Genomic DNA, 57,671 nt, shown 5'->3' with positions numbered 1-57,671 from the left:
GAGCGGGAGCGGTTCGCCGGTCGAGGTGTGCATGGCATTTCCTTTAGCGGATCGATGCCAGTGAATTCGCTCCGGCGCGGGTGGGGGTTACAGCGTGTCGACAAAAAATTTCGCGAGAGTGTCGGCTGAACAAAATATTCGTCTGCGCCGTAGCGCCTGTAACCCGATCGGCGCTGCGAACGAATTACCGCGAATGGACGCATATGTTTGCGTCACGCGGAGAATCCAGACGTGGGCTTGACCAATACATGGGCGATAGGGGGGAAAGCCGCCGCGGCCGGCGCGGAGCACGTTGTTGCGGTGCGGGGAGCGTTCGGCTACCCTCACGCCTGCGCTCATGCAATTGGGGGCGAATATGGCGGCATCTGCAAGCTGCCTGAAAGTTCGCCTTCGCGAGATCGCCCGAACACAACGCGCCCGTCAACGTATCGTCGCGACAACCCAGGACGACTTTTGCACTCCGCGGAAACCCGTCTAAAAGCGCTCTTCATCAGCGGTCTGGAAGGCGACGCAATCGCGTATCGAGACTTCCTCGAGGAACTCACGCGCCATTTGCGGGGCTACCTGCGCCGCCGCATTCCGCAGTTGCGCGACGACGTTGAGGATCTCGTGCAGGAGATCCTGCTCGCGGTCCACAACGCGCGTCACACGTGGCGTCCCGACGAACCGCTCACGGCGTGGGTGCACGCGATCGCCCGTTACAAACTGATGGACTTCTTCCGCTCGCGCGCACGCCGCGACATGCTCAACGATCCACTGGACGACCATACCGATCTCTTTGCCGCGCCCGACGACGAACCCGCGCAGGCGCGCCGCGATATCGGCAAGCTGCTCGAGGCATTGCCCGACAAGCAGCGCTTGCCCATCGTCCACGTGAAGCTCGAAGGGCTTTCGGTCGTGGAAACGGCGAAGCTCACGGGCCTGTCCGAGTCGGCGGTCAAGGTGGGCATTCATCGCGGGTTGAAAGCGCTCGCCGCGCGCATTCGGGGAGCGCGATGAAAACCGACGATCTGATCAACCTCCTGGCCACTGGCGTGATGCGCGTGGATCGCAAGGCCGCACTGCGCCGCTTCGCACGCGCGCTCCCGCTCGGGTTCGCGGGCTCGGTCGTGCTGATGAGCGTGGTGTTCGGCGTGCGGCACGATCTCTGGAGCGTCGCGCACACGCCGATCTTCTGGGCCAAGCTCGCATTCCCGTTCGGCGTGGCGCTGGCTGCCGCGCTCGCCGTCAGCCGCCTCGGGCGGCCTGGCCTGCGGGGCGGTTACGCGTGGGCGCTGGTGGCGCTGCCGTTCGTCGCCGTGCTGGCGGCCGCCTGGCTCGTGCTCGGCGACGCGCAGCCCGCGCAACGCGTGCCGCTCGTGCTCGGCCTCACCTGGCGCACGTGCCCGTTCAATATCGTGTTGCTTTCGGTGCCTACGTTCGCGGCCGTATTCTGGGCCGTGCGCGGTCTTGCGCCGACGAATCTGCGCGCGGCAGGCGCCGCGTCGGGGCTCTTTGCGAGTGCGCTCGCGACCATCGCATACTGCCTCCATTGTCCCGAGATGAGCCCGGCGTTCTGGAGCGTCTGGTATGCGATCGGCATGTTGCTGCCCGCCGGTGCAGGCGCGTGGCTGGGGCCGCGGCTGCTGCGCTGGTAGCGGCGGCGTTGGCCCCGCGCGTGTTGCCGGCTCAGGGCCGCCACGCCTCGCCGTCCGGGAAAACGTGTCGCTCCAGCGAATCCGGCTTCATTTCGATGCTGTAACCCGGCTTCTGAGGCGGCATGTACCGGCCATTGCGGATCACGACAGGATCCACGAAATGCTCGTGCAGATGATCGACATATTCGAGCACGCGATTCTCCAGCGAAGCCGACACGCACAGATAATCGAACAGCGAAATATGCTGCACGTACTCGCACAGGCCGACGCCGCCCGCATGCGGACAAACGGGCACGCCGAACTTCGCCGCCATCAGCAGCACGACGATCACTTCGTTCAGCCCTCCTAAGCGGCAGGCGTCCACCTGGCAGAAGTCGATGGCCTGCGCCTGCAGGAGTTGCTTGAACATCACGCGGTTATGGCAGTGCTCGCCGGTCGCGACACCAATCGATCCCAAACGACGGCGAATCTGGGCATGGCCGAGGATATCGTCGGGACTCGTCGGCTCCTCGATCCACCACGGGTCGAATTCCGCCAGGCGCCGCATGTTGGCCACCGCTTCGTCCACGTCCCATACCTGGTTGGCGTCCATCATCAGCTTGAGGTTTTCGCCGATCTCTGCGCGCAAGATTCGCGCGCGCCGCACGTCTTCCTCGAGATCGGCGCCGACTTTCTGCTTGAAATGCGTCCAGCCCAGCGCGACACCTTCTCGCGCGAGACGGCGGATCTTGTCGTCGTCGTAACCGAGCCAGCCAGCCGAGGTCGTATAGGCGGGGTAGCCTTGCGCGAGCATTTCCTTTTCGCGTGCGCCCTTGGTCTTCGCGTGGCGATGGAGCAGGGCCAGCGCTTCGTAGGGCGTGATCGCATCGGTCACGTAGCGAAAGTCGAGGCAACGCACGAGTTCTTCCGGGCTCATGTCGGCGAGCAGTTTCCACACCGGTTTGCCGACCGACTTCGCCCACAGGTCCCAAACCGCATTGACGACCGCCGCCGTGGCCAGATGAATCGCGCCTTTGTCCGGGCCGATCCAGCGCAACTGGCTATCGGACGTGAACGCGCGCCAGAATGCGCCCATATTCGCGGCGATGTCTTCGAGGCGCTTGCCCACCACGAGCGGTGCCAGCGCGTTGACCGCCGTCACGCAGATTTCATTGCCGCGCCCGATGGTGAACGTAAGGCCGTGACCCGCGAGTGCGTCCGGAGAATCGGTTTCGAGCGTGACGTAGGTGGCGGAGTAATCCGGCGCGGCGTTCATTGCGTCGGAGCCGTCGAGCGAGCGCGAGGTGGGAAAGCGAATATCCCGTACGGACAGCCTGGTGATGGTGGTCATCTGAACTCCCAATGAAGGACGCGTGCGTGAATTGCAAGGTACGCCAGTGAAACGGGAGAGCGGGGTAAGGGAAAACGAGGCGTCTTCCCGCGTTGACAACGCGATGTGTGCTACCTAGCATGCTAGCATGTCTTCTCGAAATCAAGCGTGCCGTGAGCTCTTCTCCCGATGTAGCAAGTGCCGCGAGCGATCCTTATGTCGCACTGCAAAAGATCAAGGACGGCGCGCGCGGCAGCCTGACCGACGCCGTTGAACAGGCGCTCAGAGAAGCGATCGTGACGCTTGCGCTGGAACCGGGAATGATGATCGACAAGATGGCGGTCTGCGAACGGATGGGCGTGTCGCGTTTTCCCGTTTCGGCCGCGTTGGCGAAGCTCGCCCATGCCGGTCTTGTCGAGGTATTGCCGCAACGCGGCACGCGCGTCAAACCCATCGCGCTCGACGATATCCGCCAGCATCTGTTCATCCGCAGCGCGCTCGAAGTCGAAACGGTGCGCGGCGTGGCGCGCATGCACGACCGGGCCACGATCGACGCACTCGCCGCGAATCTGGACAAGCAGCGCAGGGTCGCCGGCAACGGTCAACGGCTCTTGTTTCATGAGCTCGATCTCGCGTTTCACGAAATCCTGCTCGACGCGGTGAAACTGCCGCGCGTGAAAGAAATCGTCGCCGTATCGCGCAATGCGCTGGACCGCGCAAGGCAATTGCTGGCGAGTCCCGAGCGGCTCATGCATACGCTCGACGAGCACGAACGTATTTTCGAGGCCATTCGCGCCGGCAAGGCCGACGCGGCGGCAAAGGCGATGCACGAGCATCTCGACCAGGTGATCGCGGAATTGCACCGATCGGCAAAGGACCGGCCCGATCTTTTCGCGCCTTGAACCTGCGTTTTCGAATGAAGGCTTTTCAATTGCGTTTCACCTGTATGTCAACCGCTTCGTGCTGCGTCGCCAAGTCGCCGCACGTGGAATAAAAGGGCCCCGGCAATGTGTCTGGCTTCTCTTCACGGATTTGCGCCATGACGCCGCTCATTTCCGTCAACAAACTCAGCAAGCGCTTTCCCGGCGTGAGGGCGCTTCATGAAGTGCAATTCGAACTCATGGCGGGCGAGGTGCACGCGTTGATGGGAGAAAACGGCGCGGGCAAATCCACCTTGATGAAGATTCTCGCCGGCGTCTATACGCGCGATTCCGGCGACATTCTCTACGACGGCCAAAGCGTCGCGTTCGCGAGTCCGCGCGAGGCCCAGGCCGCGGGCGTGGGCATCATTCATCAGGAACTCCAGCTGATGAATCATCTGAGCGTCGCGCAGAACATCTTCATCGGCCGCGAACCGCGCGGTCGTCTGGGCCTCTTTCTAGACGAAGACAAGCTCAACGCGCAGGCGCGCGAGATCCTCGGCCGCATGCACGTCCCGCTCGATCCGCGCACCCTGGTCGGCTCGCTCACGGTCGCCAGCCAGCAGATGGTCGAGATCGCGAAGGCGCTTTCGTTCGATTCGCGCGTGCTCATCATGGACGAGCCGACCTCGGCGCTCAACGACGCCGAAATCGCCGAGCTTTTCCGCATCATTCGCCAGTTGAAAGCGCGTGGCGTCGGGATCATTTACATCTCGCACAAGATGGACGAGCTCAAGCAGATCTCCGATCGCGTCACCGTGCTGCGCGACGGCGAATACGTGGCAACGGTCTCGACCGCCGATACGAGCGTGCAGGCCATCATCGGCATGATGGTCGGCAGGACGCTCGCCGACGTCGCGCCTTATGAAGGGCCGCGCAGCGAAGGCGAAGTGGCGCTCGAAGTGAAGCATCTCAATGCGGGCCCGCTCGTGCGGGACGTGAGCTTCACGTTGCGCAAAGGCGAGATATTGGGCTTTGCGGGACTGATGGGCGCCGGGCGCACGGAGGTCGCGCGCGCCGTGTTCGGCGCGGACCCGATCGAATCCGGAGAAGTCTTCGTGAAAGGCGTGAAGGCGCCGATCAAAAAGCCGAGCGACGCGGTCGCGCACAGCATCGGTTACCTCTCCGAAGACCGCAAGCGCTTTGGTCTCGCGACGGGCATGGACGTCGAGTCGAACATCGTGATGTCCAATCTCGGCAAATTCCTGTCGATGAATCTGTTCCTGCGCCGCTCGCATATACGCAGGACGGCGTCGCATTTCATCAATCTGCTCGCCATCCGCACCCCTTCGGCTACGCAGCAGGTGCGCCTGCTCTCGGGTGGCAACCAGCAGAAGATCGTCATAGCGAAGTGGCTGGAGCGCGACTGTGACGTGCTGTTCTTCGACGAGCCGACGCGCGGCATCGATGTCGGCGCCAAGAGCGAGATCTACAAGCTGTTGCGCGCGCTTGCCGAGCAGGGCAAGGCGATCGTGATGATCTCGTCGGAACTTCCGGAAATCCTGCGCATGAGCGACCGGATCGTAGTGATGTGCGAAGGCCGTATCACTGGCGAACTTTCCGCCAGCGAGGCGACCCAGGAGCGCATCATGCATCTCGCGACGCAGCGCGAAACCTTGCAAGCGGCATGAGCCCGAGGTCGAACCCTATGACAACGCAACCGGATATGGCGGCACCGGCGGAACAGAAGCGGTCCACCGGCATCAAGGCGCGGTTTTTCTCGCCGACCACGCTGCAAAAGCTGCTCGCCTTCGCGAGCCTGATTCTCCTGCTGATCTTTTTCAGCTTCGCGTCGCCCGCCTTCATGCAGATGGACAATATCCTCGGCATCCTGCAGGCGACGGCCGTGAATGGCGTGCTGGCCATCGCGAGCACCTTCGTCATCATCACCGGGGGCATCGATTTGTCGGTCGGTACGTTGATGACTTTCACGGCCGTGATTTGCGGCGTGTTTCTCACCTACTGGCATCTGCCGATGTGGATGGGCGTGCTCGCCGCAATCGGAACCGGCGCGGTCTGCGGGACCATTTCGGGAACATTGACCGCGAAAATGAAAATCCCGCCCTTCATCGCGACGCTAGGCATGATGCTGCTGCTAAAGGGGCTTTCGCTCGTCGTCTCGGCCGACAAGCCGATCTATTTCACTGAAACCGAAAACTTCTACATGATTTCGCAGGATTCGCTGATCGGCTATTTCCTGCCCAGCGTGCCCGTGCCCAACGCAGTGCTGATCCTGTTCGTGCTCGCCGTGCTCAGTTCGATCACGCTAAATCGCACGGCACTCGGCCGCTATACGTTCGCACTCGGCAGCAATGAAGAGGCCGTGCGTCTTTCCGGCGTGAATGTGGATCGCTGGAAGATCGCGATCTATGGCCTTGGCGGTGCGATCTGCGGTATTGCAGGACTCCTGATCGCTTCGCGCCTGAACTCGGCGCAGCCGGCGCTCGGGCAGGGCTACGAACTGGAAGCCATTGCGGCCGTCGTCATAGGCGGCACGTCGTTGAGCGGCGGTTCGGGTACGATCGTCGGCACGATCATCGGCGCGTTCATCATGAGCGTGCTGACCAACGGCCTGCGCATCATGTCGGTCGCGCAGGAGTGGCAGATCGTGGTGACCGGCCTCATCATCATTCTGGCTGTCTACGCGGACATCCTGCGGCGCAGGCGCAGTCGATAGGGAAAGCAAAAGAAGAAGCAAGCAAAGAACGGGGAGCAAGAACAGGCTCCCTCAATGGCTGGAGGTCAATGGCCCACCTTAGGAGGAGAGACGTCATGTTGAAAAGAAGACTCATCAGTGCCGTGATCGGGATCGGCGCGCTCGTGGGCGCGACCAGTTCGACATATGCTGAGGAACCCTACATTCCGATTATCTCGAAGGGCTTTCAGCATCAGTTCTGGCAAGCCGTGAAATCCGGTGCGGAACAGTCGGCGAAGGCGAACAACGTCAGGATCACGTTCGAAGGCCCGGAAACGGAGGCCATGGTCGACAAGCAGATCGACATGCTATCGGCTGCACTCGCGAAGAAGCCGCAGGCGATCGGGCTTGCCGCGCTCGACAGCAAGGCCGCCATTCCGCTGCTCAAGCGCGCGCAGGCCAGCAAGATACCCGTGATCGCGTTCGACTCGGGCGTCGACAGCGATATTCCGCTGACCACGTGCACCACGGATAACCTCGCCGCCGCTGCGCTCGCCGCCGACAAGATGGCGGAGTTGATCGGCAATTCCGGCGAAGTCGGCGTGATCGTGCACGACCAGACGAGCCGCACGGGCATCGACCGACGCGACGGCTTTGTCAACCAGATCAAAACGAAGCATCCTGGCATCAAGATCGTTTCGGTGCAGTACGGTGCGGGCGACCACCTGAAGTCGGCGGAAATCGCCAAGGCCATGATTCAGGCGAACCCGAACCTCAAGGGCATTTTCGGCGCCAATGAAGGCTCGGCGGAAGGCGCGGCGATCGGCATCAAGGAGTCGGGCAAGAAGCTCGTGTTGATTGGCTACGACTCGGGCAAGGACCAGAAGGAGGCCATCATGTCCGGCCTGATGGCGGGCGCGATCACGCAGAATCCGGTGGGCATCGGCAAGTGTGTCGTCGATTCCGCGGCGAAGGCGCTGAAGGGCGAAAAGCTGCCGAAGAAGATCGACACGGGCTTTTTCTGGTACGACAAAACCAATATGAACGACCCGAAGATCGCTGCCGTGCTTTACGACTGATTCTGGTCGAACAGTTTTATGCAGGACGAGAGGAAGAGCCGAGGCTCTTCCTCTTTTTGTTCCAATGGCGGGCGCCAGAACTTCTGGAGTGCCGGCTGCGCTTTCGACGCGAATCATGCGCTGGACGGTCGCGCTGGGGACGCGATGCGTTGTCTGGCGATCAGTGTCGCGTGGCGGCGGAACGCAAAGCTGCGTTCGACAGAGACCGGACCATTGCGCAGCGCGACCCGCAACGCCGACAAGTCTCCCACTCGAGGGCAAGAAGCGCTTCAAAGCATCGTTGCGGCTGAGGACCGCCTACAGCGTCCGACTGCCTCGGAGATATCGCGGAGTAACTGCGACACCAATGAGGAAAATTAAGACTTATCTGATTCTCATTGAATTCGCTCTTCTGCGGTCTCTTTACATTCGAAGCGACCTGCAACGTGACGTGCAATTGTGCTCTTTGCTCTCCGATGGGCGTTCAACAGGGAACACAAAAAGGCAATCGAATAGCTATCTAGATATTACAAATTGCCAACACAATTGTTATTTTGTTGATACTCTGAAAGTAGAGGCTGATGTGAGGTCATCGTTTCCGATTAATCATTTTCTGATTCCGGCTGCTGACGGCCACAACCTGGCGCTCTGGAGGGTATCGGAAAACGTCGGGCCGGCTGTCATCCTGACCCATGGCACATTCTCGAATCAACGCTCGTGCCGCGGCCTTGCCGAACACCTCGCGACTCGCGGGTTCTCCCCGTGGATCCTGGAATGGCGCGGGCACGGTGCCAGCGAGCGACCCAGGAATCATGCCTTTACACTGGAGGACGTAGCGCGGTTCGATCTGCCTGCGGCGTTTGAAGCGGTACAGCACGCCGCAGGGCAGGAAAGGGTGTTTCTGATCGGACATAGTGGTGGTGGATTGGCGGCCTGCATGTGGATCGCGAAAAACCCTGCCGAAGCCAGGCAGCGTCTGCGTGGGCTTGTTCTGATGGCTGCGCAGGCAACGCATGCCGCTCCGGGATTCAGACAACGCATACTGCTGCAGTTGATCAATGGCTATCTCTCCGGACGCAAGACTGCGCCAGGTCACCGTATCGGTATCGGCCCCGAAGCGGAAAGTGCCAGACTCATGCAACAGTGGTGCACGTGGAACCTGTTACGCGAATTTCGTGGTAGAGACGGATTCGACTTCATCGAAGCGCTAGGTCATGTCGATCTACCCGTCCTCGCACTGGCGGGAGCCGGCGACTGGTTTATTGCTCCCCCCGAAGGCTGTGAAGCGCTGGCCTCCGCTTTCGGCAGCAGGGATACGACGTTCTACCGTTGCGGCAAATCAGATGGCTTCAGCGAAGACTACTCGCACGCGCGCCTGATCATTTCACAACCCGCAAGCCGTGAAATCTGGCCTTTGGTCGAAAAGTGGCTGTCAGAGAGCGGTAGAAATCTCAAGGCCTGCAGCAAGTGCTTTAGTTGACTAGTTGGGTCTGCAAAGCTCGACCCTCGGCTGGGATACCCCGAGGAAGCAATGGCCAAGGAGCTGGAAATCAATGGATTTGCCAATCGTTGCACTTGACTCTTGAAACCACACTGGCGCACGAACCGGGACACGCGATGCTGTCGGGAGGAACAGGCGGGTCGTTGGCACTGAATCCGGATCGGGCTGAGTCAGATGGGTTGGCGAGCGAAGGGGTAGCGCGGCCTCCGAACCTATCGTCGCCGTTCAGTTGGGCCTGGCGGGTGGCACGTAGACCAGTCCAACCCCGCGTCAGCGTACCACCAGGATCAGTCCGCCTCCACCCGCACCGCCACCTCCATGCGATGCGCGCCGCCGCCGAGTATCACGCCGCGAAGCAGCGACACGTCGCTGTAATCGCGCCCGATGGCGAGCGTGACGTGGCCCTGATCGGCGAGCACGTCGTTGGTCGGATCGAGATCGAACCAGCCTGCCGAAGACGCCGCCGGCACATACAGCGACACCCACGCATGCGAAGCGTCCGCGCCGATCATCGGCGAAGCGCCTGCGGGGGGATCGTTGCGCAGATAGCCGCTCACATAGCGCGCGGCGAGCCCGATCGAGCGCAGGCAGCCGATCATCACCTGGGCGAAGTCCTGGCACACGCCGTGACGCAATTCGAACGCGCGCGCGGCGGGTGTGTCGAATGCCGTCGCCGATGGGCGATACGCGAAATCGGCATGAATGCGATGCATCAGGTCGATCGCGCCGGCCAGAACGGGCGCGCCTGGCGCGAAGCTCTCCAGCGCATAGGCACGCAAGTCGGGCAACAAGTCGATATTCGGCGAGGCGAAGCAGAATTCGGACTCCGGATGGAAGGCGCCGCCCGCCGTGTAACGCAGCAGCCGCGCGACGTCTTCCCAGGCCGGCGTGTCGTGTGCATCGAGCGAAGCGTAGCGCGGCGAGAGCAGCACGCTCGTCACGCTCGTCATCTGCAGATAGTCGTGGGGCGCGTCGAACGAGAAGTAGAGCACCTCGTTGCCGAATGCATCGTGGCGGCTCGTCTGATACGACGGCGACGGCTCGATGGACTCGCGATGCGCGAGCACGCGCTGCCACGGAAGATCGAGCGGGCGGATCGTCGCGAGATGCTGCGCGGTCTCGACGAGCGTCGAATAGCGGTAAGTGGTGCGGTGCGTGACCGCGAGGCGCGTGCCGCTCATGACCAGACCTGCGCGGCGAGCGGCACGGCATGGCTGAACCAGCGCGCGCTGATCTCGTTCGACGCCGCGGCCATGCGTTCGGCGAGACTGTCGCACAGTGCGGTGAGCGCGGGATAACGGCCGTCGTCGCCGGGCTCGCACAGCGCCTCGAGCGACGGCAGCGCCTCGATGGGCGCGAGTTGCGAAGCGAATGGCTCGCGCCTCGGTCCGCCCGCTGCCTGCGCGATTTCATCGAGCCTCGCCCGCAGCCGCGCGTAGACCCCATAAAGGCCGCGCGGATTGGTCGGGTCCGTCACGATCAGGTCGAGCAGGGCGGGCACTTCGAAGCGCCCCGGATACAGCGAGCGATACGTGAGCGTGCTGTCGAACAGTTGCAGCAGCACGTCGAAGCCCGCAGGCGTGGCGAGCGTGCGTTCGTGCGCCGCGATGCGGAGCATCGTCGCCAGTGCCGCCACGCGCTCGATATGGCGTCCCGCGAATAGGAGGCGCCACGCTTCGTCGCGGGTCATGCGGTCGCCCTGGCAACCGCTGATCGCGCTCAGTTGCGTGGCGAGCGCATCGAGCGCGCCCATCAGCGCCATGCGGTCGTAAGGCGTGCTGCGTCGGAATTCGATGGCCGCACCATGACGCTGCGGCGCCGCCGCGGGCACGAGCGATAGCGCGTGAAGCGCGTCGCGGAAGTCGTTGCGCGCGGCGAGTACGTTGCGCCAATGGTCGCTAGACAGCCGGCCGCGAATCTCCCCGCAGGCGTACGCCTGGCTCGCGAGCGTTCGGCCGATGCCCGTTGCGCCCGCTTGCTCGTGGAGATTGGCGACGAGCGCGCGCTCGAAGTCGTCGAGGTCTCGGCGCGCTTCATCGCCCGTGGCTGGCACGAGGCCGTTCGCGGCGGCGAGTTCGAGGAAGGTGCCGAACAGCTCTTCCGCGTCGCTGCCTTCGAGCGAGCCGAGAATCAGCCGGCACAGGCGCACGCCGTTCTCGGCGCGCTCGCCGTAGCGTCCCGCCCAGAAGAGATTTTCCGCGGCGCGGCTAGGCACGCGGCGGCGTTCGCGGCGCAGGTCGCCGGGTTTCATCGGGCTTGGCAGGAGCGTGAAGGTCGAACCGGGCTGGCTCGACAGCACCCAGGTATCGACGCTGCTTCCACCCATCTGCATCGATACGGACTCCTGATGCTCTGCGGCGAGGCGCGTAAAACCGCCTGGCAGCACGCGCCAGCTGCATTCCTGATCGGCGATCGCATAGACGCGCAGGACAGCGGGCCGCGCGCCGAGCATGCCGGCGCCGTTTTCGTAGCGCGGCGTATAGCTGTAGCGCAGCGGCTGCTGGATCGTGAAGGCGTCGGGCAATGGCTCGATACGCTCGCGCCAGGCGGCGAGCGTTTGCTGCCCGGCGGCGAGACCGGGCGGCGAAGACGGCGCGCGCGGGCCGCCCGGCCAGGTCGGCACGAGCAGCGCTTCGGGTACCTGCGCGAGCGCGTCCCGCCAGGCCGCGTCCTCGCCGCACCACCAGGTGGCAACCCCCGGCAGCGCGAGCGGCTCGCCGAGCAGCGCCTGCGCGATGCCTGGCAGGAAGCCGTGCAGCGCGGGCGATTCGACAAACCCCGCACCGGGCACATTCGAGACCATCACATTGCCCGCCCGCATGACCTGCAGGAGCCCCGGCACGCCGATGGTCGAGTCGGCGCGCAGTTCGACGGGATCGCAGAAGTTGTCGTCCAGCCGGCGCAGTACGCCGTGCACGCGTTCCAGACCGCCCAGCGTTTTCAGGTACAGCATGTCGTCGCGCACCGTGAGGTCCTTGCCCTCGACCAGCGTGAGGCCAAGATAACGCGCGAGGAACACGTGCTCGAAATAGGTCTCGCTGAAAGGCCCGGGCGTGAGCAGCACGATATGCGGGGAAGCGCCGCTCGCGCCGTCTACGCCAGGTTCGTCGGCGCTCATGATCGCGCGCGCGGCCGCGGCGAGCGTGGCGATGAGCTGCGAATACAGTGGCGCGAGCCGGTGCACTCGCATGGTGCGAAACGGTTCGGCGAACAGGCTCGAAACGATCAGCCGGTTCTCCAGCAGATAGCCGAGCCCCGAAGGCGCCTCCGTGCGATGCGAGACGACGGTCCACTGGCCTTCGGGCGAGCGCGCGAGGTCGAGGGCGACGATCTGCAGATACTGGCGTTCGGGCGGCACGAAGCCTTTCACGGCGCGCAGATAGCCGGGATGCCCGAACACGAGCGCAGGCGGCAGCAGGCCGCGCGCGAGCAGCGTCTGCGGTCCGTAGATATCGGCGACGATCTCGTTGAGCAGGCGCGCGCGCTGCGCCACGCCATGCTCGATACCGGCCCATTCGTTTTCGTCGATGATGAACGGCAGCACGTCTAGCGCCCATGGGCGAGGGCCGCCCGGGTCCGCGTAGACGTTGTAGGTGATGTCGTTCTCTCTCACCTGGCGCGCGACCGAGGCCGCCGCGCTGTCGAATCCCGCCACGCCCGGCTTGCCGATCAGCGCGAAGAACTGCCGCCACGGCTCGCGCAGCTCACCGTCCGGCGTGCGCAGTTCGTCCCAGTGCCCGGCCCGCACGGGCAGCGTGCGCAGCGGCGCGAGCGCCAGCGCGTCGCTGGCGGAGGAATCGAACGGCAGGGCGGATTGAGTCGGCAAGATCGTGGGTCGTCGCGGCGCACCTCGCGGGCAAGGTGCGCCTTCGGTTGGGTCTCTCGACGTGTTATCGGCCGGAATCAGCCGCGCCGCAGATCCAGTGTGAACGGAAATTCGAGGCTGCGCTCGGGTGGCGGCACTTCCACCGCTCCCGGTGTATGCCCGGTCGTGAAGAAGCGCGCGCGCCGCCGGGCCTCTGCCTCATAAGCGTTGACCGGAAACGTCTGATAATTGCGGCCGCCCGGATGCGCAACATGATACTGGCATCCGCCGATCGCGCGGGCGCTCCAGGTATCGACGATGTCAATCGTGAGCGGCGCGTGCGCGCCGATGGTCGGGTGCAGCGACGACGCCTGTTGCCACGCCCGAAACCGCACGCCCGCCACGCTCTCGCTCACGCGCCCGGTGGGCTGGAGCGGCAGCGCGCGGCCGTTCACGGTGACCACATGACGGTTCTCGTTGATGCCGAGCACGCGCACTTCGAGCCGCTCCACCGAAGAATCGACATAGCGCACCGTGCCGCCGGCCGCGCCTTCCTCGCCCATCACGTGCCACGGTTCGAGCGCGTGGCGCACGGCGAGCGCGATGCCCGCGGTCTGCAACTCGCCCACCAGCGGAAAGCGGAACTCGAAATGCGGCGCGAACCAGGCGGGATCGAGCGCGAAGCCCGCCGCGCAGGTTTCGGCGAGCACATCGTCGAAGTCCATCTGCACGAAGGTCGAGAGCATGAAGCGGTCGTGCAGTTCGGTGCCCCAGCGCGTTAGCCGCTGCGTGTACGGCGTTTGCCAGAAGCGCGCGACGAGCGAGCGCAGCAGCAGTTGCTGCGCGAGGCTCATGCGCGCGTGCGGCGGCATTTCGAAGCCGCGCAGTTCGAGCAGGCCGAGGCGGCCGGTCGGGCCGTCGGGCGAGTAGAGCTTGTCGATGCAGAACTCGGCGCGGTGCGTGTTGCCGGTCACGTCGATGAGGATGTTGCGCAGCGTGCGGTCGACGAGCCAGGGCGGCACGCGCGGGCCGTGGTCGTTGGGGCTCCCGAACCCGCGCAGCAGATCGACCTGGCGCTGGATCTCGGCGAACGCTATCTCCAGTTCGTACACCTGATCGTTGCGCGCCTCGTCCACGCGCGGGGCCTGGCTCGTCGGGCCGATGAAGAGGCCCGAGAACAGATAAGAGAGCGACGGATGGTTGTGCCAGTACGCTATGAGGCTCGCGAGCAGGTCGGGGCGGCGCAGGAAGGGGCTGTCGGCTGGCGTCGCGCCGCCGAGCACGAAGTGATTGCCGCCGCCGGTGCCGGTGTGGCGCCCGTCGACCATGAACTTCTCGGTGGAGAGCGCGGTTTCGTGCGCGGCCTGATAGAGGAATTCGGTGCGCTCGACCAGCTCGTCCCAGTTGGACGACGGGTGGATGTTTACCTCGATCACGCCGGGGTCGGGCGTGACCTGGAGCATTTTCAGGCGCGGGTCGCGCGGCGGCGGATAGCCTTCGATCACGACGGGCAGCGCGAGGTCGGCCGCGGTGGCTTCGACGGCGGCCAGCAGGTCGAGGTAGTCATCGAGCTCGGCGAGCGGCGGCATGAAGACGTGCAACTGGCCTTGCGCGCGGCCGAACGAGGCAGCCTCGGCCTTCGGCCCCGCGGCGCGCGCGGGGTCGCGCACTTCGACGCACAGAGCGGTGCGGTGGATCCAGGCGGCGGATTCGCCGCGCTCGGGGTAGCGGTTTGCATCGGGCGCGTGGGGGCCTCGCGCGCCTTCGGTAGACGCGGCCCCGCCTGCGCTTTGCGCGTGCCGCGATTGCGCAGTCGCACCGAAGCCCGACTCGTACTGCATGCGCAGCCCGGCGGCGCTGCGCAGCGACGCCGGCGCGGCGAACGGATCGCGCGCGTGCTGCCACGGGTAATCGCCCGCCGCAACCCACGGCAGCGAATCGAGCGGCAGCCGGTAGCCCATCGGCGAGTCGCCGGGCATCAGGTACATGCGCTCGTCGCGGAAGAACCACGGGCCGCTTATCCAGCGCGGACCTTCCAGGGCGGGCTGAGCCTGCGAGGCCGACGATGCATCGCCGCGCTCGCAGGCAAGCGGCAACACGTAGCCGGTCACGGTGTCGAGACCCGCGTCGAACACGCGGCGCAGCCGCATGCGCTCGAGTTCGTCGTCGAGACGCGAGTCGAACGGATCGACGTTCACGGGCAGGCGGCGCTCGCGCCACAGGTAATACCAGGTGTCCTCGTAGCCGGGCTGCACATGCTGCGGATCGACGGCGAGCTTCGCGGCGAGATGGGCGATGAAGCGCTGTGCGTCTTCCGCCGTATGGTGAGCGGGCGAGCGCTCGTCGGCGAAGAGCGCAGGGTCGCGCCAGCAGGGCTCGCCGTCGGCACGCCAGAAGAGCGAGAGCGCCCAGCGCGGCAACTGCTCGCCCGGATACCATTTGCCCTGCCCGATGTGCAGAAAACCCAGTGCGCCGTAATGCGCGCGCAGCTTGTCCATCAGCGCGATCGCGTAGCGGCGCTTGGTGGGGCCTAGCGCGTCGGTGTTCCATTCGGGCGCGTCGCGGTCGGCCGCCGCCACGAAGGTCGGCTCGCCGCCCATCGTGAGGCGCACGTCATGGCTTGCGAGCGCCGCGTCCACCTGGATACCCATCGCATGCATGTCCGCCCATTGCGCTTCGGTGTAGGGCTTCGTCACGCGCGGCGTTTCGAGCACGCGCGCAATCGACATCGAATGCGAGAACTCGACTTCGCAATCGTCGAGCGCGCCCGAGATCGGCGCGGCGCTGCCGGGCTCCGGCGTGCACGCCACCGGAATATGGCCTTCGCCCGCGAGCAGCCCCGAAGTCGGATCGAGCCCGATCCAGCCCGCGCCCGGCAAATAGACCTCGCACCACGCGTGTAGATCGGTGAAATCGGCTTCGGCGCCGCGCGGGCCGTCGATTGCCTTGACGTCGGGCGTGAGCTGCAGCAGGTAGCCCGAAACGAAGCGCGCCGCGAGCCCGAGCTGGCGCAGCGTCTGCACGAGCAGCCAGCCTGTGTCGCGGCACGAGCCGGAACCTTTCTCCAGCGTTTCCTCGGGCGTCTGCACGCCCGGTTCCATTCGGATCAGGTAGCCGATCTCGCGTTGGAGGCGCTGGTTCAGGTCGACGAGGAAATCGATAGTCACGCGCGGCGTGCGATCGATCGTCTCGACGAACGCGGCGAAGCGCGGCGTCGGCTCTGCGCGCACCAGATAGGGCGCAAGCTCCGCGGCCAGCTCCGGCGTGTAGGCGAACGGGAAACGCTCGGCGCTCGGCTCCAGAAAGAAGTCGAACGGGTTATAGACCGCCATTTCCGCGACCAGATCGATCGTCACGCGGAACTCGCGCATCGGCTCGGGAAACGCGAGCCGCGCCTGATAGTTGGCGAACGGATCCTGCTGCCAGTTGACGAAATGATCGGCGGGCTCCACGCGCATCGAGTACGAAAGGATGGGCGTGCGGCAGTGCGGCGCGGGGCGCAGCCGCACCACGTGGGGCGCGAGATTCACGAGCCGGTCATAGCGGTACTGCGTGACATGGTTTAACGCGACACGGATGGACACACCCGACTCCTCGATCGACGTGGATGGAACGGCTCGAAACGCACAACAGCCGCACGGCGCAGCGTGCGTATGATGCAGACGGCGTGAGTGCCGGATATGACAGCGGCGGCGGCCATGCGTCCGCGAGGCACGCGGCGTGCTGCGCGAGGCATGGCAGCACGGGCGGCCATCACCGGAATGCGGCAATGAAGACCTTTCACTGCGATCACTGCAACCAGCTGGTGTTTTTTGAAAACGAGCGCTGCGAACGCTGCGAGGCGCGCCTGGGCTACGTGCCGCAGACCGGCGAGATGCACGCGTTCGAAGAGGCGGGCGAGGGCCGCTGGCGCATTGTGCATGGACCGGAGCAGGGCGAGGGCGCGCTCTTTCGCCAGTGCCATAACTACGCGGTCGAGAACGTGTGCAATGGCATGATCCCCGCCGATTGCGCGGACACCCTGTGCCACGCCTGCCAGTTCACGCGCACGATCCCCAACCTGACGCGGCCGGAGAACCGCCTTTACTGGTATCGACTGGAAACGGCCAAGCGGCGCCTGCTCTACACGCTGGGCGTGCTCGGCCTGCCGCTCGTCACGCGCGCCGAGGATCCCGAGCATGGCCTGCAGTTCGAGTTTCTCGAACAAACGGGCGACGGCCAGTCCATCATGACCGGCCACGATCACGGCGTCATCACGATGAACATTGCCGAGGCTGACGACGCGCATCGCGAGCGCACGCGCGTTTCGCTGCACGAGCCATATCGCACCTTGCTGGGGCATTTTCGCCACGAGGTCGGCCATTACTATTTCGAGCGCCTCATCGCGCGGGAGCCGACGCGGCGCTGGCTCGAACCGTTTCGCCGCCGCTTCGGCGACGAGCGCACCGACTACGCCGCGGCGCTCGCCGCGCATTACGCCGACGGCCCCGCGCCCGGCTGGGCGGAGCGCCACGTGAGCGCGTATGCCTCCGTGCATCCGTGGGAGGACTGGGCCGAGACGTGGGCCCACTACCTGCATATCGTCGATACGCTGGACACCGCAACGGCCTGCGGCCTCGCGCTCCTGCCCGAAAGCCCCGACGAGCCGATGCTCGTCGATCAGACTCCGGTGGACGAGGCGAGCTTCGACAGCCTGATGGCGCGCTGGTTTCCGCTCACCTACGTGCTCAACAGCCTGAACCGCAGCCTCGGCATGCCCGACGGCTATCCGTTCGCGCTGGCGACGCCCGTCATCGACAAGTTGCGGTTCGTTCATCGTGTGATCTCGGCTTCGTCGGTTCGTTCGTGATCCTGATCGATGGACTAGCGCTCCAGCACCCAGGTGTCCTTGGTGCCGCCGCCCTGCGAGGAATTGACGACGAGCGAACCCTCGCGCAGCGCGACCCGCGTGAGGCCGCCGGGCACCATGCGCACCTCCTTGCCGGAGAGCACGAACGGACGCAGATCGATGTGACGCGGCGCGATTCCCGCCTCGACCCAGGTGGGGCAGGTGGAGAGCGAGAGCGTTGGCTGCGCGATGTATTTGTCCGGGTTCGCGAGGAGCGCCGCGCGGAATTCCTCGATCTCGGCGCGCGTGGAAGCCGGGCCGATCAGCATGCCGTATCCACCCGCGCCGTGCGTTTCCTTGACGACCAGGTCCGGCAGATGGTCGAGCACGTATTGCAGGTCGTCGGGCTTGCGGCACATCCACGTGGGCACGTTCTTGAGAAGCGGCTCCTCGCCCAGATAGAAGCGCACCATGTCGGGCACGTAGGGGTAGATCGACTTGTCGTCGGCCACGCCCGTGCCCACTGCGTTGCACAGCGTCACGTTGCCCTTGCGGTAGACGTTCATCAGGCCCGCCGCGCCGAGCGACGAATCGGCGCGGAAGACGAGCGGATCGAGGAAGTCGTCGTCCACGCGCCGGTAGATCACGTCCACGCGCTGCGGACCCTGCGTCGTGCGCATGTACAGGTAGTCGTTTTCGACGAACAGGTCCTGGCCTTCCACGAGCTCGACGCCCATTTGCTGCGCGAGGAACGCGTGCTCGAAATAGGCCGAGTTGTACATGCCCGGCGTGAGGACCACGATGGTCGGGTTGTCGGCGCCGGCAGGCGCCGCGGCGCGCAGCGTATCGAGCAGCAGGTCGGGGTAGTGCGCGACCGGCGCGATGCGATTGCGCACGAACAGATCGGGAAAGAGCCGCATCATCATCTTGCGGTTTTCGAGCATGTACGAGACGCCGGAGGGCACGCGCAGGTTGTCCTCCAGCACGTAGAACTCGCCCGCGTCGGCGCGCACGATGTCGATGCCCGCGATATGCGCATAGATGTCGTGCGCGACGTTGACGCCCTGCATCTCGGGGCGGTACTGCGCGTTGCTCAGGATCTGGTCGGCGGGCACGATGCCGCTCTTCACGATCTGCTGCTCGTGGTAGATGTCGTGGATGAAGCGGTTGAGCGCATTCACGCGCTGACGCAGGCCAAGCTCCAGCGCGTTCCACTCCTGCTGCTGAAAAATGCGTGGAATCACATCGAAGGGAATCGTGCGCTCGGTGCCCGCGCCCGAGACATCCTTTTCGCCATAGACGGCGAAGGTGATGCCCACGCGCCGGAAGATGGCATCGGCTTCACTGCGCTTCTTGAGCATCTGCTGCTCGCTCTGGCTGCGCATCCACGCGAAGAATTCGCGGTAGTGGGCGCGCGGCGCGCCGGCCTGCGCGAACGCCGTGGCGGCGAGACCGCGAACGTCGAATTCCCCGTGCTCGAACATCTCGTTGAAGAATGTTTGCGTCATATCCGTTTTTCCGTTCGCTGCTTATGCGCGCGACTTCTACGCGCTGTTTCCGGCTGGTTCCGCCCCCAGCCCGAATCGACGGCTACTCTCGATCGATGACGCCTGTTGCCGATTTCGCGTGTGTCGGCTTGCTCCCCGCGAGCCGTGCCGAACGACGCTTCGACGCATTTGCCTGATCAAGAAGACCTGAGACGCGCCCCCCCCATACGGGCAAGTTCGCTCGAGTGCGCGCGCCGTGCGCAACTGCCGCTACGCCGGTGATCGGGCTGCGACGTGGGCAATGCAACTTCCATGCCGATGCTGGCGCATAGCGTGTTTCATGGCATCGGCTGTGGCGCGCAACGAGCCGTGCGAGGGAGCTTGAATGGCGATTCGCCCGCAGGCGTCGCGCGGCACTTTTTCGATGCGCGGCGCCGCCGGGCCGCGCATCGGCGCAAGAGGAGATGCCCGGTTTTGGTGCGCGGCGGAGATCAGGATGCGATGCCGGGTGCGTCGATGGCGCGCTTCACGCCGTGGGGCTCGCTTGCCAGGGCGTCGGGGCCGGCACGGCACACGGTGCGTCCACGTCGATCGACTTGAAGTCGGCCGGGCTCACGATTTCGAGGTACTCCATGTCGGGCGCGTAATCGAACAGGTAATGGGCGATACCCGGCGCCTGGTGCACGCAGTCGCCGGCTTCGACGAGTGTTTCCTTGTCGCCGTACATGAAGCGCGCCCAGCCCTTGAGCATGAAGACAATATGAAACTCTGCCTCATGGCGGTGCCAGCCCGTGCCCAACTCCGGCGCAAGGTTTGCCCTGACAAGCTGCGCGATCACCTTCCCGTGCGTGGCGTCGGCGATTCCCAGGTCACGATAGACAAAGAAGTCGCGCAGCCCGCCGCCCTCGAATGAGGTGTCCTGCGGCTTGACGTGCGAAAAGCGGGTGGCAAGTCCGGTTTGCATGACAGGTCTCCGGTGGGATCAGGGTGAAAGGGCGGAGGAATGCCAAGCATGAGATGTTCCAGCGCGAAATGCGCTGGCGGGCGCAAGCTCCGCCGTCGCCGCTGCATCCCGCTGAGCGTTTAGCCTCCTGAGGGGCCGCCAGGGGTGTGACCGGGACGCCCCACTTGCAGATGCCGCCAGCTGATGATCGCCGCTGTCTGTGCAAATGCCGTTGCCAGTTTGCGATCGAGTGGCGAGGGTTCACGGGGCATTTCGAAGTACATGGCAAGTGAGCCCACGAGATTGCCTTCCGATGTCTCGACCGGGAAGGACCAGCAGCCGCGATAGCCGAACCGTTGCGCCAGCCATCTCCATGGCTCCCAGCGCGGTTCGAGTAGCACATCGCGCGTAATGACCGGGGTGCCCGTCGCGACGGCGAGCCCGCAGGCGAGGGACTCCGGCGAAATGCGGAATCCGTCCACACAGCGGGCGTAGTCGTCCGACATGCCCACCACGTGTCGCAGGACGTCGCCGTCGGCGATGTAAAACGCGCAGCGACGCGCATCATCGGCCTGAGTGACGAGTGCGCGGATCAGGATGCCCAGCGACGCGTCAAGCGACGCCCCGTTCATCGCCGACTTGAACGCTTCGTTCTGGGCCGAAAGCCACGCCTCGTTCAGGCGCAGCGCGCTCTCGGCCCGATTGCGCTCGGTGATGTCGGCATAGGTGACGGCGACGCCTGCTATTGCGCCCACCTCGGATATGTACGGCCAGGTCTTTCGCAAAAAGCAGCGTTGATTGGCGCCATTTACGACAGCCTCCCGCGGTTCGGCGCCGTCGAGGACACTGCGTATGTCACCCACAAAAGTCCTGTCCCGAAATCTCGGAACGAGATCCTCGATGTTGCGGCCGATATCGTTCGACGTCAGCGGAAACAGTTCGCACATCGCAGGCGTGAACCAGCGGAGTTCCGCCTTCCGGTCAAGAAACATGGTCATGATGGCACCGGACAGCAACACACGGCTTTGCATCGCCAGTTGCCCGATATTCGCCTGGAGTCGGCAGTTCGCTTCGTTGAGGTCCTCGTTGCTTTCATTCAACTGTTCGTTGGACGCCTGCAGTTCTTCATTGAGTGCCAGCAGTTCTTCTTTGGACGCCTCCAGTTCTTCACGCGACACGCGAAATTCGTTCTGCCAGTCCACGGAGTCATTGGTCTGCGGGGCCGGTAGCTCTGGCGCGCCGGCGCCGTCATCGGGGTGCTCCGATGAACCTTGTCCACGGATGAAAGACACCAGCATCCGGTCCCAGACGGCGTCCTCCGAGGTTTGCAGGGGCGTCAGCCGGACACTGAGGGACGCTTTTCCGGTCCCGCGGTCGTACAGTCCCGTGAGCGTGACAGGCACGCGCTCGGCGAACGCCTGCTGTATGGAAAGACGAAGGTGTGCTGACCACTGCCGCGGCACGAGCTCCGGAAGGCTCAGCGTCGGTTCGCCTGCTGGCAGGCTGAGAACCTCGCTGGCCTCGCCGTAGACGCGCAGGACGCTGCCTTCGTCGTCAATGAGCACGCACGGCACATGGAACTGTTCCAGCGCAACGCGAAGCGCCGTTGCGTAGTGGGGCCCGATGGTGGCGGCGGGTTTTGGCAGCGCCGGTCTGCGGGGCGGGCTCATCTGGCCGACTTTCCGGTAGATCTTCCATTCCCTCGACACGGTGGCGAAGGCCTGCCGTTCGAGCGAGTACGGCTCGCTCTTCCCGAGGAAAAGAAAACCGCCCATCCGCAACGCGCCATGGAGGACATGCAGCACGTGGTTGACGCTCTCCGGCTCAAGGTAGAAAAGCAGGTTCCGGCACGTAATCAGGTGAAGGCCGGAAAACGGCGGATCGGCGAGAAGATCATGCGGGGCAAATACCAGCCTTTCGCGCAGATGGCGCTTCACCCGGAATGCGGAATCGACCTGATAGAAAAACCGCGTCCGGCGTGCAGCGGATATCGCCGCCAGGGCATCTGCCCGGAACACACCACGGCTGGCTTTCGCGACCAGCTCTGGCGCTGCATCGGTCGCGAAGATCTGGAAATTGCCGCGTCGGCCGCTCCCGTCTGAGATTTCATCGAGAAGCATCGCGACCGAGTAGGCCTCCTCGCCGGTGGAACAGGCCGGCGTCCAGACTCGCACGGGGTTCTTTCCCGCATTCGTTATCAGAGGCACGAGCACATCCGATCGGAGCACTTCCCACGCCTTCGCATCGCGAAAGAATTCCGTCACATGGATCGGAATACCACGCATTAGTGCTTCCAGTTCGACGGGGTCGTCCTCGACGAGCGACGCGTAGTCGTCGAACGCCCAGATCTTGCGCGTGTCCATGCGTTGCTGGATACGCCAGAACAGCGGTGAAGGCTTGTATCCGCTTAAATCAAAACCGCTGCGCTGCCGGATCAGGTCGATAATGCGGCCGAGCGTTCCGGACATCTCGCCTTTCCAGTCCACCGACCGTTCGGGTCTTGTGTACCGGGGATCGGCGCAAGCCACGAGTTGATGTCCGATCGCTCCGACGGTAAGCACATGATCGTGAATCCCGCGCTGCATGACGGCGTTGGGCATGCCGTCATGCGTCGCCGTAAGCGGATCCTGAACGATCACGACCCCGTCTGCTTCGCGGATGCAGATGGCTCCTGCTGTCCCGTCCATGCCGGTGCCGGAAAGGATCACGGCAATATGACGGGGACCGGCGTGCCGCGCGAGGCTTTCCAGAAATGTGTCGATCGTATCAATGCCAGGTCGCCGCCCGCCGCCATCAGCCGGCCTGGTCCGGAACGCACCATGCTCGATTGTCAGAATATGAGCCGGCGACGGCAGGTAGACGCAGCGCGGCTGGGGGACGGTTCCGTCGGCAGCGGCAAGGACGGGCATGGAGGTCCATCCGGCGACAAGTTGCCCCAAACGACTGCATTCCCCCGTCGGCAGATGCTGCAGTACGACGAACGCGTACGGCAACCTGGCAGGCAGCGTCTCGAACAACTTCTGCAAGGCGGTGATGCCGCCGGCCGATGCACCGATTGCGACGATTGGTGTCATCGAAGACATGTCGTCAACAAGCCCATACGGTTCAGCCATGATCGGCTCCTGCGATACGGCGCCTGTTCACGTGTCGAGCGTGGAGCTAGCTACCGTGAAAACTATTGTAGCGGGCAATGCAGGCTCTCGCGGCTGTCCAGGACCCGGTGGAGGATCGTCACGGGAAGCGGGGAGGTCATTGAAAAATGGATTGACGCCGGCGGCAAAGAACGCCAAACCAGTTACCAGGCGGTGCAGCGGCGTCGACACGAGCGTGACTACCGCCGCGGTGGCTCACGTACGAGGGCACAACGGATTGCGAGTGGACCGAACAATCATTTTGGCGTGCGTTTTGCGCCTGCTCGCAGCCGCTGGATTTGCGCCAGCACCACCCGGTGATCGTAGGGTTTCGATAGCGCGGGGCCCTCATCGCATAACCGTGCGGCTCTTTCGACAGACCCGGCAATGCTTGCAGCCAGGATCACCCGGATGTCGGGAAATCGCCCTCGTATCCACTTCGCCAGGGCGAATCCGCTGCGCTCTTCACCCCCGACGTCCGCCAGCACGATATCGACGGCTGAAGGATCGTCGGCGAGCAGGGATCGGGCCTCGCCGCTGTCAACCGCCTCCATGACGAGGTACCCGCATTCGCGCAGATATTCTGCAAGCGGAGTGCGAACGCATATGTCTGCGTCAACGATCAGAATGTTAGGTGCACTCACGAATGCCCTTTGGGTGGAAGCCGGTCCAGCACTGAAAGAAGCAACGCCACCGTGTGTGCCAGACTGTATGGCTTGGCGACGAACAGCACCGCTGGCAGGTTCCCGGCGAGCGCCGTGTCGCCGGAAGTGAGGATGACGGGAATGCCGGGATGGTCGCTGGCGATCAGCGCAGCCAGCTCTCGACCGTCAACCTTGCCCGGCATCTGAATATCGGAAAACACGAGGTCGACCGTGCCACCAGCGCGGATATAGGCCAGCGCGTCATCTGCGCAACTCGCCTCGATCACGCCAAAGCCCACCGCACGTAGTGCTTCGGCCAGGGCCAGGCGGACGAGGACGTCATCCTCTGCGATCAGGATCTGAGCGACGCCCGGCTCGGGCAGCGGTTGAGGTATCATCGATTTCCCCGGAAAGCACGAAGAGACAGCATCTGTCGTTCCCGCCTGGTGAGAGTGTTTGTCGCTGCGCTGCGGGCGCGTCTTCGTTCCGGCAGCACTGGATTCTGTTGGTCGTGGGGGCCGTGCGGGCCGTGCACTCGACCCGCCCGGCGATCATTCGTAATTCCGGCGCGGCAGTCGCACGGAGAAGATGGTTTGCGTCTCATCGGACTGCGCGCGGATCTCACCGTGATGCGCTTTGGCAATCTCAGTGGCGATGTACAGGCCCAATCCCAGCCCTCCGCTGTCCCGGGGTCGGGCCGGCTCATGCAAGCCGCGCTGGAGCGGCTTGAACATATATTCCATCGTCGTACCATCGATCGCCGGACCGCGATTCCAGACCTCGACGCGGACTTCGTCATCCGTTCCGGTTACCAGCACGCGAACCGAAGTGTCCGGCGCTCCGTATTTGATGGCGTTGACGACGAGATTACCTAGCAGTTGCTGGATCCGCCGCCCGTCCCATGTCCCGTGGAGATTGCCCTTTGCCTCCACGTCGATCCTGCGATCGGAATGCACCGCGCGCAACTGGTCGATCACGTCAATCAGCACTTCCGCGAGATCGACGTCGTGGGGGTCGATCTTGATCCCCAACCCCAGCTTGGTCCGGTTGAAGTCACAAAGATCTTCGAGCAGGCTTTGCATGCGGGCGCCGCTCCTGATGAGTCGGGAAGCAGCGTCCGAAACGCTTTCACCGGCATTGAGCGCCGCAAGGTGAGACGCCGTTGTCACGATCGTCTGCAGCGGACTGCGCATGTCGTGCCCGAGCATCCCGAGCAAGAGATTGCGAGCCTGCTCGACCTCCTTGTTGAAGAACGCGACCGAATCTGCCAGCGCCTGGTCCATGGCTTCGTCGAACCGGATGATGTCATCCAGGTCCAGAGCGTCCGGCCTGGCTTTGTCCGCCCACAGTCGAAGCACACTGGCTCGCAGCGCGCGGTAATCAAGGGCCATCTGGTTAATGCTGAAACCACGTTGCGCCCGCATCAGGGCAAGGGTCTGCGCGGCCGTCATTTCTCCGGCGTCGTCGACTGTCCTCGACAGACGCCTCCGGGATTGCTCCTGCTGGGCGTCTTTCGTTTGCGGGACCGAGATCTGTTTCGCCACGGTCTGCAGTATCTGCCGTGCAGAGTCGCGCAAAACGGTCCATTCTGCGCTTGCCGCCGCCCCCGTCACGGGGACCACAGAGGCTTCCCATTGCGCGAGGATAGCTTCGGTGTTGCACACCATGAAGTCAGCCAGTCTCATGCCTCACCTCCGTTTGCTGGCCTCACAACCTCACAACAGCTCAGGGCTTTTCCAGGCCCTGCTTGTTGCGTGTGCCAAGCGCGGGCCAGGCAGTGCACGAGCGCGAGCCAGTCACCCCAATAATTTACCAGCGCGCAGGCACAGCAAATGAAGGCGCGAGCGCTTTTTTCCCGTCCAAAAGCAATGCAATTCGTACAGCGGCGAAAGACTCGGTATGGCACGCGCATGGCGCCGCAAACCGGGCGAATGTTTTCTCCCGCCCCACCGGCTTTCGGACTACACTTGAACGAACCGCGAATTGACTCCTCATCCCACCAGTGGCTCGCCATTCCTGGCTGTCGAACATATCTCGGCCAACGGTGGCGCAGCTTTGGGTCAGCCCTTCCGACGGACAAACAAGATCAGTCGGCTGCCCACCTTTCCGTCACACATTAAAAGTTGCCGAACAGGCGCGCTATGCGCACCCGTCGGCAGCGGTCAAAGAACCGCGGACGACGTCATTTGCTTGCGCTCACCGTTCATCGCCTTGCCCCAAGCTGCGAAACTTGAGAGTTGTTCAGGTATTGCTGAGCCTCTCCCGCTGTCCCGCAGCGTGCGCCGTCCTCGAGGCCGCTCACACAGTCGCAGCCACCCAGCATCGTAGAAGTTGAACCGTTGTTTGAGCGGATCCTGTTGGTCGGAACGTAAGCACGACAAACCTGGCCTGCCACGAGCGGGCGATCCGGGGAGCTTCATGGAAAGATGTAGGGAAGTGCTCCAGGCCGACGACTATCTGGTGTTGCTTTCATCACTTCGCACGAGGATCAGCTTTTCCTGGAACCGGGATCCGGAGAGCGCTACGGCACAAGTTTTGGACCTGCTCAGTTTCATCGAACTGGGTATCCGAACGAACCGGACGTCCGAGTCCGCCTTTGCAGTGGCGAGATCGATGCTTGCGCTCGGACGACCGGAATCCGCGCTGAAACGCATCGAAACGCTGTTGCGCAAAGCCTGTTGATGACCGTGCGGAGGACCTCAAGGAGATCGACGTACATGAACTTTTCTATCGCGCCTCGATGAGATCAGGCGATAAGTGCACGGTGCGATGAGCATCGGCGGCACCGTTTTCACGCCCAATCAAATCGAACGTCTGAACACGAGCGGCTTGCCGCCTGTCCTCTGCTTCGTCATCCATGCAGCGAGTGCCGAGTCGAGGTAGTCCGCATGACCGGGAAACCAGTCGAAAAGACGCAGGCCGAGAGCCCGGGTCAGTTCCGCTCCGGCCCGCCCTTCCGCGACCGCGGCCTTCACGTCACCGACCGACTTCAGCACGGCCGCATGCTCTTCGATGTGGCAGTCGCGGGGCGGGAAGTTCGTCGTACGCATCCACTCGTCTTCCTGCTCGAAATGGCTAACGGCATGCTGTTCGAACAGATCCAGTGCTGCTGCCGCCGTTGCGTCCGTGCACGTCACCAGCCGCAGTGCGACCGTATAGAATTCCTTATGAATGTCGTCCATTTGCGCGAAGCCCAGGAGTCGCGCGTCATTCCAGACCAGGCTATTGTCGCTGGCCGGCGCCGGGGCATCGCTATCTCGCGCCGGAGGCGTTCGTGGAGGAGTTTCGTCCGTCATGTTCAATGACTCCTGCTGTTTCAGTGTGCTGCCCCGTTGAGCAAAACCGTAGGTGTTCGTGTCCCGCGCAACTCAAAGATCGAGAACCAGCTCCGCGGATTTCGCGCGCGACACGCAGACCATGATCTGCGTTGCTTTTTCGTCGTCGCGCAGCACGAGATCCCGATGATCCGCCTCCCCCGAGCACAACGCGGTTTTGCACGAACCGCAGGTGCCGCTCTCGCAGGAACTGGGCACGCGCACGTTCGCGTCGCGCAGCACCTCGAGGATCGAGCGATTGGCTGGAACGTCGAACGACGCGCCACTGCGTGAAAGCCGCACCGTGAACGGCGTGCTCTCACGTGCATTCGCATTGCCTGCACCGAAGCTCTCGAAGTGTACCGTGCCTGAAGGCCAGTGGCCGGTCATGTCCCGCACGGTGTCCATGAGCGCCTGCGGGCCGCAGCAGTACACGTGTTGCCCCGACTTTGGCCTCTCGAATACGGGCCAGAAGTCGAAGGCCTTCGACGCGTCACCGCGATCGTGATGCATCTTCACGTCCGCACGCCATTCGTCGCTGGTCAGTTCATCGAAGAACGCCGTGCCTTCCGGATCGCGAGCGAGGTAGTACAGCTTGAACGAACGCAGGCCTTCCGCTCGCAACTGCCGCGCCATCGACAGCATCGGCGTGATGCCGATACCGCCCGCGACGAGGATGAACGATTTCGCGCGCTCATCGAGGGAAAATTCGTTGCGGGGCAAAGAGACGTCCACGGCGTCGCCCTCGACCGTGTCGTCGACGAAACTCATCGAGCCGCCGCGTCCGTTGCCGTCACGCTTCACCGCGATGACGTAGCGATCGCGCTCCTGCGAGTCATTGCACAGCGAATAACTTCGCCGCGAGCCGTTGGGCACCACGACGGTGAGGTTCGCGCCCGCCTCGAACGGCGGCAACGGTGCGCCTTGCGGGTCGGTCAATTCAAAGCGCCAGATGTCTCGAGCGATTTTCTCCTTTTCCGCAATCCTCAGATGAAGAAAACCGTCTTTCTGGGGGGCTGCCATATCTGTCTCCTTGCGACCGATCCTGTCTTGTGTTGCATCAACATGGACGCATGTTATTACTAGAGATCTAATGATGCAAGTCAAGGAAAGCAATTATTTGTGATGTCGCTCTCGGTATAAACCCGCGCTTGCCAGCGGCATGAAGCCACCGTAACCTTAATATTAGACGTCTAATTATGCCGCGAGATGGACCCCGTTCCACCCGGTATCCATAATGAAATTCGGAGACATTCAGTTATGGCACATTCAACGCTGCACTCCGGGGACATATCCCTGTCTGCCGTAGCCGATTCGGCGGCGGAGGAGGCGACTTACCGCAAGATCACGCTCAGGTTGATGAGTTTTCTATTCCTGTGCTGGGTCCTCAACTATCTCGACCGCGTCAACGTCAGCTTCGCGCAGTTGCAACTCAAGCACGATCTCGGGCTGAGCGACGCGGCGTACGGGCTCGGCGTGAGTCTGTTCTTTATCGGCTACATCCTGCTCGAAGTGCCGAGTACGCTGTTGCTGCGCCGCATTGGCGCCCGCAAGACCGTCACGCGGATCATGTTGCTATGGGGGGCCATTTCCACGGCCATGGCGTTCATGACTGCGCCGTGGCAGTTCTATCTCGCCCGGACGCTCCTCGGCGCGGCCGAAGCGGGCTTTTGGCCCGGCATCATCCTCTATCTCTCGTACTGGTATCCGTCGAAGCGTCGCGCTCGCATCACGTCGCGGTTCCTGCTGGCGATTGCGGTTGCGGGCATCGTCGGCGGCCCGCTTTCCGGGTTCATCCTGCAAAACTTCATGGGCGTATGGGGCTTTCGCAACTGGCAATGGCTGTTCTTCCTTGAAGGCTTGCCCGCCGTGATTGCGGGGGGCGTGGCTTACTTCTACCTGATCGACCGGCCGCAAGACGCGCGCTGGCTGACCGATGAACAAAAGCGGCTTGTCATTGGCGCGCTGGACGAGGAAGGCCGCAGCAAGCCGCATAGCTCGCCGAGCACGCTCCTTGCCGCGCTGCGCGACCCGCGCGTGTACGTGATTGCCGCAGGCTGGGCCACGGTGCCCATTTGCGGAACGCTCCTCAACTACTGGACGCCCACGATCATCAAACAGGCGGGCGTTTCCAATCTGCTGCAGATCGGCTTCATGTCGGCGCTGCCTTATATCGTCGGCGCCGTTGCCATGCTGCTGATTGCGCGCAGTTCCGACCTGCGGCTCGAGCGCCGCTGGCACTTCGTGCTCTCGACGACAGCCGGCGCCTCGGGCGCGGTACTTCTCACGGTGCTGACGCACAACCCGGTTGCCGCCATCGCGTGCCTGAGTCTCGTGGCGCTGAGCTATTTCGCGGCCGCGGCCATTATCTGGACCATTCCGCCGAACTACCTCAAGGGCGAGGCGGCCGCGGGCGGTATCGGCGTGATCAGCAGTCTCGGTCAGGTGGGCGCGTTCTTCGCACCCATCGTCCTCGGCTGGGTGAAGAGCGTGACCGGCAGCTTCTCGGCCGGCATCCTGCTGGTCGCGGTGCTCGTTTTCATCGGCGGCGTTGCCGTCTTCTTCGGCGTGCCGCGCGAGCGGCAGGCGCAGCAAACCGGCGCGTGACGATGCGCGCGACGGACAGCATTTTGACAGTCAGACAGGAGCAGGAATGAGCAAGCTTCCACTTTCCATCGCCGTTGGTAACTACGACCGGATGCGGCCGCTGATCGACGGCGAGGTCCAGATCGACGGCGTGGACCCCGTGTTCATGCTGCAGGACCCCGAGGAGATCTTCTTTCGCGCGTTCCGTCACGCGGACTACGACATTTGCGAGCTTTCGCTCAGCAGCTATTCGGTGAAGACGGCCGCGGGCACGTCGCCCTACATTGCCGTGCCGGTGTTCCCTTCGCGCGCGTTCCGGCACAGCTCGATCTATGTGCGTTCCGACCGTGGGATCGATCGTCCCGAGGATCTGAAGGGTAAGCGGATCGGCGTGCCGGAATACCAGCTCACGGCCAATGTGTGGGTCCGGCTGTTCCTGGAAGAAGAGTATGGCGTGAAGGCGTCGGACATTCGCTGGGTGCGGGGCGGCTACGAGGACCCGACACGCGTGGAGAAGATCGCGCTGAAGCTGCCCGAAGGCGTCGTGCTTGAAAACGCGCCCGAAGGGCGGACGATCTCGAATCTGCTGGCCGACGGCGAGATTGACGGCGTGATCGGACCGCGCGCGCCGTCGTGCTTCGACCGCGGGCATCCGAAGGTCAAGTACCTCTTCGATGACCCGCAAAAGAGCGCCGCCGAATGGTACGGGCGCAGGCAGCTCTTCCCGATCATGCACACGCTGGGGATTCGCAAGACGCTCGCGGATCAGCACCCGTGGCTGCCCGGAGCGATCGCCAAGGCATTCGAGCAATCGAAGGAAGTGGCGTTGGCCCGTTTGAGCGATACCTCGGCGACCAAGGTCACGCTGCCGTTCATCGAGGACCAGTTGCGCAACGCGCGTCGACTGATGGGGCACGACTTCTGGTCGTACGGATTCGCGAACAACGAGCACGTGATCGACCGCTTCCTCGCGCAGCACCATGCCGAGGGCCTGTCGAGCCGTCGCCTCGAGCCTGCCGAACTGTTCCACCCGGCCAGCCTGGAACGCTTCAAGATCTGACCTTCCGCGGCGGCGGTTAGTGCCGTCGCGCGTCCGGCCGTCCCGCATGCGCCGGGTGCGCAAGGGATGCGCGGAAACCGACGATATATCCGATGTAATCAGTAATCCAGAATAAGACCAGTTGCAGGGCACCTCGATCGCGACGCAGAGCAACGCGCAGCAGCGTGCACTGCTCGGCGTGTCGTACGACTTCGGTCCGGTCACGACGCTGGCGGGCCTGCGCTGGCTGAACACGCGCAACACGGACGTGCCGCCCAGTTCGTTGCTCTATTGGGGCGGGGTGACGTGGCGGGTGAATGCGCCGCTGGCCATTTCCGCCAGCGTCTATCACACGCAGTTTCGCAATCCGCACGGCGGCCCGACGATGGGGGCATTGCTCGTCGACTACTCGCTGTCCAGGCGCACCGACGTGTACGCCGAAGGCGCGTATGTCTCCAATCGCTCGTTTTCCGATGTCGGCCTTCGCGGCACGGGCGTGGACATCGCGCCTGGCATGGACCAGGCGGGCGTGACCGTGGGCATTCGCCACACGTTCTGAGCGGCACGGGTGCGAGACGCCAGTGCCTCTCGCGCCTGCTGAAGCGCTATGATTGTCATCAGTCTGATCACAATAACGGCGAGGAAGGTATGGCAGCAGCACGTACTTCGGGCAAGGGCGGGGTCGCGAGCGAGGATCCCATTCTGCGGCACTGGCGCGAGGCAGTGCCGGACGATCGTCTTGCTCACCTGGTCAAGGATGCGGGCCGCGCGATGATCCGCGGTCTGCAAATGCGCCTGGCACAGCATGAAGTCTCGTTCGGCCACTGGGCGTATCTGCGTGTGCTGTGGGTCACCGACGGGCTTACGCAGAAGGAACTCAGCGACGAGACCGGCACCACCACGCCCACCACGTTCAGTGCGGTGTCGGCGATGGAAAAGCTCGGCTACGTGGAGCGGCGCTATGCGCCCGGCAATCGCAAAAACACGCACGTCTATCTCACGCCGCGTGGCCGGAGCCTGAAAAACAAGCTCGTCCCGCTCGCGGAAGAAGTCAACGAAATCAGCGTCAGGGGCCTGAAAACCACCGAGATCAACGTTGCGCGAAAGGTCCTGCTGACGATCATCGAGAACATGGCGCGCGACGAATCGGAGTCGGACAACCCGGCGCTACGCATTCCGTCGACGCGTGAAGTGGGCAGCCTGATCGCCGCACGCGGGGAAGAATTCGATCAGGAATAAGGTATAGCGCCGCTTCAGGTCATTCCCGGGTAGAACGTTTATTATAGATCTAATAATATTGGCGGGCGTGCCGCGTCCACGACCGGCACGACAGCATGTCACTGCATGCTGCTTTCTCGCTCAAGGAATACGGATCTGCAATGGATGGAATGACCCGCGCGGCGATGACGCGCAACGTCCGCGAGGCGCTCGCGGAAGATGTCGGCGAGGCCGACTGGACGTCACTACTGATCGACCCCGACGCTTCAGCCGAGGCCGTCCTTACCGTGCGCGAAGCCGCCCTGCTGTGCGGCAGGCCGTGGTTCGACGAAACACTTCAGCAGGTCGACCCGCGCATCACGATTGAGTGGTTCGTCGGCGAAGGCGAACGGATGCACGAAGGGCAGGCCGTCTGCCGGATCGCTGGTCCGGCGCGCGGCATGCTCACCGCCGAACGCACCGCGCTCAATTTCATCCAGTTGCTTTCTGGCGTGGCCACCGAGACGAGCATGATGGCGCGGATCGTCCAAGGCACATCCGCGCGGATTCTCGACACGCGAAAAACGTTACCCGGCTTGCGCCTCGCGCAAAAGTACGCGGTGCGTGTTGGCGGCGGTGAAAACCATCGTCGCGGGCTGTACGACGGCATCCTGATCAAGGAAAACCATATCGCGGCTGGCGGCGGCATCGCGTCGACGCTACGCGCCACACAGGCATTGGGTGCGGGTGTGCCGGTTCAGGTCGAGGTGGAGACGCTCGACGAGTTGAGCGAAGCGTTGGCTGGCGGCGCCGCGGCGATTCTGCTCGACAATTTCTCGATCGAGTCCATGCGCGAGGCTGTGCGTGTGACCGCAGGGCGCGCCGAACTGGAAGTCTCGGGCGGCGTGAACGAGGAGACACTGCGTACCATTGCCGAGACCGGCGTGGACCGCATTTCATTAGGAAAGCTGACGAAAAACGTCAGGGCGGTTGATTTTTCGCTGCGTTTCGCAGTATTGGCTGGGTAAGCAGGGCGGGGCGCGCGTGTGCGCCCCGCCCTGACTGTTGACCGTTTTCCAGCATTCCAAAGAGGGCTTTCACGCCTACCTCGGACTATCAAAGCGTTACATCTGCTCCCGTTTCGCTCGACTTCAGAATCGCGATACAGATTTCCAGCGTGCCCTTTGCCCATTCGCCGTTGTGAAGGGGCGGCCGTCCCTCAACGACCGCGCCGTATAACTCGTCGATGACTTCGGCTCGCGGCACACAAGGGACAGGCAGCGGCAGCGTCTTGCGCTGCTCGTCGCCGTAGACGACGATCGAGTCGGGCAACGGGCGCAGGTCCGCGCGTTCACAGGAGACGATGACCGGGCCGAAATGTTGATGAAATCGCTGCGGCCCGTCCGCGGAGGTCGTGGGCGGTTTGTATGCCGAACCGCCGTACGTGCCGGCCGCCTTGAGTTTCGCCTCGTCGCCCGACGAAGCGAGTGTCTCCAGACGGCGGCGGGCGCTGCCATAGGTGTCGGGGCTCGTGCGATCGCCCATCTCGCCGATCCAGCCGCTCCATTCGTCGGTGTTGAAGTGGCCGTAGCCGTTGTACGAGAGCGAGGCATAGGCACCGTTCTCGAACCAGATCAGCGCCGAATAGGCTCCTTCGGTCGGGCGTGACGGATCCCACCGGCCGACGCTTGCGCGCAGCCGCGAGGCGCGAGAGCCGGCGAGCATTCGCACGATGTCCACCTGGTGCGCCGCCTGGCTGAAAACGGCGCCGCCGCCTTCGGCCGTCGCGAGTTCCTCGGGCCGGCGCGGGCGATACAGGTAGTCGGTGTAGTTGACGGCCTGGATCATTTTCACGGCGCCGAAATCGCCGCCGTCGATCAATTCACGCGTACGCAGGTACGGCGTGTCGAAACTGTGGCAATGGCCGACGATCAGATGCACGTTTGCTGCGCGGCATGCAGCGATCATGCGATCGCAGTCCGCAGCGGCGAGCGCCATCGGCTTTTCGACCAGCACGTGTTTGCCGTTCGCCGCGGCAATTTCAGTGTGCTGCGCGTGGAACTGGTGCGGACTCGCAACGTAGACGATCTCGACGTTGCGGTCGTGCGCCAACGACGCCACGTCCGCATAGACGGGCGCCGCGAAATCAGCGGCGAACTGCCGCCGCGCTTCCTCACGCGGATCGCACGCAGCGACGAGCTGGACTCTTGGGTCGCGCAGGAACGTAGGCAGCATCAGCGAAAATGCCCGCCCCAGTCCTGCGACCCCGATACGCAAACGGCGCTGCTCCATGGTCGCGTGCCTCCCGTTATTGCCTGACCTGATAGTCCGTTGCGAGCGCGGATGGCTGGTCGGCCGGCTCCGGATTCTTTTTGCTGACGTAACGCGCGGCATACGTGCGCCAGTCGATTTCCTTCGGCACGACAGCCTGGTACGAACACACTTCGCGGGAAATCACCTTTGTTCCGGTGCCGATTGCTTCTCCATCGCTTTCGAATTCGGCGATCGCATCGATCATGCGGCGACGGAATTCGACGATGGCGAGATCGCTCGCGCCGAGGCGCTCGTCCGAGCGGTTCGCAATCGGGCCCATGGTGACCCACATCGCGATGTCCTGGTTCGGGAAGCCCGAAATGCCAGTGAAATTGCCAGCCTTCATTGCCTGGCGGTCCTGCCAGAAGCGGTTGTCGTGATTGCGCAGCGGACGATAGTACTGGTCGAGGTCAACACCGACCTGCTGACGCAGGAACTTGCGCCACGTTTCAGTTTCTGGCGTCGTCTCCGGATCGCCCCAGGCGATGAAGTAGAACGCCGTGTTCGTGTCGTCCATCGGCACGTTGACGTTCGCGACGTTGTACAGATTGTTCGGCGGGATCAGTACGGTTGCGGGTGCAACGAATACCGTCGAGCGCACGTAGTCGTGCGTGTTGGCGTTGAAGATCGGCCGGCGCAGCGCGGCGTAGCGAAAGCCGTAACCGGTGCGCTCGACCTGCAGGCGCGGCGCCTTGTCGGTGGACGGGCGCAACCAGTTCTTCCCAGTCGCTTCGGCGCCGCCGACGCGCGCCGGCACGAAGTCCGACGAATGCAGGCTCGAGCTGTGGGCGGAATCGATCGCGCCTTCGAGAATCTGCGCCCAGTTGCACGGCAGAAGCGCCTTCGCGATGCTCACGCGCGTGTCGGCGGTCGGCGCCCATGCCGGCGGTACGAACTCGGGGACGGCGTCCTGCGGGCCCATATACGCCCACACCATGCCGCCCCATTCCTGGACCGGGTAGGCCTTGTGCTTGACCTTTTCGGTCATGCAGCTCGCCGCCGGCTCCGACACCATTTCGAGCACGTTGCCCGCGACGTCGAACTTCCAGCCGTGATAGAGGCAGCGCAGGCCGGAGTCTTCATTGCGACCGTAGACGAGCGATGCACGACGGTGCGGACAGTACTCGTCGAGTACTCCAACGCTGCCTTCCGAGTCGCGGAATACGACGAGATCCTCGCCAAATACGCGGGCTTTGACCGGCGCGCCGTCCGGCTCGCTGACTTCTTCGATGAGGCAAACCGGCGTCCAGTGCCGCCGCATCAACTGGCCCATCGGGGCATCGCCTTCAACGCGGCACAGTAATTCATTTTCCTGGTGGGTCAGCATGTCATGTCTCCCGGCGAAAGGTCGCCTTCATCAGCAGGTATTGCGCCACTATATTAGAGATCTAGCTATATTGGCAAGAGCCGGTTGTGCGGTATCCGGGAAAGTCTGTACGGCGGACAGGGATGCCGGACGAGGGGGCTACAACCCCAAAGAAGAGCAGGTTCACTGCTGTTCGTTGCGGCGACCGTGGAACAGGAGATGTAATGTGTGGCACGAAGTGCCATGCGTCAGAAGCATTCGAATATTGCGCAAAACGCTGACCGCCCGGCGGCAGGCGATCGTACCCATCGCGGCATTCGCTGCTGCAGCGAACATGGACACTCTCGCTGCTGCGTTGAATCAGGGGGTGGATACCGGTCTGACGATCAGCGAGGTTCGAGAAATCCTGGTGCAGCTTTATGGTTACGCAGGCTTTCCACGCAGCCTCAATGCGCTCGGCGTGCTGATGAAGCTGGTAGAGACCCGCAAGCATGCATGTCTTCAGGACACCGAAGATTACGCGCCGAGCCGCCCTGTGCCAACCGGCGACGCATTGCTCGTTGTCGGCACGGCGAACCCGACGAAGCTGTCCGGCGCCCCGGTGAAAGGGGCGTTGTTCCAATTTGCACCGGCGATTGATTGTCGTGCTCGAAAACGTCGCCGAACAGGTGGGTCTTGAGGAACAGGTCGCTTGCAGCTGCGTATCGCCCCCCGTCAGGGCGGCGAGCACGCTTACCGTCGCCAGTTCGCGGCTCTGCCAGGCGAATCCCGACCTGATCGCGAAAATGCTGGCAGGCCGGGATGCCGCAGAGCGTCACACCATCAGAACGTCACGACCGTCCGCAGTCCGGCCACGGCCTCGTTGCCGATGCGTGCACCGCCGTTGTTCGGATTGGGGATGCCGCCACCCGGACGGACGATGTACTGGAGTTCGCCCTGCAAGAGCCACCACGGCGCAACCTGATACTGGTAAGTCGCCTCGATCACAGTCTCCGCCGAGCGCACGGGGTGGCCCGGCGTCTGGAGCGTTGCGATGTCACGATCGAGCGCGCTCGCGCTCGAGCTGACATTCGCGTAGCTCACAGCGAGCCCGACCGAGTCGCTGTCGCGGCCCTTGAACGGCGCTTTCAGCACGATCCCCGCATTGATATTGAAGTCGAGCAGGTTACGGTCGCCCGGCGCGCCCATCACACGCGTGAACACGCCGACCGATTGCGGGCTGTCGGCACTCGGGCGCCACACCATCTGGTCTGCAACGGCATAAATGCTGAAGTTGCCGCGATGCGCCGCCGGCACGCCGTTCGACGCGGGGCTCGCGAGCGAGATGCCGTTTGTATCGAGGTGCTGATCCGCGAAGTGATTGTTGTTGTACCAGAAGCCCAGCTTGTAGGTGCCTGGCAGCCCTGCTGGCTGTGACGCCCCGGATCCTCTTGCCGGCGGCTGATTGATCGCGTACTGGACCTCGCCGATTATCATGACGCCATTGTGCAGGTTGAACTGGGTGCCACTGGCGTTGAGCTGTTGCGGGTCGCCATTGCCCGGCGCGGGGTTGCCGTCGAAGATGCCGCCGAGAATCGTCATCGAATCACTCGGCTTGAACCGCAGGCGCACGCCAAGCGACGACAGCGGGTAAGCAGGGCCGCCCGCAGGCAGGTCGGTGGCCGCCAATACGGGCCACCCGAACGTCGCGTTCGCGAACGTGCTGCCGTACTGGCTGATGATGAATTCCTGATCAAGGCTCTGCTGGCCGATCTTGACGTCGAACTTGTCGCCGAGCGCCTGCTGGTACCAGAGTTCCCATAAACGCGTCGTCGCTTCGGCCTCGACGCCGCTCACGGCTTGCAGTGCATTCAGCCGTGCAGCCGTGATGCCGTGTCCGTGAATCTGTAGCGCATCGACGAAAAAGGTGCCGCCTTTCAAGCCGAATGCCTTGTCGGTATCAACGCTAAGGCCAAATTGTGTGGCGCCGTTGTACGAAGCGCCCTTCGAGATGCCACCGGAGAAGTTGCCGTACACCTCGCTCGTTTCCTGCGCGTTGAACGTGACACCGTGGTCGCCCAGCAGTGTGCGCAGTCCGCCCATGTCGCCGAGCAGGTTCGAGCGCTCCCAGAAACCGGTCGGCGCGGCGGCAGCCGCTTCCGGTGCGGCGTTTGCGTCGGTATTCGTGGCTGCGGCAGGGGCCTTCTCCGCCGATCCTGGCGCGGCTGACTCCGATTGTCCGTAAGCCGGAACAGTTGTGCCCGCGGCCAGCGCGACTAGCAGCGCTGCGATGGCGCTGAGCGGCTTCACGCGCGAGGGCGGGGCGAGGAGGCCACGCGTGCCAGTGCTATTTTCGTTTTGTGTGGGCATGCCAAAGGAGATCATTTTATTTTCTTCTGGGAAATGAACTGATGATTGAGCGATGGCGAAAGGGGGACCTGTGCCGAGTCGCGCGGGGCCACGGTTTTATTGAGTCGTATTCGTGACAGCCCGCTCAGGCGGGCCATGATGTACCGCCAGCGTTGCGTGTTGAGGTCGCCCAGAGAGCCGCGGCTGAAGCGTCGCGTTGCACTGCCCGGCCTGGGCGGGCGCACGTAGGCTGCCAGAGCTGGCTGGGTCCGTCAGGTTCGCGGCGCGGTGGGACGGCCAGCGTCGCACGCAGGTAAGTGCGTGAGACGCGGAGAAAGCGTTCGATATGCATGATTCAACCCCCGTCGGGCCCGGCCAGGCCGGGCAACGTTCGATAAGCGACACGCCGACAGCGCAGTCAAGCGCTGTCGGTGTTCTTAAGCAAAAAAGGGAGCGAGCTACAGACGGACCGCACGGGCGGTCCGGAAGAAGCGCGCTGACCCGACAATCGGAGTCAGCGGCAGGAAGGAAGGTCCGGCGTCGCTAACGCGCGATTGCAGTCTGGGTGCCGGCACACGCCGGCGTACGAGATCGACTACCAGGGCTTGCGTCCACGAAGGACTCTCCTGTTTCTTGAGACAGGGCGGATTCTATGCGCGCCTTTTATGAACGCACAAGCAAAAATTGCCGGCAGTGCTTATTCGTTTGAAAAAAGCTGCAGTGCCCATGCCGCGCTGAACGGATTCAAGCCCGGCGCACTAGCGTTCCCGCGTTGCTCCTTTGCCACACTGCAAGCTCTGCAGTCACCGTTGGGCAGATGCAATTCTAAGAGGAGAGCAAAACGATTTGCATCCAACTGCAAGTAACGGAATCGAAAGAAAAATCTTCAAAGAAATCGTTGACTCTGTGCAAGCGTCGTCACTAGAATTCGGATGTTTTCACGAAAGGGGCATATGCCTTGGACAGTAGCAGTAGTCGACCTTCGAACGGTTTTTCTGCCTGACCGGCACGACGCCCGCCTGGATTCTCCCCTAGCCGCCGTCCTGCCAGCAGGCAGACGGTGCGCGCCGCAGTAGCTTCCGCAGTTTCTTCCCGCGCATCTCTTCGATTGGCCACCGTCTTTGACGCGTGCGTTGTTACGCGCATTCGTCCAGACGATTCGGCGCGTCGGGCCATTGGCTCGCGGCGCCGCATGCTCACGCCGTTTTCGCGCGCCGAACGTCGCGCGCAGCGGCATGCGGTTACCCACGTCCATTCAACGAGAATCGGACGCAAACGACGGAGGAGTTCACGATGCCCGACCCTGAGCCTGGTTCCAGTATGACTCGCCGTGCGTTCTCGCTGAACGCCGCTCGCTTCGCCTGACCTCCTGGCCGCACACGTTCCTCCCGCACGCCCGAGCACTTCGGCCCGTGTGAACTGAACGAAGGCCCGGTCGACGGCGCCACGTTTCAAGCTATCGGAGGAATCACCATGCGCTTCGTACTCCTCATTGCGCAACTCCCGCGCGTCGAAGAAGCTCGCACGCACTACAACGACATGCTCGCGCTCGATGACCATTCGCCTGTATCGGCCCGCGTGGTCGCCGCGGTCCGGGCGGCCCTCTGGAAACTCGCTCACTAACACGGCCTGGCGTGACCGCCTGTCTCCCCATCGCTCCCGGCCGGCAGCAGGGCGAGACAGTGCCACACCTCGATCATCAAATTAAAAAGCCCTGCCAAGGAATAAACAAAATGTCCACCACACCAGCAAACATCGCGCCGCGCCGGGCCGCTGTGCTCGACGATGCACACATCGGCGATATCAAGGGTGCCTTCGGCACGATCTCCCACCACGACACCGCCCCGCGCAGCAACTGGATGGCGCGTCTGCGCACGCTGCTTGCCATCCTTGGCCCCGGCCTCATCGTCATGGTTGGCGATAACGACGCCGGCGCGTTCGGCACCTATACGCAAGCTGGGCAGAACTACGGCACGTCGCTGCTCTGGACGCTCGCACTGCTGATACCGGTTCTCTACGTCAACCAGGAAATGGTGCTGCGCCTGGGCGCCGTGACCGGTGTCGGTCACGCGCGCCTCATCTTCGAACGCTTCGGCAAGTTCTGGGGTGCGTTCAGCGTCATCGATCTCTTCCTGCTCAATGCGCTCACGATCGTCACCGAGTTCATCGGCATTACGTTTGCACTTGATTTCCTCGGCGTCTCGAAGGTTCTCGGCGTCTGCATCGCTGCAGTGCTGACGATGGCCGCGGTCAGTACCGGCGACTTCAGGCGCTTCGAACGCTTCGCGATCGTGCTGTGTCTGTTGAGTCTCCTGCTCGTTCCGGTGCTCGTGTCGATCCACCCGCCTGTGGGAGTCATTGCGCGTGACTTCCTCGTGCCGACCTGGCCGAAGCATTCGAAGCTCTCCGATGTCATGCTGCTCGTCATCGGCATCGTCGGCACGACGGTCGCACCGTGGCAACTGTTCTTCCAGCAGAGCTATGTGATCGACAAGCGCATCACGCCGCGCTTCATGAAGTACGAAAAGGCCGACCTCTGGATCGGCATCGCGTTCGTGATCATCGGCGCCGTGGCAATGATGGCCTTCACCGCCGCGCTGTTTGACGGCAGGCCCGAATTCGGCAATTTCACCGATGCGGGTGGGGTGATTGCCGGCCTGCACAAGTATGTCGGCCAGACGTCGGCGACGATCTTTGCGGTCGCGCTCCTCGACGCGTCGATCATCGGTGCCGCCGCAGTTTCGCTCTCGACGGCCTACGCGATCGGCGATGTGTTCAAGGTCAAGCACTCGCTGCATCGCAGTGTGCTCGACGCGAAGGGCTTCTATCTCGTCTACTTCGGCATCATCGCGCTCGCTGCCGCCCTCGTGCTGATGCCCGGCAGCCCGCTCGGCCTCCTGACCGAGGCTGTGCAGACGCTCGCCGGCGTGCTGCTGCCGAGCGCAACGGTGTTCCTGCTGCTGTTGTGCAACGACAAGGCGGTGCTTGGGCCGTGGGTGAATTCCAGGAAACTGAACGTGTTCACGGGTGCAGTGATTGCCGTGCTCGTCGTGCTGTCGATCATCCTGACGTCCGCCACCGTATTTCCGGATATCAGCGGTGCGGCGATCGTCGAGATTCTCGTGGGCGGATGTGGACTTGCCGCCGCCGTGTACGTCGCGGTGGAGCTCTCGCGCAAGGCGCGCGGTAAGGCTGTCAACCATGATGCGCCGGCGCTCAACAAGCCAGCCCTCAAGGCGTTGCGCAACACGTGGCGCATGCCGCCGCTCGACGACCTGTCGGCGCCGCAACACCTGACGTTGTCGACGCGCGTGTGGATGGGCGTGCTGCGCACGTATCTCGTCGTCGCAGTGGGTCTCGTCATCGTGAAGGTCGTGCAGATGGCCATTCACTAATGCGGATGGGGCAGGCACACGTCGGTCTCCTTTTCACGAGCGCGCGGTGTGCGAAATTGAGCGCAGGCGCAGGCAACCTGTGCGCAACGGCTCCCTCATAGCGTGATCGGCCGGCCAGCCGCGCGGGGTGGGGGTGCTTCGCTGGCGTTTCTGCCTGGGTCGTGCTGTCGGGATGGGTCCGCGGGGCCCGGCAGGCACTTTCATTGGCGCCCGTTCGCAGAGGCAGTGTGGCCTGTTCGGATCGTTGATTGCCGCGCTTGGGCGCGTCTATACGACCGCAAGAGGTCACCAGGAAGCTAGGCCCGCCGCGAGCGGGCTTTTATTTGTAGTGTTGCGAAATGTACCTTGACCGGTGAAAGGTGTTTCTCTCAGCGCCAAACCACAGCGCGGGCTGTTGCTGACTGATGGTCCGCTGTACGCGCAAACGCCTTTCGTCTGGACCGACGAACAATGCGCCGACATATCTCGACGGTAAAAGGCGTCCCAACGACGATCTGAGGCCGCTGTGCGCTCCCTGGTCAGGGGCGGGCCAGCGAGCCGTTCTCCTGGCGGGTTTTCGCCCGTCGTGCCGTTCACGTCAGGTGCTCAGTCTGTACCTTCTGGACGCGAAACGCTGGTGCGGTAGCAATTGCTACGGACATCCAGACCCCATCGCGATGCACGTTTTGTCCGGGTGAACGTCGTCTCTGTCCATTGAGCGGAACTCGGCTCAGGCTCTAAATTGGCGGCATCAAACCCACCGGGCGCTTGCGAGAAATGCAAATACCGCGCGCCATCCCGTCCGAACCTTCGCCAGCGGCGCGCGAAGTTCGGACGGCCCTAGAGGAGACACCGCCATGGCCCATCAGATCACACTCCGTTTCGAGGACGGCGTGACCCGCTTCATAGAGTGCGCGGACGCAGAGCGCATCACCGATGCCGCGATTCGCGCGAAGATCAATATTCCACTCGATTGCCGTGATGGCGTGTGCGGTACCTGCAAGGCAGTCTGCGAGTCAGGCGAGTACGTGCTGGGCGACTGCGTGGACGATGCGCTCAGCCCGGAGGAGGTGAGCGAGCGCAAGGTTCTCACCTGCCAGATGAGTCCGCGTTCCGATTGTGTAATCCAGATCGCCACGAACTCCGCTGTCTCCGGCACCGGGCCGAGCTCCCACAGGGGGCGCATTGTCGCCTGCCAGCGCGCGTCGGACAGCACGATCGCCTTCTCGGTCGAGCTGGAGAACCGCGCGAATCTCAGCTTCCTTCCTGGCCAGTACGTCAACATCCGCGTGCCCGGAACCGATCAAACAAGGTCCTACTCCTTCAGTTCGGGGCCGTCGGAGCCGCATTTGTCCTTCCTTGTGCGCAACGTGCGCCAAGGGGCGATGTCGACCTGGCTGTGCGAAAGCGCCAAGGCAGGGGACGAAATCGAGTTTCGCGGCCCGATGGGTGGCTTCTATCTGCGCAAGATCGAGCGCCCGGTGCTGTTTCTGGCGGGTGGCACGGGCCTCGCGCCGTTCCTCTCGATGCTGGACAAGATCGTCGAGGACGGCGGCAGCCCGTACCCGGTTCACATGATCCTGGGCGTGAACACCGATGAGGATCTGGTTGGCGTCGACCGGCTCGAAGCCTATGCAGAGCGTCTGCCGAACTTCACCTATGCCTGCACCGTCGCCAGCCCCGACAGTGCCCACCCCCACAAGGGCTATGTGACGCATCACATCATCCCTTCGCAGCTCAACGACGGCGACGCGGATGTCTACCTGTGCGGCCCGCCGCCGATGGTCGATGCGGTGCGCAACCACCTCTCGGCCGAAGGGCTCGCGCCGCGCAACTTCTATTACGAGAAGTTCGCCGGTACCGGCCTGGTGGTGCAGACCGGCGAAGAGCGCATCGCGCCTGTCGATGTCGATGAAGCCTTCGACCTGCGCATGGCACTCGAACTGGGGGCCGCCCAGCTGACCATGGGCCGGCTGTCGAGCGAACAGTTGATCCGCTTCCGCCAGCTCGCCGAGGCGACGGCGCCGTTCGTGTCCGGGCAGCGCTTTACTGACGTGGCGCGCTATATCGAGGCAAACTACGCCTTCCACCTGTTCACGATTGAAGCCTCCGGAAACGCCCAGCTGATCGCGCTCTACCGGCAACTGGCCGTGCAGGACTTCATCGCGCGCGCGCTAACCGACCAGATCGAGATCGTCGGCGATATCGTCCAGCAGCACCGGGACATTGTCGGCGCCTTCGAACTGGGCGACCTGAACAAGGCACAAGAAGTGATTGCGCTGCATGCGCTCCATTCCAAGGCCACGATGAGCCGTGCGCTGGAGCGGCTGGCGCTGGGCAAGACGGCCCCTAAGGTCGCCGCGCCCCCAATTGCCGTGCCGCAAAGCGCGCCGCAGGTTTGCCCGTTCACGGCCAAAACGCTTCCGGCCTATTCACACGAACTGGACTGGCCCGAGGGGCTGGAGCCATTCAAGGTGGTCGACGACGGCTCGCAAGGCGACCCTTACGAGCACTACCGCTGGATGCGGGAACATGCGCCGGTGCTGCGTTGCCAGTCGGCGACTTCGGACGTGTGGTTCCTCTCGCGCTATGACGATGTCTACCAGGCGATCCGCAACCCGAAGCTGTTTTCCTCCGAGGTCGTCAGCCCGCCGCCGCTGACCTTCCTGACGTTGTTCGACGCGCCCGACCATTCGCGCTTGCGCAAGGTCGTTCAGCCATCCTTCCTGCCGCTGGCGCTCGATCCGTTTGTTGACCAGATCGCGCAAAGGGCGGAGGACCTGCTCGACGCGATGATCGCCAAAGGTGGCGGTGATGTCGTCAATGATTTCGCCATCCCGCTCAGCATCTCCACCATCTCCACGATGATCGACGTGCCGAACGAGGATGAGGAGAAGATGAAGTTCTGGTCGGACGAGACCTTTAGCTACTTCGGGCGCCTTGCCCGCAACGCGCCGGGGACCGGCACCGACGAGCAGAGCGCGCAGGCTTTCTTCGCATACCTGAAGGAAGCGATGGAGCGGCTCGCTCTCACCGATAGCCAGTCGATCGGCGGGCATATCGCGCGCATGTGGAAGGACGGTCTGCTTTCGGAAAAGGAAGCGAAAGAACTGTGCGCCTTCGTCTTCATCGCCGGGCACGACACGACGACCATCCTTGTCGCCAATGCTTTCCGCATGCTTGCCGAACAGCCGCATCTGCTGGGACGTATCCGCGGAAACCCCGCCGACGCCGATCGTTTCGTCGAGGAGGTGGCGCGCTATCGTGGCACCGTCCAGCGCGTGAGCCGCATCACCACCGAAGCCACCACGGTCGCAGGCATCGATCTGCCCAAGGGCGCGGTGGTGCGATTGCTGCTGTCAGCGGCGAACCGCGATAGCCGCAAGTTTGCCGACGGCGAGACATTCGATATCGACCGCGATTCCAGCGGCCACCTGGGCTTCGGCAACGGCGTGCACAAATGCCTTGGCGCGCCGCTCGCCAAGCTGGAGACGCTGATCGCGACCAAGGCTCTGTCCCGCAAGATCGGCGCCATTGCGCTCGATCCGGCAAGGCCGATCCAGTATGTGCGGGGCAACAATCTGACCAACTCCGGGCCGGAGCACCTGTTCGTCAAGCTCGGCGGGCTGTCGGTCTGAAACGGGTACGGGGGCGGTCGGGTCAGTCCGTGCCCGGCAAGGATCGATCGTGGGCCGCCAGGCGGTACTCGGTAGGCCGGAGTCCCGTTTGCTTGCGGAAAAAACGCCCGAAATAGGCTTCGTCCTGAAACCCCAGTTCACTGGCGATCTGCTTCACGCTGAGCGTCGAATAGCCGAGCAGCCGCTTGGCCTCATGGATCGAGCGTGCGTCGATGGCCTCGCTTGCCGAGATCCCGAAGGTGGCGCGGCAGATGCGGGAGAGCTGGCCAGTGGTCACGCCCATTTCGTCGGCGTAGCTGGAGACTGGCCGCCGCTCACGGCAATGGCGGTCGAGCAGGGCGCGGAACCGTTCGATCCGCGCCGCCATTGTCCGCTGCTCTGAGCTGGCCGAAAGACGGGCGCTCTCGCTGAGGCGCCCGATCTTGACGAAGAGGGCGATCGCCAGTGCCGCGCCTGCGGTGAACTGCCAGCGCTCGTGGCTCTGAGCCTCGTGCCCGATCGACTGAAAAAGCGTGTCCAGCGGTGTGCCGCGTTCGACATCGGGATCGACCGAGAGCACCGTTGGCGTGCGCATGAATTCCAGCAACTCGGGCGCGGCTGTCATCGCCAGCGATTCCAGCGCAGGCTGCGCCGCGGTGATGACGTGACCGTCGATGTCGCTGCGGAAGTGAAACCCGTGGACCGAGTGCGCTGGCACGACGATCAGGCATGGCGCAACGACCGCCCACGTTCTGCCGTCGATGAAGGTTTCGCCGCCCCCGCGGGTGACGTAGAGCACCTGGATCAGCGCGTCGTGAACGTGCGGCTTGATCTCGAAGTCGAAACGGCCGGCACGCAGGGGAATGGGCTCGTAATGCACCATGTCGACCCAGGATTGGCCGGCTTCCGCACCGTAGAGCGCGAAGTGCAGAACGCTCCGGCGGCGCTGTTGGTCATGGGCCATGATGCACGGTATGTCCTGTTATATGTAATCTCTGTCCATTGTTCCACAGGCGCGTGAGGCGTTCAATGGCGATACGGATTTCAGGTAGCGCAAATCCACGGAAAATTTAAGGGATAAATTGCATGGCACAGCAAATTGAAAATCGCGCAGCCGCCTCGGCCTCCTACGGGCTGAACTTCAATGGCAAGGTCTGCGTGATCACGGGCGCGGGTAGTGGCATTGGTGCCGGCATCGCGCGTGCCTTCGCCAGTGCTGGAGCGCATGTAGCGCTTGTGGACCGCAATCTTGCTGGCGCAGAAGCTGTCGCCGCCGCGCTGCGGGAGGCAGGTGCCGTGGCGCAGGCGTTCGGCTGCGACGTGTCGGACGAGGCTTCGGTTGGCGCAGCCGCCGACGAGGTTCGCTCAGCCCTCGGTTCGGCCAGCGTGCTCGTCAACAATGCAGGACTGCTACGCGCCGGATCGCTCGAGACGGTCTCGATCGCGGACTGGAACCAGGCCATTGCCGTGAACCTCACGGGCTATCTTCTCTGTGCCCGCGCATTCGGGCGCGACATGCTGGCCGCAGGCAAGGGCAGTATCGTGCACGTTGCCTCGATTGCGGCGTTCAATCCGCAGACTAATAGCGGTTCCTATAGCCCGAGCAAGGCGGGCGTGCTGCTGCTCTCGCGGCAGTTGGCGGCAGAGTGGGGCCCGCGCGGCGTGCGCAGCAACTGCGTGCTGCCCGGCATGATCCGCACCGCGCTGTCCGCGAAGTTCTACGAGGAGCCTGGCTTCGAGGCGCGCCGTGCCGCTGCCACCGCAAGCCGCCGCATTGGCGAGCCGGAGGATCTCGCCGGCCCGGCAATGTTCCTCGCCTCGGACCTCGCAGCTTACGTCAATGGCTCCGAAGTGCTCGTCGACGGCGGGCTCGATTGCATGCTGATGGACATGGTTCCGCGCCCTGGCTTTAACGCCACCCCGGCCGCGTGAGCGCCAACACACCATAACGAAAAGGAGAGTGGATATGGTCAAGGAGATCACTTGCGATCTGGTCGTGGTCGGATCTGGGGCAGCGGGCCTCGCCACCGCAATCACCGCAAAGAAGCGCGGCCTCGATGTCATCGTGCTCGAAAAGGAGCCTGTGTTCGGCGGTACTACCGCGCTGTCGGGCGGGGTCTTGTGGATTCCGTTGAGCAAATATGGCCGGCAGCAGAACCCGGCGGACACCGTCGAGCGCGTGCGCGAATACATGATGAGCGAGACGGGCAGCAACTACGATGCCGCCTCGGTCCAGTGCTTTATCGAGAACGGGCCGAAAATGGTCGAGTTCTTCGAGCGGGAGACCGAGATGAAGTTCGTGCCCACGCTCTATCCGGACTATCACCCGGATGCGCCCGGCGGCGCGGACATCGGCCGCTCGATCCTCGCCGCACCCTACGATATTCGCGGACTGGGCAAGGACATGCGACGCCTCAAGCCGCCGCTCGAGACGATCACCTTCATGGGGATGATGTTCAATTCCTCCAACGCGGACCTCAAGCACTTCTTCCGCGCAACCAGGTCGATTGTTTCGTTCTGCTATGTGGCTCGCCGTTTAGCTACGCACATCAAGGAGCTGGCGCTTTACCGCCGGGGGATCAACGTAACGAGCGGCAACGCGCTCGCTGCGAGGCTGGCGAAGTCGGCGCTGGCGATCGGTATTCCGATCCACACTTCGACACCCGTGAAGCAACTGCTGAGCAAGCAGGGCAAGGTAGTCGGCGTGCTCGCGAGCGCAGCGGACGGTGAGCTGCGCGTCGCCGCCCGGCACGGCGTCGTGCTGGCTTGCGGCGGCTTCCCTCACGATCTCAGGCGCATTGCGCAGGTCTATCCGCATGTGAAGCGTGGAGGTGAACATCTCTCGCCCACGCCCGTCGGCAACACGGGCGATGGACTGACCATGGCGGAGAAGGTGGGGGGCGCCGTTCAGCTTGGCTTCCCCGATGCGTCGGCGTGGATGCCTGTGTCGAAGGTGCCTTTCGGCAAGGGCCGCACGGGCGTGTTCCCGCATTTGCTCGACCGCTACAAGCCCGGCGTGATCGGCGTGCTGCGCAGCGGTCAGCGCTTCACCAATGAATCGAACTCCTACCACGACGTTGGCTCGGCGCTGATCCGTGCCTGCGAAGGTGAGCGCGAGACGGCGATGTGGCTGATCTGCGATAAGGTCGCGCTGGGCAAGTATGGCCTGGGCTATGCCAAGCCCGCGCCGATGCCGGTGGGACCGCTGCTGCGCAAAGGCTACCTCGTCAAGGGCGAGACGATCGGCGAGCTGGCCCGCAATTGCGGCATTACTCCCGATGCGCTCGAGAAGACGATTCGCGCCTACAACGCCGATGCCGTGCGCGGCGAAGACCCGGCATTCAATCGCGGCCGCACGTCGTTCAACCGCTATCTCGCCGATCCGGACAACAAGCCCAACCCTTGCGTGGCGCCGATTTCGACCGGCCCCTTCTATGCGGTGAAGGTGGTGATGGGCGATCTGGGCACGTTCGACGGCCTCCGGACCAGCGTCACCGGCGAGGTGCTGCGCGCCGACGGCAGCGAGATCGAGGGCCTTTACGCGGTTGGCAATGACCGACGCAGCGTGATGGGCGGCAACTATCCGGGCGCCGGTATCACCCATGGTCCCAACATGACGTTCGGCTATGTCGCGGGTAACGCCATTGCCAACAAGGCCACGACCAGCAAAGAGAAGGTGCACGCATGAGCCGCAATCCGATGTATCTGGCAAAGCCTCTCGTGGATTTCCGGATCTACACCATCGCGCTGCGCAAGATGCCCGAGTTCATCGAGGTGTTTGACCGGCTCGCCATGCCGATCCTGCTCGAGACCCTTGGGCACCCGCTCGGCTTTTGGACAAGCCTGGTGGGGCAGCAGAACCAGTTCACCCACCTGTGGGGGTATGACGATCTTGCGGACTACGAACGACGGTGCCTCGCACGCGATACGCATCCGGCTTTCCCCGCCTATCTCAAGGCATCGGGCCATCTGATCACGGCACAGGAGACACGGCTCATTCGTGCCGCCGCGCTGGGTAGTGTCGCAGCGTAAGCCGATACGCCGCTATCACACACCCGCTGCGGTTCTTTTCGCGTATCGCGCTACGACGGACCCAATGCCAGGTCGCGATGTGCAGCGCTCTGGAATTCGCGGGGCGTCGCGCCTGTCTGCTTGCGGAAGTAGCGGCTGAAATAGGCGCTGTCCTCGAATCCCAGGCTGTGCGCTATCTGCTTGACGGTCATGCCCGAGTAGACCAGATCGCGCTGCGCTTCGCGAATCAGATGGTCGTTGATCAGCGCAGTGGGTGACGAACCGAGTTCTTCGCGGCAGATGCGCCCGAGTTGCGGCGGGGTGACATCGAGCGCGGCTGCATAGAACTCGACCGGACGATGCTCCCGGAAGTGCTGGGCAATCAGCTCGCGAAAGCGTCTGATTTGCAGACTGCGCCGCGCGGCGAGCGCGGCCACCGGCACGTTGGCATCGTCGATAAGCCGTGCCGCCTGTACAAAAAGTGCCATTAACAGCGACATGCCCGCTGCCGCATAACCGGCCGCGCCGCGGCGAAATTCAGTCTCGAGCAGATGAAAGAGCGGCATCAGCGTCTCGTCGCTGGCTGCTGACCCGCGCACCGGAATGACGGCGGGGCGCTGGAGAACCGCGACTAGCGACGTTGAAACGGACTTCGCGATGGACTCCAGCGCGCGCTGTGCCGCCGTGACGACAAGGCCATCGATCTCCGGCGAAAACGCGAAACCGTGCACCACCTGCGCGGGAAGAATCACGAGGCAGGGCGGGTCAAACGGTGTTTTTTCACTCTCGATGACGACGTGACCACGACCGCTGCGGATGTAGAGAAACTGCAGCAGCGCGTCGTGACGGTGCGCCGGAATGTTCCAGTCGTTCGGCCGGCTGCGCTCGGGAATCCACTCGAAATTGAATGCGTCATGCCACGGCGGACGCGCGGCCGACGCTTCTCCGTACAGCTCGTAACTAGGGATTTTCCTCATGTCGCCTTCCCTGAGATGTACAGATTGTCCTGTTTTTCCACAGTTTTGTCCATGATCTCCCGGCGCCGTCTGCCTATACTTCAGGCAGGCGGAATCGACGAAGATTTTTCGCTGGAGACACAGGACACGCTTTGGCGTATGCCCTTCATGGGAGAGATTCGGATGCCTAACAAAACAAGGGAGCCAGCGCAGACTGGCTGAATGTGGCGGGGAAGGTGAGCGGGGCGGCGGCGGCGAAGACGTCGCGCGTGTCGCGCTCACGCTGCGCGAGCGCTGACACGAACCTCTCACGCCACGGCGCTGCGGCGCGCCGTGGCAGACACCGGCCGTCCCGCACCCGCGGGCACGGCGCCGCAAAAGAACGACATTGATCTCAGGAGACATCGCAATGGAAACGCTCGATCGCGTCGGCCCCGCCGGCGCGTTGCCCCCGCTTGTCCATCACGTTGCTGGAGGGCGGCAATGAAGACCTTCGAACGCGTAGTCGATACCCAGGCCTTCATTGACGGCCAACGCTTCTCCCCGTTTCAGTGGATCATTCTCGTGCTGTGCTTTCTCGTGGTCGCCGCCGACGGCTACGACACGGCAGCCATCGGCTTCATCGCGCCGTCGCTCGTGCAGCAGTGGGGCATTGCGCGTGTCGCGCTCGGTCCGGTGATGAGCGCGGCGCTGGTCGGGCTCGGCATCGGCGCGGTGCTGGCCGGCCCGCTCGCCGACCGGCTCGGACGCAAGACCGTGCTGGTGCTTTCCGTGGCGTTCTTCGGGCTGTGGAGTCTTGCGGCGGCATTTGCCGGCACGGTCGAGTCGCTGACCGTGCTGCGCTTCTGCACGGGTCTCGGTCTCGGCGCTGCCATGCCGAACGCCGTCACGCTGATGTCCGAATATGCGCCGACACGCGTGCGCGCGGTTGTCGTCAATACGATGTTCTGTGGCTTTTCCACCGGCCTCGCGCTCGGCGGATTCGCCTCTGCATGGTTAATTCCGCATTTTGGCTGGCAAAGCGTGCTGGTCGCGGGCGGTATCGGGCCGATCGTGCTTACGGTTCTGCTGATCCTGCTCTTGCCCGAGTCCGTTCAGTTCATGGCGGTACGTCAGCGTGCCGACGCGAAGATCGCCGGCATCCTCGGCCGTATTGCACCGGGCACGGCGTTCGATGGCTGCCGCTTCGTTGCGCCTGAGGGCGGCGTGAGCGCGAAGCGCGAATCGGCGATTCGCGTCGTCCTGTCGCGACAGTACCGCTTCGGGACAATGATGTTGTGGCTCGCGTACTTCATGGGTCTGCTGATCTATTACCTGCTCACCAACTGGCTGCCCACGCTGTTTCGCGACACGGGCTTCTCCGGCGCGCGTGCAGCCATGATGACCTCGCTTTTCCCGCTTGGGGGCGTGCTGGGCAATCTGTGCGTCGGCTGGTTCATGGACCGTCTCAACGCCAATCGCGTGATCGCCGCCACGTATGTGTTAGCCGCAGTAATGGTTCTGCTGGTAGGGCGCGGTGTCGGCCACCATTTGTGGCTCGGCACGCTCATCTTCTTGACCGGGACATTGGTCACGAGCGCAGTCACGTCGATGTCTGCGCTGGCCGCCGCGTTTTATCCGACGCAAGGGCGGGCGACTGGCGTTGCCTGGATGCTCGGCGTGGGGCGCATAGGGGGAGTGGCAGGGGCACTGGTCGGCGCAGCCCTGATGGGCTTTGGCTGGCAGATCGGTTCCGTGTTCAGCCTGCTTGCCGTGCCGGCGCTGGTGTCCGCGTGCGCGCTGTTCGTGATGATCGGGCGTGGCGCAGTCGCCTCGCAAACGCGCGCGCAACAAAGCGTGCCGATGCGCTAGGCAAGGGTCGGCCACGTCAGCATTCAGTCTCGGCGCGGCCTACGATTACACGAAGGGCAACGACGTCCACACACCGGATGGCGCAAGCGTCGGCAATCAGCATTTCAACCAGGTCAGTGTGATGGCCGATTACTTTCTTTCGAAGCGAACCGACCTCTATGCCAAAGGGCGGGTACGGCGTCCACCGGTGTGTCTGCAGTGGCTAACATCGGCAATGCCGGCGACTCGTCGAACAGCCATCAGGCGCTCGTGCGCGTCGCGTTTCGTCACAGGTTCTGAGCCATCTCCGCACGCACACGCGGCTGTTGCATCACGCCAATCGCCACGCGCTCACAAGGGGTGCGTGGCCTTGCGCCGGGATGCGCGATCGCGCTGGTCTCTCTGAAGAGCGGCCAGCCCGATACTGGCAACAGGGTTATCATTTTCGCCTGCGAAAGGCGTTTGGCGTCACGCCAGTGAATCGCTTGAAGAAACGCGTGAAATACGCGGGCTCCGTGAAGCCCAAAAAATCGGATACCTGATTGATATTGAGTGCGGTGTACGTGAGACTGCGCTTGGCCTCCAGCAACAATCGCTGGTGGACGAGGGCGAGGGCGCTTTTGCCCGCTATGCGCTGGCAAACCATATTCAAATACACTGGCGTCACGCCCAGGCGCTCGGCGTAGCGGCTGATCGGAAAATGTTCGCGGTAGTGTTTTTCGATCAGGCCGGAGAATGCCCTCAGGTAGGCCTGGCCGCGATCCTGAAGTTCGCCCCTTTCCTCGCCTTGCTGATCCTGGCGACTGACCCATACGACGAGCGCGCTCACGAGCGAGCGGAGCATCAAGTCCCTTGAAGGCGCGGGAAGGCCGTATTCCTGATTCAACCGGACGCACAGCGTGTTCAGGTAAGGCTGGTCGCTGCCGACCGAATAGCAGCCCGGGTGCTCAAGCACGCGGCGCGGCGCATCGATTTGCTGCTGAAGCCAGTTCATCAGCGGCGCAGCGATAGTAATCACATATCCGTCGACTTCCGGAGAGAACTGGAAGCCGTGCACGCACATCGGCGGGACGACCTGGACCGATGGCCTATCTATCCGTGTCATCTCGCCCTCAATTTCGAGCCGTGCCACGCCTTTCTGGACATACAGGATTTGCGCGAGGTCCGCGTGCCGGTGTCGCCGGATTTCCCAGTCATGCAAGCTGCTTCGCTCGGGTATCGACTCGCAGTGCAGCAAATCGAGCGTGCTCCAGTCAGGCCCTTCGCCGTATAACTTGAAGACGGGGATGTCGTGCTGCGCCGGATGCTTCATGAGTGTTCGATAGCGGGTTTTTCGGCCCGCATAGGACTTTCTAAAAGTCCAATTTTATTCGAAAAAATTGCCTTATCAGCGCGGCGGGTTTCTAGAAAAATACAATTCAACCGCGACGCTGCTAATTGGGGCTCGTAGAGCAAAGTAGAAGCCGCGGTGCAGACGATTACAGGAGACATCGGTCATGAAGACCAAAGTAGCGATCATCGGCGCCGGGCCGTCCGGCCTGCTTTTGGGACAATTGCTGCACAAGGCGGGTATCGACAACGTCATTCTTGAACGTCAAAGCGGCGAATACGTGCTCGGCCGAATCCGTGCGGGCGTGCTTGAGCAGGGCATGGTCGACCTGATGCGCGAAGCGGGCGTGAGCGAGCGCATGGATGCGGAAGGGTTGGTTCACGACGGCATCGAACTCGTGTTCGGTGGGCGGCGTGACCGGATCGACCTGAAGCAGCTCACGGGTGGCTCGTCGGTGCTGGTTTACGGCCAGACAGAAGTGACGCGCGATTTGATGGCGGCACGCGCGGCAAGCGGTGCGACCACGATCTACGAAGCGGCCAACGTTCAGTTGCACGACGTGAAGGGCGAAGCGCCCTACGTCACATTCGAAAAGAACGGCGAGACATACCGTCTGGATTGCGATTACGTCGCGGGCTGTGATGGCTTCCATGGCGTTTCGCGCAAGACGATCCCAGAGGAAGTGCTCACGCATTACGAGCGCGTCTATCCGTTTGGCTGGCTCGGCATGCTGTCCGATACCCCGCCTGTCAACCACGAACTGATTTACGCGCATCACGAGCGCGGATTTGTGCTGTGCAGCCAGCGTTCGACGACACGCAGCCGTTACTACCTGCAAGTGCCGTTGACCGAGAAGGTCGAAGACTGGTCCGACGAACGCTTCTGGGAAGAGTTGAAGACACGCCTGCCACAGGACGTGGCTGAGAAGATCGTCACGGGTCCCTCGCTCGAGAAGAGCATCGCGCCGCTGCGCAGCTATGTAGTTGAGCCGATGCAGTACGGCAAGCTGTTTCTCGTTGGCGACGCGGCGCACATCGTGCCGCCGACCGGTGCGAAGGGTCTCAATCTCGCTGCGAGCGACGTGAGCACGCTGTATCGGATTCTGAATCGCGTCTACCGCGACGGCCGCACCGATCTGCTTGAAAAGTACTCGCAGATCGCGCTCCGCCGCGTGTGGAAGGCCGAACGTTTCTCGTGGTTCATGACGAACCTGCTGCACGAGTTCTCGGAGCGCGACGCCTTCGACAAGCGTATGCAGCGCACCGACTACGACTACTACACGACTTCCGACGCCGGGCTCAAGACGATCGCGGAAAACTATGTGGGCTTGCCGTACGAACCCGTTGAATGAAGCAACTGTGATGTTCGCTTGATTCGCACTCGCCGGCTTTGCAGATGAATCGCGGGGTGCGCGGCCTGGTATTCCGAGCTCTCATATTCATCCGCCGGCATCCACGCCTTCTGCGATGCATGTAGGGACCTGTATCAGCCCGTCGCTACGAAACCGGTTGAGCCTTCCGGGCGAGCCGCCGCACGCGCTGGCAGGACGGGCCCGCTGAAAGCGCGGGCAGTCACGGGCAAGGCCCTCTGATCATCCCATTGGAGATTGGCCGGATGATCGTCGATGGGCGGGACAGGTCATGCCGGTCAGACGATCTCCGGCCGGCAGCGCAACACGCCCTCGTCGATGGAATGATCCACGAAGCGGTGGCCGTGCAACTGCGAACCTGCCTGCTGCCTTTCGCCGGGCGGCTGTGGGAAGAGGCGCGGCAATCCACGCCACGCGCACCATTTCGCCTGATGTGTTCCCGAAGCTCTGGGCACTCCCGGAGCCACGCATCGAAGCCGACTTCATTCGTCGACGAGGCGCAGGGCAGCGATGGTGCCATGCTGTCGGTCCTCGGCCGGCAGCGCTGTGCGCAGATCATCGACTTGGGCGACCCTTACCAGAAAATCTACGGGCGGCGTGGCGCGATCATTGCGATGGCGCAGATCGACGCGCCCGAATGCGCGCTCACGGAGTCGTTCCGTTTTGGCGCCACATGTGCCGTGGCCTGCAGATGCCAGAATTGTGATGAAATAATCTGCGTGCCTTTTGTCGCGCACATTTTGCACAGCGGCAATCGGTCGTCACCGGTCGGTGCAGCCATCCGTGCCTTAGGTGCAGGCGATGGTGATGGTTGATCGGACGGACTACACTGACGAGCGGGAGCCCTTCATGGGCTGCAGAGGAACGGCGCTTCGACGCCGGCTTGACGACCTGACGACGGCTTGCTCATGGTTGATGAAGCGAAATATCCGACGTCCTACGAATCCGTGATGTTCGCGGACGTAAGCCGCAGCACGGAGATTTACGAGACCGTTGGTGACATGGTTGCCTTCGAGGCGATTGCGCAGTGTATTGCGGTAATGAAATCGTGCGCGGAAGCCTTGGAGGGGCGAATCGTCAAGACCATTGGCGACGAAGTCATGGCGGTGTTTCCGTCAGCCGGATATGCGATGCAGGCCGCGATCGACATGCAGATGGCCGTCTCGGAGTTGCCTGTGCTGGTGGGGCAGCCGATGTCGCTGCGTATCGGTTTTCATCACGGTCCCGTGTTGCCTGATGAAAGAGGAGACGTGTTCGGCGACACCGTGAATCTGGCCGCCCGACTGACGGAGCTTGCTTCGCCGGGGCAGGTCGTCACGAGCAAGGACGCCGTAGAGTGTCTGCCGGCGCGACTGCGTCAGATGGCGCGCTATCTTTACCCGATACAGGTGCGGGGAAAAAGACAGCCAACGGAGTTGTTCGAGGCGATCTGGCAGCAGGGCGCCGATCTGACAGTTATGGGTAACGACCTGACGCGCCTGCCTTGTGCATCGTTGTTGACCCTGCGCTATGGGGAGGCGGGCATGGACATGAGTGAGACGTCCTCGCTGGTGACGATCGGCCGTGGCGCCAACATGAGCATCGTCGTGCGCGATTGCCGGGCATCGAGGGTGCACGCGTCGATCGAGTGCCGTGGCGGAAAGTACGTGTTGCGTGACTGCAGTTCTAATGGCACGCGCATCACGATCGACGGTGGCCATGAACTGATCCTGCGCCGCGACGAGGTGACGCTCTGGGGGCACGGCTGGATCTCATTCGGGCCGTCCGACGGCGAGGGAGCGGAGCGCGTGGAGTTTTCCTGCACACGTCTGCCCAGACCGCCGGGTTGATCGACGGGCTCTGGTGCAAGAACATCACCGCTTCAGGCGTCGCAGGTTACAGGGGCACATCCTGTTTTTGGAGGTGAAACACTGATATGGCGCTGATATTGACTCCTATCGTCAACCCGCTTTCACAGTGATTCAGCCGTAGCGTCCAAAAAGCGCTCTATGAGCAACGAATCCCCTGATGACATCGCTGCTAAATGGAAAGGAGGTGAATTTCCCAAATCGACCTCGTAATCGCGCACAAAACAATCGAATTCAACCTCTGCTAACGTTTGGTTTGATACGCGCGTGAGTCCGGGCCAGCATTGCCACTTGTCTCGACTCTACGCAGCCAACCGAGCGGGACATGGCATGCGTCTATTTTCCTGTGTCTTCTTTCTGGCCGTCGCAGCGTATCTTTGCGCGATGGCCGCACTGTTTCTGATGCAGGACAGCATCCTGCTGCCATCTACGCCTGATGCAGCCGATCTGCGGACGGTCACGCACGCTGGCGACGAAATCGCTGTCTTGAGGACGCACGGCGAATACGCGGGTTATGTCGTGACACCGGCCGGAAAGCGGGCGCGTGGCACGTTTATCGTCTATCACGGAAACGAGGAGTCGGCACAGACCAAGCTGCCACTCGCTGATGTCTTCGTGCGCAATGGATATCGCGTCGTCATCGTCGAGTATCCGGGACACGGCAACCGTTCGGGCGCACGCACGATGAAGGCGGCGGTGGCGGCCTCGCGCGAGGCCCTGGCGGGAACGCTCGCTCAATGGGGCGGCCCGGTCTTTCTGATCGGCGAATCGCTGGGCGCCGGCATGGCGTCGCAGGTGACAAAAGGCAACGAGGCGGCGGTAGCGGGCGTCGTGCTTATCACGCCGTGGGACACGCTCGCCGATGTCGCCGCGGAGAAATACCCGCTTTTCCCGGTGCGCTGGCTGCTGCACGATCCCTTCGATTCCGTCGCCGCACTGTCTCGCTACGACGGGCCGGTCGTCATCGTCGGTGCGCAGCAGGACACGTTGATTCCCGTCGCGCATGCGCGCCGGTTCGCGAGCGAACACGATCACGCACGGCTTCTTTTATTACCGACAGCCGATCATGACGACTGGTTCGGGGCCATGAGTCAGGGCGACTGGAAGCAGATCCTCGCGTGGCTTGGCGCCGGGTGAAGCGGCGCTGACAGGGTCTGGGGCAGCGAGGCCGCTAGAGTTGTGCCGGTTGAATCGCAAATTTGACATAATACTAATTATCGCAGTTTTTATTGTTACGGCTTTTTAGAAATGTCCGGTTCTGGCTCATTAGAAATGTCCGATTCCTGTCCCGGTTGACGCGCACGCTCGCGTGAGGCGTCGACCAGGGGCGAACCATGAACGGACGTGAGCTGATCA

43 protein-coding genes and 3 pseudogenes (1 of these 46 running past the window's edge) are annotated in these 57,671 nt (G+C 63.2%); 27 read left to right on the top strand and 19 right to left on the bottom strand.

The features are described 5' to 3' along the window. On the bottom strand, positions 1-33 hold the beginning of the coding sequence (locus tag VSR34_RS20080; RefSeq protein WP_342963294.1) for a cytochrome b/b6 domain-containing protein. Its footprint begins 606 nt before the window's first position; the window shows 33 of its 639 coding nt (coding positions 1-33); the start codon lies at positions 31-33; the stop codon falls past the left edge of the window. 420 nt (positions 34-453) lie between these two features. Between VSR34_RS20080 and VSR34_RS20075 the strand changes: the two genes are divergently transcribed. Further along, a complete protein-coding gene (locus VSR34_RS20075; RefSeq protein ID WP_028212377.1) occupies positions 454-999 on the top strand; it encodes a sigma-70 family RNA polymerase sigma factor in 546 nt (181 codons plus the stop codon). Then, positions 996-1,637, top strand: a complete 642-nt coding sequence (locus VSR34_RS20070) for a DUF1109 domain-containing protein (protein WP_028212378.1) — start codon at positions 996-998, stop codon at positions 1,635-1,637. Before VSR34_RS20075 ends, VSR34_RS20070 begins: the two co-directional genes overlap by 4 nt. 31 nt (positions 1,638-1,668) lie before the next feature. Here VSR34_RS20070 and VSR34_RS20065 read toward each other — a convergent pair whose 3' ends face one another. Beyond that, positions 1,669-2,967: an L-fuconate dehydratase gene (locus VSR34_RS20065; protein WP_342963293.1), complete on the bottom strand. Its 1,299-nt coding sequence runs from the start codon at positions 2,965-2,967 to the stop codon at positions 1,669-1,671. Positions 2,968-3,086: 119 nt separating this feature from the next. Here VSR34_RS20065 and VSR34_RS20060 point away from each other — a divergent pair, with 119 nt between their 5' ends. From VSR34_RS20060 to VSR34_RS20040, 5 genes are all read left to right on the top strand, one after another. Then, a complete protein-coding gene (locus VSR34_RS20060; RefSeq protein ID WP_028212380.1) occupies positions 3,087-3,848 on the top strand; it encodes a GntR family transcriptional regulator in 762 nt (253 codons plus the stop codon). A 137-nt stretch (positions 3,849-3,985) separates the two neighbouring features. After that, the gene (locus VSR34_RS20055) at positions 3,986-5,497 is read left to right on the top strand and encodes a sugar ABC transporter ATP-binding protein (protein ID WP_342963292.1); all 1,512 of its coding nucleotides are present in this window, start codon (positions 3,986-3,988) and stop codon (positions 5,495-5,497) included. Positions 5,498-5,514: 17 nt separating this feature from the next. Next, positions 5,515-6,543 carry an ABC transporter permease gene (locus VSR34_RS20050; protein WP_028212382.1) on the top strand — a complete coding sequence of 343 codons (1,029 nt, stop codon included), beginning with the start codon at positions 5,515-5,517 and terminating at the stop codon, positions 6,541-6,543. Positions 6,544-6,638: 95 nt separating this feature from the next. Then, entirely contained in the window at positions 6,639-7,580 is a 942-nt protein-coding gene (locus VSR34_RS20045; protein ID WP_028212383.1) for an ABC transporter substrate-binding protein, read from the top strand. A 346-nt stretch (positions 7,581-7,926) separates the two neighbouring features. After that, positions 7,927-9,039: an alpha/beta fold hydrolase gene (locus tag VSR34_RS20040; protein WP_208460973.1), complete on the top strand. Its 1,113-nt coding sequence runs from the start codon at positions 7,927-7,929 to the stop codon at positions 9,037-9,039. Between the two features lie 308 nt (positions 9,040-9,347). Here VSR34_RS20040 and VSR34_RS20035 read toward each other — a convergent pair whose 3' ends face one another. The 3 genes from VSR34_RS20035 to VSR34_RS20025 form a co-directional block, all read right to left on the bottom strand. Next, the gene (locus VSR34_RS20035; protein WP_342963343.1) at positions 9,348-10,247 is read right to left on the bottom strand and encodes a transglutaminase family protein; all 900 of its coding nucleotides are present in this window, start codon (positions 10,245-10,247) and stop codon (positions 9,348-9,350) included. Further along, complete coding sequence (locus VSR34_RS20030; protein ID WP_028212385.1) at positions 10,238-12,886, bottom strand: circularly permuted type 2 ATP-grasp protein; 2,649 nt, start codon at positions 12,884-12,886, stop codon at positions 10,238-10,240. The genes VSR34_RS20035 and VSR34_RS20030 overlap by 10 nt, the downstream gene beginning before the upstream one ends. A 77-nt stretch (positions 12,887-12,963) precedes the next feature. Beyond that, on the bottom strand, positions 12,964-16,449 hold the full coding sequence (locus tag VSR34_RS20025; RefSeq protein ID WP_342963291.1) for a transglutaminase family protein: 3,486 nt from the start codon (positions 16,447-16,449) through the stop codon (positions 12,964-12,966). Positions 16,450-16,634: 185 nt separating this feature from the next. Between VSR34_RS20025 and VSR34_RS20020 the strand changes: the two genes are divergently transcribed. Further along, positions 16,635-17,714, top strand: a complete 1,080-nt coding sequence (locus VSR34_RS20020) for a putative zinc-binding metallopeptidase (RefSeq protein ID WP_028212387.1) — start codon at positions 16,635-16,637, stop codon at positions 17,712-17,714. A gap of 14 nt (positions 17,715-17,728) precedes the next feature. Here the strand turns inward: VSR34_RS20020 and VSR34_RS20015 are convergent, their stop codons facing one another. The 6 genes from VSR34_RS20015 to VSR34_RS19990 all read right to left on the bottom strand — a co-directional run bounded on the left by VSR34_RS20015 (position 17,729) and on the right by VSR34_RS19990 (position 25,583). Next, positions 17,729-19,201: a circularly permuted type 2 ATP-grasp protein gene (locus tag VSR34_RS20015; RefSeq protein WP_028212388.1), complete on the bottom strand. Its 1,473-nt coding sequence runs from the start codon at positions 19,199-19,201 to the stop codon at positions 17,729-17,731. Between the two features lie 505 nt (positions 19,202-19,706). Then, positions 19,707-20,144, bottom strand: coding sequence for a cupin domain-containing protein (locus tag VSR34_RS20010; RefSeq protein WP_342963290.1), 438 nt, complete (start codon positions 20,142-20,144; stop codon positions 19,707-19,709). Positions 20,145-20,263: 119 nt separating this feature from the next. Then, on the bottom strand, positions 20,264-23,236 hold the full coding sequence (locus tag VSR34_RS20005; RefSeq protein WP_342963289.1) for a CheR family methyltransferase: 2,973 nt from the start codon (positions 23,234-23,236) through the stop codon (positions 20,264-20,266). 275 nt (positions 23,237-23,511) lie between these two features. After that, a complete protein-coding gene (locus VSR34_RS20000; protein WP_028212389.1) occupies positions 23,512-23,898 on the bottom strand; it encodes a response regulator in 387 nt (128 codons plus the stop codon). Continuing rightward, a complete protein-coding gene (locus VSR34_RS19995; RefSeq protein ID WP_036019205.1) occupies positions 23,895-24,296 on the bottom strand; it encodes a response regulator in 402 nt (133 codons plus the stop codon). The genes VSR34_RS20000 and VSR34_RS19995 overlap by 4 nt, the downstream gene beginning before the upstream one ends. Before the next feature lie 153 nt (positions 24,297-24,449). Beyond that, on the bottom strand, positions 24,450-25,583 hold the full coding sequence (locus tag VSR34_RS19990) for a HAMP domain-containing sensor histidine kinase (protein ID WP_028212391.1): 1,134 nt from the start codon (positions 25,581-25,583) through the stop codon (positions 24,450-24,452). A gap of 751 nt (positions 25,584-26,334) precedes the next feature. Here VSR34_RS19990 and VSR34_RS19985 point away from each other — a divergent pair. Further along, on the top strand, positions 26,335-26,580 hold the full coding sequence (locus VSR34_RS19985) for a hypothetical protein (RefSeq protein WP_028212392.1): 246 nt from the start codon (positions 26,335-26,337) through the stop codon (positions 26,578-26,580). A gap of 119 nt (positions 26,581-26,699) precedes the next feature. On the opposite strand, the gene VSR34_RS19980 is transcribed toward VSR34_RS19985, so the two are convergent. Beyond that, positions 26,700-27,194 carry a hemerythrin domain-containing protein gene (locus tag VSR34_RS19980; RefSeq protein WP_028212393.1) on the bottom strand — a complete coding sequence of 165 codons (495 nt, stop codon included), beginning with the start codon at positions 27,192-27,194 and terminating at the stop codon, positions 26,700-26,702. A 72-nt stretch (positions 27,195-27,266) separates the two neighbouring features. Beyond that, positions 27,267-28,235, bottom strand: coding sequence for a PDR/VanB family oxidoreductase (locus VSR34_RS19975; RefSeq protein ID WP_342963342.1), 969 nt, complete (start codon positions 28,233-28,235; stop codon positions 27,267-27,269). Positions 28,236-28,472: 237 nt separating this feature from the next. Between VSR34_RS19975 and VSR34_RS19970 the strand changes: the two genes are divergently transcribed. The 5 genes and pseudogenes from VSR34_RS19970 (at position 28,473) to nadC (ending at position 33,062) form a co-directional block, all read left to right on the top strand. Then, a complete protein-coding gene (locus VSR34_RS19970) occupies positions 28,473-29,819 on the top strand; it encodes an MFS transporter (RefSeq protein WP_028212395.1) in 1,347 nt (448 codons plus the stop codon). A 46-nt stretch (positions 29,820-29,865) separates the two neighbouring features. Beyond that, entirely contained in the window at positions 29,866-30,858 is a 993-nt protein-coding gene (locus tag VSR34_RS19965; RefSeq protein WP_342963288.1) for an ABC transporter substrate-binding protein, read from the top strand. 115 nt (positions 30,859-30,973) lie between these two features. Further along, positions 30,974-31,396: pseudogene (locus VSR34_RS19960) on the top strand (porin); the annotation flags it as partial. A gap of 89 nt (positions 31,397-31,485) precedes the next feature. Further along, entirely contained in the window at positions 31,486-32,076 is a 591-nt protein-coding gene (locus VSR34_RS19955; protein WP_028212397.1) for a MarR family transcriptional regulator, read from the top strand. Between the two features lie 140 nt (positions 32,077-32,216). Continuing rightward, positions 32,217-33,062 carry a carboxylating nicotinate-nucleotide diphosphorylase gene (nadC, locus tag VSR34_RS19950; protein WP_028212398.1) on the top strand — a complete coding sequence of 282 codons (846 nt, stop codon included), beginning with the start codon at positions 32,217-32,219 and terminating at the stop codon, positions 33,060-33,062. Between the two features lie 88 nt (positions 33,063-33,150). On the opposite strand, the gene VSR34_RS19945 is transcribed toward nadC, so the two are convergent. Together VSR34_RS19945 and VSR34_RS19940 are read right to left on the bottom strand one after the other, a co-directional pair. Further along, the gene (locus VSR34_RS19945) at positions 33,151-34,326 is read right to left on the bottom strand and encodes a Gfo/Idh/MocA family oxidoreductase (RefSeq protein ID WP_342963287.1); all 1,176 of its coding nucleotides are present in this window, start codon (positions 34,324-34,326) and stop codon (positions 33,151-33,153) included. A 16-nt stretch (positions 34,327-34,342) separates the two neighbouring features. Then, positions 34,343-35,674, bottom strand: coding sequence for a Rieske 2Fe-2S domain-containing protein (locus VSR34_RS19940; protein WP_028212400.1), 1,332 nt, complete (start codon positions 35,672-35,674; stop codon positions 34,343-34,345). Positions 35,675-35,909: 235 nt separating this feature from the next. On the opposite strand from VSR34_RS19940, the pseudogene VSR34_RS19935 reads away from it, so the two are divergent. After that, a pseudogene (locus VSR34_RS19935) lies at positions 35,910-36,293 on the top strand (carboxymuconolactone decarboxylase family protein); the annotation flags it as partial. A 182-nt stretch (positions 36,294-36,475) separates the two neighbouring features. On the opposite strand, the gene VSR34_RS19930 reads toward VSR34_RS19935, so the two are convergent. Further along, positions 36,476-38,002 (bottom strand): carbohydrate porin, encoded by a 1,527-nt coding sequence (locus VSR34_RS19930; RefSeq protein WP_342963286.1) that lies wholly within the window; start codon positions 38,000-38,002, stop codon positions 36,476-36,478. A gap of 1,452 nt (positions 38,003-39,454) precedes the next feature. Between VSR34_RS19930 and VSR34_RS19925 the strand changes: the two genes are divergently transcribed. The 3 genes from VSR34_RS19925 to benC all read left to right on the top strand — a co-directional run bounded on the left by VSR34_RS19925 (position 39,455) and on the right by benC (position 44,993). After that, a complete protein-coding gene (locus VSR34_RS19925) occupies positions 39,455-39,604 on the top strand; it encodes a hypothetical protein (RefSeq protein ID WP_342963285.1) in 150 nt (49 codons plus the stop codon). 110 nt (positions 39,605-39,714) lie between these two features. Continuing rightward, complete coding sequence (locus tag VSR34_RS19920) at positions 39,715-41,376, top strand: NRAMP family divalent metal transporter (protein ID WP_342963284.1); 1,662 nt, start codon at positions 39,715-39,717, stop codon at positions 41,374-41,376. An 836-nt stretch (positions 41,377-42,212) separates the two neighbouring features. Further along, positions 42,213-44,993: a benzoate 1,2-dioxygenase electron transfer component BenC gene (gene benC, locus VSR34_RS19915; RefSeq protein WP_342963283.1), complete on the top strand. Its 2,781-nt coding sequence runs from the start codon at positions 42,213-42,215 to the stop codon at positions 44,991-44,993. Positions 44,994-45,015: 22 nt separating this feature from the next. Here benC and VSR34_RS19910 read toward each other — a convergent pair whose 3' ends face one another. After that, positions 45,016-45,936 carry a helix-turn-helix domain-containing protein gene (locus tag VSR34_RS19910; RefSeq protein WP_342963282.1) on the bottom strand — a complete coding sequence of 307 codons (921 nt, stop codon included), beginning with the start codon at positions 45,934-45,936 and terminating at the stop codon, positions 45,016-45,018. Positions 45,937-46,058: 122 nt separating this feature from the next. Between VSR34_RS19910 and VSR34_RS19905 the strand changes: the two genes are divergently transcribed. From VSR34_RS19905 to VSR34_RS19895, 3 genes are read left to right on the top strand one after another with little or no spacing between them, the layout of a single operon-like run. Then, on the top strand, positions 46,059-46,904 hold the full coding sequence (locus tag VSR34_RS19905) for an SDR family oxidoreductase (protein ID WP_028212405.1): 846 nt from the start codon (positions 46,059-46,061) through the stop codon (positions 46,902-46,904). Positions 46,905-46,917: 13 nt separating this feature from the next. Beyond that, entirely contained in the window at positions 46,918-48,660 is a 1,743-nt protein-coding gene (locus VSR34_RS19900; RefSeq protein ID WP_342963341.1) for an FAD-dependent oxidoreductase, read from the top strand. Further along, positions 48,657-49,004, top strand: a complete 348-nt coding sequence (locus VSR34_RS19895; RefSeq protein WP_028212407.1) for an NIPSNAP family protein — start codon at positions 48,657-48,659, stop codon at positions 49,002-49,004. The genes VSR34_RS19900 and VSR34_RS19895 overlap by 4 nt, the downstream gene beginning before the upstream one ends. A gap of 50 nt (positions 49,005-49,054) precedes the next feature. Here the strand turns inward: VSR34_RS19895 and VSR34_RS19890 are convergent, their stop codons facing one another. Beyond that, the gene (locus VSR34_RS19890; RefSeq protein ID WP_028212408.1) at positions 49,055-49,960 is read right to left on the bottom strand and encodes a helix-turn-helix domain-containing protein; all 906 of its coding nucleotides are present in this window, start codon (positions 49,958-49,960) and stop codon (positions 49,055-49,057) included. Positions 49,961-50,422: 462 nt separating this feature from the next. On the opposite strand from VSR34_RS19890, the gene VSR34_RS19885 reads away from it, so the two are divergent. Both VSR34_RS19885 and VSR34_RS19880 read left to right on the top strand, forming a co-directional pair. Then, the gene (locus VSR34_RS19885) at positions 50,423-51,790 is read left to right on the top strand and encodes an aromatic acid/H+ symport family MFS transporter (protein ID WP_342963281.1); all 1,368 of its coding nucleotides are present in this window, start codon (positions 50,423-50,425) and stop codon (positions 51,788-51,790) included. Positions 51,791-51,830: 40 nt separating this feature from the next. Continuing rightward, positions 51,831-52,069 (top strand): annotated as a pseudogene (locus VSR34_RS19880) (porin); the annotation flags it as partial. Between the two features lie 139 nt (positions 52,070-52,208). On the opposite strand, the gene VSR34_RS19875 reads toward VSR34_RS19880, so the two are convergent. After that, complete coding sequence (locus VSR34_RS19875; protein ID WP_342963280.1) at positions 52,209-53,081, bottom strand: helix-turn-helix domain-containing protein; 873 nt, start codon at positions 53,079-53,081, stop codon at positions 52,209-52,211. A 184-nt stretch (positions 53,082-53,265) separates the two neighbouring features. Between VSR34_RS19875 and pobA the strand changes: the two genes are divergently transcribed. The 4 genes from pobA (at position 53,266) to VSR34_RS19855 (ending at position 57,452) form a co-directional block, all read left to right on the top strand. Continuing rightward, the gene (gene pobA, locus VSR34_RS19870; RefSeq protein ID WP_028212410.1) at positions 53,266-54,450 is read left to right on the top strand and encodes a 4-hydroxybenzoate 3-monooxygenase; all 1,185 of its coding nucleotides are present in this window, start codon (positions 53,266-53,268) and stop codon (positions 54,448-54,450) included. 263 nt (positions 54,451-54,713) lie between these two features. Then, a complete protein-coding gene (locus VSR34_RS19865; RefSeq protein ID WP_028231245.1) occupies positions 54,714-55,283 on the top strand; it encodes a hypothetical protein in 570 nt (189 codons plus the stop codon). A gap of 93 nt (positions 55,284-55,376) precedes the next feature. Continuing rightward, entirely contained in the window at positions 55,377-56,297 is a 921-nt protein-coding gene (locus VSR34_RS19860) for an adenylate/guanylate cyclase domain-containing protein (RefSeq protein WP_028212412.1), read from the top strand. A 348-nt stretch (positions 56,298-56,645) separates the two neighbouring features. Beyond that, positions 56,646-57,452: an alpha/beta fold hydrolase gene (locus VSR34_RS19855; protein WP_028231246.1), complete on the top strand. Its 807-nt coding sequence runs from the start codon at positions 56,646-56,648 to the stop codon at positions 57,450-57,452. Positions 57,453-57,671 lie beyond the last annotated feature (219 nt).

The organism is Paraburkholderia sp. JHI2823 (assembly GCF_038900695.1).
In the GTDB taxonomy this organism is placed as follows: domain Bacteria; phylum Pseudomonadota; class Gammaproteobacteria; order Burkholderiales; family Burkholderiaceae; genus Paraburkholderia; species Paraburkholderia mimosarum.
Note: the sequence above shows the minus strand (reverse complement) of the source record. Positions and strands in the feature narration are given on the sequence as shown.

Excerpts from the sequence above, each read along its gene's own strand:
- VSR34_RS19990 (WP_028212391.1), bottom strand. The coding sequence starts at position 25,583 with ATGAGACTGGCTGACTTCATGGTGTGCAACACCGAAGCTATCCTCGCG.
- VSR34_RS19965 (WP_342963288.1), top strand. The coding sequence starts at position 29,866 with ATGAGCAAGCTTCCACTTTCCATCGCCGTTGGTAACTACGACCGGATG.
- nadC (WP_028212398.1), top strand. The coding sequence starts at position 32,217 with ATGGATGGAATGACCCGCGCGGCGATGACGCGCAACGTCCGCGAGGCG.
- VSR34_RS19885 (WP_342963281.1), top strand. The coding sequence starts at position 50,423 with ATGAAGACCTTCGAACGCGTAGTCGATACCCAGGCCTTCATTGACGGC.
- VSR34_RS20045 (WP_028212383.1), top strand. The coding sequence starts at position 6,639 with ATGTTGAAAAGAAGACTCATCAGTGCCGTGATCGGGATCGGCGCGCTC.
- VSR34_RS20060 (WP_028212380.1), top strand. The coding sequence starts at position 3,087 with ATGCTAGCATGTCTTCTCGAAATCAAGCGTGCCGTGAGCTCTTCTCCC.
- VSR34_RS19945 (WP_342963287.1), bottom strand. The coding sequence starts at position 34,326 with ATGGAGCAGCGCCGTTTGCGTATCGGGGTCGCAGGACTGGGGCGGGCA.
- VSR34_RS19890 (WP_028212408.1), bottom strand. The coding sequence starts at position 49,960 with ATGAGGAAAATCCCTAGTTACGAGCTGTACGGAGAAGCGTCGGCCGCG.
- VSR34_RS19905 (WP_028212405.1), top strand. The coding sequence starts at position 46,059 with ATGGCACAGCAAATTGAAAATCGCGCAGCCGCCTCGGCCTCCTACGGG.
- VSR34_RS19940 (WP_028212400.1), bottom strand. The coding sequence starts at position 35,674 with ATGCTGACCCACCAGGAAAATGAATTACTGTGCCGCGTTGAAGGCGAT.
- VSR34_RS19995 (WP_036019205.1), bottom strand. The coding sequence starts at position 24,296 with ATGATACCTCAACCGCTGCCCGAGCCGGGCGTCGCTCAGATCCTGATC.
- VSR34_RS20055 (WP_342963292.1), top strand. The coding sequence starts at position 3,986 with ATGACGCCGCTCATTTCCGTCAACAAACTCAGCAAGCGCTTTCCCGGC.
- VSR34_RS20070 (WP_028212378.1), top strand. The coding sequence starts at position 996 with ATGAAAACCGACGATCTGATCAACCTCCTGGCCACTGGCGTGATGCGC.
- VSR34_RS20020 (WP_028212387.1), top strand. The coding sequence starts at position 16,635 with ATGAAGACCTTTCACTGCGATCACTGCAACCAGCTGGTGTTTTTTGAA.
- benC (WP_342963283.1), top strand. The coding sequence starts at position 42,213 with ATGGCCCATCAGATCACACTCCGTTTCGAGGACGGCGTGACCCGCTTC.
- VSR34_RS20050 (WP_028212382.1), top strand. The coding sequence starts at position 5,515 with ATGACAACGCAACCGGATATGGCGGCACCGGCGGAACAGAAGCGGTCC.
- VSR34_RS19930 (WP_342963286.1), bottom strand. The coding sequence starts at position 38,002 with ATGCCCACACAAAACGAAAATAGCACTGGCACGCGTGGCCTCCTCGCC.
- VSR34_RS19955 (WP_028212397.1), top strand. The coding sequence starts at position 31,486 with ATGGCAGCAGCACGTACTTCGGGCAAGGGCGGGGTCGCGAGCGAGGAT.
- VSR34_RS19875 (WP_342963280.1), bottom strand. The coding sequence starts at position 53,081 with ATGAAGCATCCGGCGCAGCACGACATCCCCGTCTTCAAGTTATACGGC.
- VSR34_RS19970 (WP_028212395.1), top strand. The coding sequence starts at position 28,473 with ATGGCACATTCAACGCTGCACTCCGGGGACATATCCCTGTCTGCCGTA.
- VSR34_RS20040 (WP_208460973.1), top strand. The coding sequence starts at position 7,927 with ATGAGGAAAATTAAGACTTATCTGATTCTCATTGAATTCGCTCTTCTG.
- VSR34_RS19920 (WP_342963284.1), top strand. The coding sequence starts at position 39,715 with ATGTCCACCACACCAGCAAACATCGCGCCGCGCCGGGCCGCTGTGCTC.
- VSR34_RS20005 (WP_342963289.1), bottom strand. The coding sequence starts at position 23,236 with ATGGCTGAACCGTATGGGCTTGTTGACGACATGTCTTCGATGACACCA.
- VSR34_RS19855 (WP_028231246.1), top strand. The coding sequence starts at position 56,646 with ATGCGTCTATTTTCCTGTGTCTTCTTTCTGGCCGTCGCAGCGTATCTT.
- VSR34_RS20065 (WP_342963293.1), bottom strand. The coding sequence starts at position 2,967 with ATGACCACCATCACCAGGCTGTCCGTACGGGATATTCGCTTTCCCACC.
- VSR34_RS20010 (WP_342963290.1), bottom strand. The coding sequence starts at position 20,144 with ATGCAAACCGGACTTGCCACCCGCTTTTCGCACGTCAAGCCGCAGGAC.
- VSR34_RS19980 (WP_028212393.1), bottom strand. The coding sequence starts at position 27,194 with ATGACGGACGAAACTCCTCCACGAACGCCTCCGGCGCGAGATAGCGAT.
- VSR34_RS19925 (WP_342963285.1), top strand. The coding sequence starts at position 39,455 with ATGCGCTTCGTACTCCTCATTGCGCAACTCCCGCGCGTCGAAGAAGCT.
- VSR34_RS19860 (WP_028212412.1), top strand. The coding sequence starts at position 55,377 with ATGGTTGATGAAGCGAAATATCCGACGTCCTACGAATCCGTGATGTTC.
- VSR34_RS19895 (WP_028212407.1), top strand. The coding sequence starts at position 48,657 with ATGAGCCGCAATCCGATGTATCTGGCAAAGCCTCTCGTGGATTTCCGG.
- VSR34_RS19975 (WP_342963342.1), bottom strand. The coding sequence starts at position 28,235 with ATGGCAGCCCCCCAGAAAGACGGTTTTCTTCATCTGAGGATTGCGGAA.
- VSR34_RS20015 (WP_028212388.1), bottom strand. The coding sequence starts at position 19,201 with ATGACGCAAACATTCTTCAACGAGATGTTCGAGCACGGGGAATTCGAC.
- pobA (WP_028212410.1), top strand. The coding sequence starts at position 53,266 with ATGAAGACCAAAGTAGCGATCATCGGCGCCGGGCCGTCCGGCCTGCTT.
- VSR34_RS19910 (WP_342963282.1), bottom strand. The coding sequence starts at position 45,936 with ATGGCCCATGACCAACAGCGCCGCCGGAGCGTTCTGCACTTCGCGCTC.
- VSR34_RS19865 (WP_028231245.1), top strand. The coding sequence starts at position 54,714 with ATGATCGTCGATGGGCGGGACAGGTCATGCCGGTCAGACGATCTCCGG.